This window comes from Promicromonospora sp. AC04, assembly GCF_003058225.1.
Lineage (GTDB): Bacteria > Actinomycetota > Actinomycetes > Actinomycetales > Cellulomonadaceae > Promicromonospora.
The window spans coordinates 113,440-170,118 of sequence record NZ_QBUG01000009.1; the positions used below are offsets into that span (position 1 = coordinate 113,440).

Sequence of the window (56,679 nt, forward strand, 5' to 3'; positions counted from 1 at the left end):
TGCGGCTCCGCGCCCGGCGCCGTCGTACAGCGGGGCGTGAGCTTTCGGGGAGGCCGGCCGAAGCACGCGGTACGACTGGCCGCCCAGCGTGACGGTGTTGACGAGGGTGCGCCATTTCTGTTCAGCGAGTTTCATGCCTCGCCCCGCAGCCCGGCTGCGAACGCGACGCGACTCGTGCGCCACGTCTCGGGCCACACCTGCGGGAGCAGGGTGATGAGCTGATCTCGCTGTAGCTCGGTGGGCTGAGCGAACTGCGGAAGTGTCATGTTGCGGCCGAGCGCGGCGAGAACGGGGTCGTGGTCGAGCAGGATCGCCAGGTCCGCGATCGTCTGGTCCCAACCGCTGCGGTTGCGCTTGAGCCACCATGCCCGACATCGAAGGTCCGGGTCCGGAGACGACGCCAGCGGGAGCAGGTCGGCGTCCGACCACGCGGCAGGTATTTCGAGGAGGACCTCGGACGCGAGCCGCGCGACACGGTTGGTGCCGGTCTGCAGCGTCTCGAACAACAGCGGGGTGTCGGCAGGGGCCACGCGGCCGGTGAGCAGGCGAAGGCCTGCCTTCTTCAGCGGCGGCTCGGTGCTGCGGACCAGGTCGAGCGCCACCTCGCGGTCCACGGCGCCGCCGGCCTCGACCAGACCACGGTAGGCCCGCGCACGCACAGCCGCGGACCCCGAACCACGTGCGGCATCTTGATACACCGAAAGCGCGTTGCGGCCCTGCTCCTCGCATCGCTGCCGTGCCCACAACCGGACCAGGACGCCAGGATCGACCAGCAGCCGCTCCACGTCTGCGGCATCGAGCAGGTCAGCAGTCAGCCGGACGAGGCCGAGCACACGACTCTCGGCCGACCTGTCGCTCAGGAGGGCTGAGGCCACGACGTCGGGGGCAGCCCGGTCGGCGATGGCATGCGCCAGCAGGCTCTGGACGATGCGGTCGTGCTCGCGCGGCAGCGCGGCGACGGCGTCGCTGACACTCAGCAGCTCATTGGTCAGGCTGTGCCGGAAGGCCATACGCCGGACCGCGGGTGTGGTCGAGCCGCGCAGGCGCGACCACAGTGCGGCTTCTCCGTGAACCCCAGCGAGTGCATGCAGGTACAGGGGCAGGACTTCGGCGCCTCGCGTGCGTCCTTCGATGAGGTACAGGACGGGCACGATCTGGTCCGCTCGGGTTAGTGATGTCCTGCGGAGCACAGCCCTGGTGGCTGCGTCTCGAACGGGCCAGACATGATCAGTGAGGCGGACGGCGAGCATGCGGTCGGCCAACGGGGCATCGGTCCGCGTGAGGATGCCGACGGCAGCTTCCCGGACTCGACCGTTGCCGTGCATGCTCGCGAGGGCAGCGCCAAGGTGGCCGGACGTGCAGAGTGTTCCGCCCTCCCAGAAGCTGGCCGTTCTGAGTGCGTCGCGGTGCCGCCAGAACCGTGCCGTTCGGTCGATCCGAAGCAGTTCACGCGCCGACGCGAGCAGCAGCCAGTCCTCGATCTCCGCAAGCGGGCCTGGGGCACGTGAGAGCACGGCAGCGGCGCCGTCTGAGAGACGGTCGGCGATCTCGGCGGTAGCTAGCACGCCGCACATGATGTCAACGACCAAGAGCGGCGGACGACCGAATAACCACCAGCGAACGTCGGCTGGGCAATCCCACAGCAAGGAGCCTTCGCGCATGTTGAGGAGGACGGCGGGGCAGTCTCCTCTCGAAGCGGTCGTGGGCCGTAGCCCGGCCGATTCCCTACAGTGAGCTCGATGAGTCGACGAGACGCACGCTTCACCGCTGGTCCGTACACGGGCAACTTCCTCGTTGTCGAAGCGAACGAGAGCGGCTCGATCACCGCGCTCGTTTGCGAAGGACAGCCTGGCTCCCTGACCACGATTGGTGACTGGTGGTTCGCTGACATGAGTGAGTGCGAGGTCGGCGTGACTGAGGATGGCTGGGACGTTGAATGGCTCCCTTCGGGGAGCCTCGGGACACTGCAGTGACACGGGCTGCCCTGCTGCCACGCCGGGCACGTTGAAGGGGACCATCCGGTGAAGCGCATCTACCGCCAGCCGACTCCTCTCGGTCGGCATGACCTTGAGCGGGCACGAGCGGAGCGTGACGTGCCAGTCATCTGCGAAGCGGCGATCGCACTCGCTCTGACCGAGCCGGACCGGCACTGGATGGAACGTCAACTCGTCGAGTTGATGCGGGATGCAGACGGCTCGGTCCGCTCGATTGCGGCTCTGGCCGTCGGACATCTTGCTCGCGTGCACGGGCAGATTGATCTTGAGCTGGTCATGCCTGTCTTGCAGGACCTTGTCGAAGACAGCGAGGCTTGCGGCAATGCCGCGAACGCTCTCGACGACATCAGCACGTTCGTTCACTACGGCAATGCGGACGATGGGATCATGCGTGTCGTGGATGCGACGGATGTGGGCGATGAGTACGCCGACCTGGGCTGAAGCACCTGGGCTTCGCGGCTCACTTCCGGGATGCCATCGGAGCGTCTGACGTGCGCCCGACCTTGATCCTGCTGTCGGGAAGGACGGGGACTGTTCACGCTTGCTGCTGGGCGCGAACGCCTTCACGGTCCGGGCCGGTCGCCAGGTTCGTCGACCGTGCGGTGGTGCGGGGCCAGGTCCAGGCGTACCGCAGGATGAGGGCGAGAACGATCAATTCCAGCACGACGCCAAGGCCGTAGAAGTACAGCCAGAACCCGCCCGCCACATTGAATACCGTGACGGGGACGTAGAGCGCGGCCACGACGAGGTTCGCGATGCGGGTCACGCGGGCGGGCAGCGTCATCGACAGCACGACCATGAAGATCGGGATGGCCATGAGGGTCAGCGCCGTGGTCGAAAAGGTCTGGGAGAGGTCGAACTCGAAGACCCGGCCGTCGAGGATGTCTTCGACGATGCCGGGCGTGAAGAAGCCGAGAATGTCCACGTAGGCGTACAGGAACATGAAGCTTGTCCACGCTGCGGCGAGCTTGGCTCTCACCGGGATCCGCTGGTCTTCCAGTGTGGTGGTGGGCTGACGTGCGCTCATCATGGGCTCCGGTGTTGTGGTGAGGACTGGTAGGTCCACGCTCGCTGAGCCCGGCGGCGGGCGCACCGGCCCGGAGGCCGGAGTTCACTTGGCCGATGGCACGGTCTCTCTCTCGTTCTTTCGGCCGGTACGCCGAGGCACGCCGATCCCTAGGCTGGAGCCGTGGTCACCTTCCGGCGCTCCATCTGGCATGAGCCGCGGCCTGCTGACGCCCCACCCATCGGTCGGCTCGACTGGCTGCTGGTGGGCGTGTTCGCGGCCGCCGCCCTGGTCGAGGGCATCGTTCGGCCGGGCTTGGCCTGGCGACCCCTTGTGACGGTGCTCGCCCTGGTGCTGGTGCCTGCCCTGCTCTGGCGGCGGGATCGCCCCCTCATGGCCGCCCTGGTCGGGTGGGGCGTCGCCGGGCTGCTCTCGGTCCTGCAGCTGACTGCGCACGCCGGGGACCTCGGCCTCTACTCCATGATTGCCGTCCTGATCCTGCTCTACTCCCTGGTGCGGTGGGGCTCGGGCCGGGAGATGGTCTTGGGGACGGCGTTCGTGACAGTCGTCGTCGCGCTGGGGATGTACGCCACCTCCGCGGGCTGGATCGACGTCTTCGGCGGGAGCGTCCTCTTGCTGCTCGTCGGCGCCCTCGCGGCGGTGTTCCGCTACCGCGCGGACCTCTGGCACCGCCAACAACGCGAGATCCGCAATCAGGAGCGAGTAGCGCTCGCGCGCGAGCTGCACGACACCGTGGCCCACCACGTATCGGCCATCGCGGTGCAGGCGCAGGCGGGTGGCGTGGTCGCCGGCATCCAGCCCGAAAAGGCTGCCGAGGTCCTGGCCGCGATCGAGTCTGAAGCGTCGCGAACCCTGGCGGAGATGAGATCCATGGTGCGGGTGCTGCGTGAGGTGGAAGCCGTCGCCTACTCACCGCAGCCGGGTGTCGCGGACCTGCCTGCTCTGGCGCGCGCCGACGCGACGCCCACCGTCGAGGTCTCGCTGAACGGTTCGCTAACCCGGCTGGCACGACCCGTGGACGCCGCGCTCTACCGGCTCGCGCAGGAGTCGCTGACCAACGCCGTACGGCACGCCCGGAGCGCGACCCGCGTCGGGATCGACGTACGCCGGGAGGGCGACGCCGTCAGGCTGCGCGTCAGCGACGATGGACGGACCGAGCCGGGGCCGGCCCCGGAACCTGGGTTCGGCCTGCTGGGCATGGCCGAACGCGCCCAGCTCCTCGGCGGATCGCTCTCCGCGGGGCCGGGGCCCGAGGGTGGCTGGGTGGTCGAGGCCGTGCTGCCGGTGGAGGCGCTGGCATGAGCATCCGTGTTGTCGTAGCCGACGACCAGGACTTGGTCCGGACCGGGCTGGTGATGATCCTCGGCGCGCAACCCGACCTCGAGGTCGTGGGGGAGGCAGCAGACGGGCTCGCAGCGCTCGACCTGGCGACCCGGCTGCGTCCCGATGTCCTCCTCGTCGACATCCGGATGCCCGGGCTCGACGGCGTCGAGGTGACGCGGCGCCTGGCCGGGCCAGACGTGACGGACCCGATGGCGGTCGTCGTGATCACCACCTTCGACCTCGATGAGTATGTCCTCGGCGCCCTACGGGCCGGCGCCCGCGGCTTCCTGCTCAAAGACGCCGGCCCGGAGCTCCTCGTGCAGGCCATCCACGCGGCGGCCAACGGGGACGCGCTGATCGCCCCCAACGTGACCCGCCGGCTGCTGGCGACCTTCGCCGACCAGGCACCGGCGGTACCGGTCCAGCCCATCGACCCGCTCACCCAGCGCGAGGAGGAGGTGCTCGCGCTGGTGGCACGGGGCCGGACCAACGCCGAGATCGCCACCGTGCTCTTCGTCGGCCTGAGCACGGTCAAGACCCACGTCGCATCGTTGATGACCAAGCTCGGCGCCCGCAACCGCGTCGAGATCGCGATGTGGGCATACGACACCAGACGCGTCAGAGCCGATTAGTGGTTACAGATCGCAGCGCAGGCCCGTGGGGTTCGGAAGCCCAGCGATGAGCGCGGCCGGTCGTGGTTGTACTCCTCCCGGATGCGGAGCCCGAACGTCGGCATAGGGGCGCTCAGAGCGGCCCTGACCGGCCCGGTCAAGAGGCGGCCCGAAGTGCGTCGTCACTGCCTGGCCTCAGCGTGGCCAGCCCGACGGGTGAGTTCCGCTGGGGTGGTGGCGACATTGCGTTCCCTACGGACATGTCACATCCTCTGGGGTGCCCGGATGCCGAGAAGGTCCAGGCCGGTGGCGAGGGTCTGGCCGGTGAGGTCGCACAGAGCGAGCCGGTTGGCGCGCACGGCGTCGTCGTCCGCCTTCATGACGGGGCACGCGTCGTAGAACCTGGTGAACGCGGTTGCCACGTCGTAGAGGTACCCACATAGCCGGTGCGGTTCGAGGGCTAGTGCGACGTCGCGCAGAGTGGCGTCGAAGGCGTCGAGGATGAGCGCTAGGGCCTTCTCGGTGGGGTGCGCCGGCAGCGTGATGTCCACCGGCATGACGTTGGCCGCGGCCGACCCGGCAGCCATCGGCTCAAGCTGTGCTGGTGCTGCGGCGGATGCCTTGCGGAGGATAGAGCGGACTCGGGCGTGCGCGTACTGCAGGTAGACGCCGGTGTTGCCGGTCGTGGCGACCATCTGGTCCACGTCAAACACGTAGTCCTTAGTGCGGGTGTTTGACAGGTCGGCGTACTTGATCGCGGCCATCCCGGCGGCGTGCACGACGGCGTCGAGCTCGGCGTCGGCGAAGTCGTGCTCCTTCGCCTCGAGGACGGCGCGGATGGCGGCCTCGGCGTCGTCGAGCAGGTCGGCCAGCCGCACCGTCTTACCGGAGCGGGTCTTGAACGGCCGCCCGTCGGTGCCGAGCACTGTGCCGAACGGGACGTGTTCTGCCTGGACGGTGTCGGGCAGCCAGCCTGCGCGGCGGGCGATGTCGAAGACCATGCGGAAGTGCAGTGCCTGCCAGACGTCGACGACGTAGAGGATGCGGTCGGCCTTGTAGTGGTCCACCCGCAACCGGAGCGTGGCCAGGTCGGTGGCCGCGTAGCCGAAGCCGCCGTCCTTCTTGCGCACGATCAACGGCACGGGGTCGCCATCGGGGCCGGTGACGCCGTCGGTGAAGGCGACCACGGCGCCGTCGGACTCGGTGGCGATTCCGGTGCGGAGCAGGTGGTCGACCACGTCGGACAGGGCGTCGTTGTAGCGGGACTCGCCGTCGAAGTCTCCGCCGTCCAGCAGGATCCCGAGCCGGTCGTAGATGACTTCGAATGCCTTCTCCGACTCGGCGACCAGGTCCCGCCACATGCTCAAGGTCGCGTCGTCACCGGACTGCAGGGCCACGACGCGGGCCCTGGAGCGGTCCGCGAACGCCGGATCGGCCTCGAACTCGGCCCGGGCAGTCTTGTACAGGCCGTCCAGAGCAGACATCGTCTCGGCGCCTCGGCCCTTCCAGGACACTTGCGGGTGCTCGTCGAGGTACTGGATGAGCATGCCGAACTGGGTGCCCCAGTCCCCGATGTGGTTCTGCCGGGTCACGTCCGCGCCCAGATGGCTCAGCACCCGCACGAGCGCGTCGCCGATCACGGACGAGCGCAGGTGACCGACGTGCATCTCCTTGGCCACGTTGGGCGCCGAGTAGTCGACCACTACCCGCTCACCCGAGCGGGGCGTAGTCAGGCCGAGCCGGTCATCGGCGAGCCGTGCCGAGACGGCCGACCACACCAGTTCGTCGGGGACGGTGATGTTCAGGAATCCCGGACCCGAGACCTCGGCGGTGAGTCCGGTCAGGCGTCCGGCGACGTCGGCCCCGATGTCACGCGGGGAGCGTGCGGCCTTCTTGGCGACGGCGAGCGTGCCGTTGGCCTGGAAGTCGGCGCGGTCGGATCGTCGGACCACCGGGTCGGTGCCGGCCAGCTCGGCCGGGAGCACCTGGGACAGGGCGGCCTGTACGGCTGCCTCCACCTGGTCCTTGATCGCCACGACGTCAGACACGCGTGAACCTTCCAATCGGGGTTGTGTGAGGCCCCGACCTGGAATGGGTGGGGCGACGGCAAGTCTAGGGAACATGTGCAGCTTCACCTGTTCACAGCGGCATGGCACGGGCACGCCAACGAGCTGAGACGGTCAGGATCACGCTGCGCCGTGCGCGGTCGTTCTGCCGCCAGAGTGTGCCGTTCGAGGGAGCAGCAACGCCGTCGGAGACGAGGTCGGGCAGTGCCATCGCGATGGTGCCGTACAGGTGCGGCGCGTCCGCGTTGACGTAGCCGAGCCAGTCCTCGCCGGTTGCTCCCGTTGCCGGGTCACGCACGAGGCGCTCGACGATGTCCGCCGCGGTGAACGCACCCAGGCCGTCGACGAGGTCGAGGCCGAGGAGACACAGGGCGCGGACAGCCTCGAATCGCCACCCCTCGTAGGCAACGGCGTCGCCGGTCAGGAACGTGTGGGGGCTGGTAAAGGCGTTCAGGATCAGGCGGGCCTTGAACACCGCGGAGTTGAGGTAGCCCGGGTCGGGTGTCACGGGCGTGACGGTGAGGGCGCCGTCCACGGTCGGAGCAAAGCCTCGTAGTCCGAAGGCGTCGGTGAGTTCGCCACTGGTGACGCAGAGCTTTGCCGGGTAGGCGACCTCGTGGTCGAGTTCGAGGCCGTGCGCCGTGTGGAGGCGCTCGACATCGGTGACGAGCCGGTCCACGATCCCCGGCGCCGGATCGGCCTGCCAGGCGAAGAGCAGATCGAGGTCCGACGAGGACCTCGCTCGTCCTCGGGCATGCGATCCATAGGCGATCGCGAACAGGCCGCCCCTGGTTTGTTGGATGTTTGCTGCCGCCGCCAGGGCCTGCACCGTGGTCACGACGTCGCCTTGCTGTCGGAGGGGAGGTGGCGGGTGCGTGGCCCGCGCCAGAAGTCGATGACGTGCACACCAGTGGGTAGGAGGACGCGCCCGGCGTCGGTGGTGTGCGTCTGTACGAAGTCCTCGATCTCAGCACGTACCTCCGGGTCGGCGACCAGGACCGGCATGGACTTCATGTGCACGACGGTGAACCAGTCGACCGCGGCGGCGGGGCTGTCGGCCAGTGAGATACCGCCGATGCGGCTGTGCGAGAGGCGACCGAGTCCGTCGTCCTCTGCCGCACGTAGCGCCGCGAGCAGCGTTTCGCGAGCAAAGCCGCGGCCTGTGCCGGGGAACGGCGCGATGCGCTCCCAGGCGCGCGTGACCAGTTGCTGCTCTGGCGCGTCACTGTCGAAGAACAGGGCCAGCAGATGCCCGCCATCCTCGACGAGGTCCACGATCTCGCGTACGAGCTGGTGTGCTTCCTCGACACCGGCGTCCAGGTCGGGGCGAATTCGGATGCCCTGAGAAGTGAGGGTCTCGAAGCAATCCCCGATGGGGTACGACAGCGACCAGAACGCGCCGACGAGGTCGTACTTCTCACCAGCAGTGTGCAGGGCATGGACAGCGGTGGTGATGTCGGTGTGGGTCGCGGTTGCCTGCGGGTACCGCGCCGTGAACTTGTTGATCATGGGCGCACCGGAGTCGATCCCGTGGAGTGCAGCGGCGTACGGGGCGATCGCTTCGGTGACACGGCCGGTACCGCAGCCGAGCTCAAGCATGCGCAGCGTGGCGGACTCCGGTACGGGTCCGTGCTGGTCACGCATGATCCGTCGGACGAGGTCGACGTCCTCGACACCGTCGAACCAGTGCGAGAGCAGGACTCGGTCATAGACGTCGGGGGCGTGGTAGACGGCACGGAACGGGAGTGTGGTTTCAGGCATGATCAGCGCTCCTTCGTGAAGTTGGGGTCGGCGACGACCTGACGGCCCAGGCTCTCGACGAAGTCCAGAACCCCAACGACGTGTCGACGTTCGATGCGCCGGTTGATGCTCATGAAGCGCAGCGGCCGAAGCAGCCGCCCGCGTTCGAACCGCCCGGGATCGGGGATGGTGAACTGGTGCAGGTGCCAGCTGCCGTCCGCCAGGAGGCGTTTGTGGATCTCCGTGTTGACCGCGTTGATCCGCTCGATGTCGGGCATGGTGTGGTCCTCATCCGGCGGTATCCACAGGAATGCCTGCGCGGTCAGGTCTGGGTCATGGAGCCGGACAAACGCGGGCCGGGCGTCCAGTTCCGCGACGAAGCCGCGCATGACCGCCATCCGTCGATCCATGATCGCTGCGAGCCCCGCGCGTCCATGGGCACGCATCATCATCCAGAGCTTGAGCGACGACCATGGCTTGGAGCCGACGAAGGGCGTGACCTGACCGAAGGCGAAGTCCTCCTGCATGATCAGGTCGGAGTGGCTGCTGATCGCCCGCAGCGCTCCGACCTCTCGGGTGAGGACTGCGCTGACCGCGTATGGAACGGCCATGACCTTGTGCGGGTCCACGGTGATGCTGTCGTACAGCTCGATGCCATCGACCAGATGCTTGGTCGCAGGGCTGAACGTCGCGGCGAATCCCCAGCAGGCGTCGGCATGCAGCCAGATTGACGGGTCGGCAGAGCGCACGGCGTCATGCACTGCGTGTAAGTCCTCGACCGTGTGAGCGCGGGAGTCGCCCGCGTAGGCGACTACCGCCATGATCCGTCCCTGGTGTGCTTCCAAGGCGCGGCGGAGCGCATCCAGGTCGTATCGAAAGCCGTCGGTGTCGACCTCGATCACGGCGCTGCCGCACCCGATCCAGGCAAGCGAGGATCGAACACTGTAGTGCCCGATCCCACGCGGCACGACGACGGCAAGTTTGGACGGGTCCGTGATCCCGGTCTGCATCGATCCCGGGATCTTGTTCTCCCGAGCAAGCATCATCGCGATCGTGTTGCTCATCGTCCCGCCCGTGGTCACGACGCCACCCGCCTGCCAGACCGACGTCACGTCCGAGACTGCCGGGTTTGCAAGACCCAGCAGATCGCGCGTCCAGCGCAGGACGGCGATCTCAGCGAACGTCGCGCTGGGCGAGTCGAAGCTCTGGTTGATCAAGTTCTGCTGCGTGAACATCGACAGCAGGCCGCCAGCCAACGAGGCAGGGTCATCGCCGGTGTCGCCGAAACCGAGGAACTGCGGGCTCGCCTCGTTCTTGCACAGCGGCAAGAGCTTGGCCTTGAACTCCTCGATCAGTTCTGGAAGGGCGGTGCCGGTCTCAGGAAACTCGTCGAGAACACGGTCACGGATCGCTTCGGGAGCCAAACGCTCACCGTAAATCTGCTCCCGTCCCTTGAACTCCATCCCGGTGTCGATGACGGATCGCAGAAGGCTTCGGACTTGGTCATCCCTGGTCACCGCGGGTGCCGGCTGATAGCTGCCTATCGGGTGGATCTCTTCACGTTCTGGAGCGAGCGTCATGGCTGGTTCCTCCGTCATCGGATCCGACGTTTCCGGTGGATTCGATTCAAGCCGCGCGTGCCTCGCGCTCCCACGGCGTACTTGTCGCAAAGATGTGGCATCTCCGTGGCGCCGTGCGCTCGGGACATGCATCACACTGATTTGCTGGCGCACCAGGGGGCTGTCCGTGACCGACCGTCGCAATGAGCTCGCTCGACGCCGGAAGGTCGCGGGCTACTCGCAGGAGCGCCTTGCGGAGGCGCTCGGAGTCGACCGAACTACGATCGCTCGTTGGGAGTCTGGCGCGTCGCAACCTCAACCAGTGCTGCGGTTGCAGCTCGCCTCTCGCCTTGAGATGACTCCCACGGAACTTGACCGCCTGCTCGACAGCGAGACTGTCCCGCTGGCCGAGGCGCCAGGGACAGGCCGGCCGAGTGCCGCGGAACGTCGCACGATGTCGCCCGGGATGCACGCTGCGCTCGGTTGGGTCGACGATGTCGCTGGTCTCGCTTCCGGCGAGGCAAGACGAAGAGTCGAGGCGCTGTCCCAAGGCAGCGACCGTCGGCCAAACGCCTTGCCGCAGGTCGTTCGGGCCGACGTTGGTCGAAGCGAGATCGTGGCTGCCCTGGGGAGTTACTACGACTTCCGCGATGGATGGCAGGCGTACTCGGCGCGGACGGAACTTGGCACGCTGACGACGAGCATCGTGACTCGACCGGACTGGCTTGACCTTGCCCTACCAATCGGGAAAGACCTGGATGGCCTTCGGCTCGACACCGCACCGGTTCCAAGGCCGACGCTCGGCGTCGCCGAACTAGACGCGGCGCTCCGGCGGGTAGCAGAGGTCGAGCGTTTCGGAACGACGCTGGTCAACCGTGACCTGTACCGCCTCGTCGAACTGAAGATCGGCCGCGGCGGAATGACCGGGCGCCTCGCACTGACGGACTTCGTTCACTACGCCCTCACACTGGACCTGCTCGAAAACGAACTGATCGACGCCGTCGCGAGGAAGCCTCGGCCCGTGCGCGGCGACCTACCGTTGCGTGACCGGTACCTCCCGGACCTGTCAGCGGTTCTGGATGTTGGCGCTCGGCTGTGTGCTGGTGGCGCGCTTGCGTTGACCGCGATCGCTCGCCCGCGAACATGGAGACACGAAGGTGACTACCTGCTGTTGATCCAGGCGCGGTCGAATCAGGTACTGAACGGCAGCAGACGACTCTCAGTGATACCCAAGGGTTTCCACGGCCCACTCGTCGACATCGCCGACGACGCGCCGATCGGAGCGACCCTCGCACGAGAGATGGAAGAGGAGCTGTTCGGCCGGACCGAGGTCGACTCCACGATCGGAGAGTCCAGGCAGGCAGATCCCATGCACCTCAGCCGGCTCTCAGAACCCATGGCGTGGCTGATGGAGCGGACCGACGAGCAGGTCTGGCGCATGGAGTGCACCGGATTCGGCTATAACCTCCTGACCGGAAACTACGAGTTCGCCAGCCTGGTCGTCATCGACGACGAGGAGTGGTGGACCCGTTTCGGCGGACAGATCGAGGCCAACTGGGAGTCCAACAACTTACGCCGCTACTCCAGTCGCGACCGCATCCTTCTGGATACACTCGCGCACGACCCTGCCTGGAGCACCGAAGGACTGTTTGCCCTGCTCCAAGGCTTCCGACGTCTCACTGAGATCGGAGAAGGGCGCGTCGATCTGCCCGCCGTCGAATGGGGAATCTGATGTCAACGTGGTACAGCGGCAACGCCACTGACGACGCGGATCAGCACCGTGGTTGGCTCCTGGGCAACTTCATCTCCCCGGAGACTCCCGGGGCAGCTGTCCGCAACTCTGACGCACTCGAGGTGAAGTGGGGCATCCATCCGGCCGGCCAGCAACGACCCGAGTGGACTGCTGACGATCAGCGCACCACGATGCTCCTGCTCGTCAACGGCCGGTTCCGCCTCGATCTGACCGTCAGCAGCACTGTCCTTGCGCGGCAGGGAGACTACGTTGTCTGGGGCCCCGGAATCGATCACTCCTGGCAGGCCGAGGCTGACTCCGTGGTCGTCACGATCCGGTGGCCATCCGTGAGGGAGCAGCAAGCGCCGCAAGGGCGGCCTGTGGTGAACGCATAGGGCCCAGCTCGCCGAACCTGACACTCGGTCACCGCCCGGACGGCGCCGGATTCACCCATACCCGCGTACCCTGATCCGGAGGTCTTTGTCCGGATCTGGAGGGGTGGATGGCAGCAGCGTCGGGGCAGGTCGCCGCCGGAACGCCGGTGGCTGGAGTCGGGGGCGGGCGGGTCCTGGTGGTCGCCTCCGACGAGGATGTGCTGGACCTTCTGCTCACCACCCTGGGTCTGGCCGGCTACGACGTCGAGCACGTGGGTAGCGCGCCGGCGGCCGTGACTCGGGCACGTACGGAGCCGTTCGATCTCCTGGTCGTGGACACGAGCCTGCCCGGTCTGCGGCACATTCCCCGGTGGGCGCCGCAGGACCGGGAGATGCCTGTCCTGTTCCTGGTGTCGGGCAGCGAGATCGACATGGTGACGACCGAGGTCGGTTTCAGCGGTGACGACTACCTGAGCAAGCCGCTGCGCGTGGGCGACCTGCTGGCTCGCGTCCGGCTGCTGCTGCGTGGCGGTTCCTCCACGGGGCAGCACAAGGTCCTCGTTCAGGGCGACCTCCGCCTGGACGAGGCGACCTGCCGGGCGTGGCGTGGGGAGCGCGACCTCGATCTGGGTCCGGCGGAGTACCGGCTGCTGCGCACCCTCTTGCTGCACGTCGGGACCGTCCTGTCGAAGGACCAGATCGCGCGCCGGGTGTGGGGCGAGGTCCGGGACGACAACGCGATCGAGCGGCTGGTCTCGCGCCTGCGCCGGAAGGTCGATCGCGAGCGGCCGGCGTTGATCCGCACCCAGCGCGGGTTTGGCTATTCCCTCGTCGTCGGGGACTGATCTCGAGCCCCCGGACGGGGAGACGCCCGGCGGGCGGGTGAGATGTGAGGGTTCGCGGGTCGTATCAGCCGTCAGGTTCGCGTCAGGTTCGCGTCCGGTCGTCGTCAGTCCTGCCTGGTGTGATCGGGACGACCCGATACCCCCAGGAGGCTGACCGTGACCGATACGACGCTCACCGACACAGGCCGGACGCCCGACGTCGTCGACTACCCGACCCCGCGTGATCCCCGCTGCCCGTTCGCCCAGCCCGCGAACGTCCTCGCGACCACCGAGGCCGACCAGATGGCGCGCGCCCGGATCTGGGACGGCTCCACACCGTGGCTGGTGACCAAGTACGCCGACCAGCACGCGCTGCTCACGGACCCGCGACTCAGCATCGACGAGCGACGCGAGGGCTACCCGCACATGACCCGCGGCCGCAGCGTGTCCGCGCAGCACACGCCGCGGCTGATCACCAACACGGACGCCCCGGAGCACACCCAGCTGCGCCGCGTGGTGAACCTGCCGTTCACGGTGAAGCGGGTCGAGGCGATGCGCCCCAGGCTCCAGGAGCTCGTGGACGGCCTGCTCGACGAGATGCTGGCCGGGCCCAGGCCCGTCGACCTGGTGCAGGCGTTCGCGCTGCCGGTGCCGACCATCGTGATCACCGAGATGCTCGGCATGGACTACGGCAACCGCGAGGACTTCCAGCACGCCAGCCACGTCCTGGTCAGCCACGACGCCACCCCCGAGGAGTCCGCGGCAGCGGGCGCCGTCCTGGGCGGCCATGTCGCCGCGGCGATGGAGGCCAAGATGGCCGAGCCCGCCGACGACGTCATGTCCGAGCTCGCCGCACGCGTCAAGGCGGGCGAGATGACGATGCGCGGGGCGCTGTCGATGTCCACCGCCATCCTGATCGCCGGGCACGAGACGTCGGCCAGCATGATCAGTCTCGGCACCCTCGCCCTGCTGCAGAACCCGGACCAGCTGGAGTACTTCCGGTCGATCGTCGACGACCCGAAGGCCGTGGCCGCCGCCGTCGAGGAGCTGCTGCGCTACCTCAGCATCGTGCACACCGGCGTGCGCCGGATCGCGAACGAGGACATCCAGGTGGGCGCCGACGTGATCCGCAAGGACGAGGGCCTGGTCCTCGACGTGGCCGCCGCGAACTGGGACCCCGCCCAGTTCCCCGAGCCCGATCGGCTGGACCTGACCCGCTCGGCCCGTTCGCACCACGCCTTCGGTTACGGCGCGCACCAGTGCCTGGGCCAGACCCTCGCGCGCGTCGAGCTGCAGGTGGCCTTCCGGGCGCTGGTGAGCCGCGTCCCGGACCTGAGGCTCGCGATCCCGGCCGAGGACGTGGACTTCGCCTACGAGGGCGTTGCCTACGGCCTGCACTCGCTGCCGGTGACCTGGTGACCCGCGGACCGGACCGGAGAGGAACGAACTGATGAGTGACGAGACAGTGACCGGGACCCACCGGATCGAGCTGGACGAGCCCAAGTGCGTGGCCGCGGGCCAGTGCGTGATGGTGGCACCTGAGGTCTTCGACCAGCGGGACGAGGACGGCGTCGCCGTCGTGCTGGACGAGACGCCCGCGGCCGAGCTGCTCGACGACGTGCGGGAAGCCGTCGCCGTCTGCCCGGCGGCCGCGCTGCGCCTGGTGGCGCTGTGAGTGACGCGGCACGCGACCCAGCGGTGCGCGACGTCGTGGTGGTCGGCGCCTCGGCGGGTGGCCTGGCCACCGCCGAAGGCCTGCGCCGGGGCGGGTTCACCGGGCGGATCACGCTGGTCGGCGCCGAGCCGCACCTGCCGTACGACCGGCCGCCCTTGTCCAAGCAGGTCCTGGCAGGGGAGTGGGAGCCTGACCGGCTCCCGCTCCGGCCCGACGCCGACATCGAGGCGCTGAACCTGGACCTGCGACTGGGCGTGACGGCAACGGGTGTGGATCCCCGGGCCCGCACGGTCGCCCTGGATACCGGGGAAGAGGTCGGCTACGACGCCCTGGTGGCGGCCACCGGGGTGAGCCCGCGCCGGTTGCCCGGTGGCGGGGGCCATGTGCTCCGCGACCTGGAGGATGCCCTCGCCCTGCGGGACCGGCTGCGGCCGGGCCGGCGCCTGGCGGTGGTGGGTGCCGGGTTTCTCGGTGCGGAGGCCGCGGCGGTGGCCCGTGGCCTGGGCTGCGAGGTCACGGTCGTGGAGCCGGCCCCGGTGCCCCTGGCGCACGCGGTGGGTGCGCAGGTCGGCCAGGTGCTGACCCAGGCGCATCGCGAGCGGGGCGTGGACCTGCGTACCGGAGTCGGCGTCACGCAGGTGTACGACGGCGGGCTGGAGCTGGCCGACGGCACGACCGTCGAGGCCGACGACGTGCTGGTCGCCGTCGGCTCGGTGCCGAACACGGGGTGGCTGGAGCTGGGCGGGCTGCCCGTCGCGGACGGCCTGGTCTGCGACGAGTACTGCGCCGCGGCGCCGGGCGTGTACGGGGTCGGCGACGTGGCCCGGTGGGACAACCCGCTGTTCGGGACGTCGATGCGGATCGAGCACCGCACGCACGCCGGCGAGCAGGGCCTTGCGGTGGCGCGCAACCTGCTGAACCCCGACGAGCCCCGGCCGTTCGCCCCGGTGCCGTACTTCTGGTCGGACCAGTACGACATGAAGATCCAGGCCTACGGGTACCTGCGCGGGCACGACGAGGTCCGGATCGTCGAGGGCGACCCGGCCGAGCGGCGCTTCCTGGCCGCGTACCGCACCGGCGACCGGCTCGTGGGCGTGCTCGCGATCGGTCTGCCGCCCCGGGCGCTACGCCCGTGGCGCCGGCACATCGCCGCGGGCGCCACCTGGTACGACGCCGTGGGCGACCCGCCCGCCGGCGAGACGACGGAGCCACGAGAGGTGGTCAGCGATGTCGCACCGGCCTGACATGCAGGAGGAGGTGGTGGTCGTCACCGGCGCCGGAGGCATGGGCGAGGCCATCGCCCGCAGGATCGGCACCGGCCGCCGCCTGCTGCTGGCGGACTACTCGGACCACGCGCTCCAGCGCGCGGTACAGGCACTGGACGAGTCCGGGTACGCCGTCACGGGCGTGGTCACCGACGTCTCCGACCGCGCCTCCGTGGACCGGCTGGCCAAGGCGGCTGCCGACGCCGGCCGGCTGGTCGCCGTCGTGCACACCGCCGGCGTCTCCGCCGCCACCGCCACGCTCGAGCAGGTGCTCGCCGTCGACCTCGTCGGCACCGCGCACGTGATCGACGCGTTCGAGGAGGTGGCCGCGCCAGGGCTCGTGCTCGTGTGCATCGCGAGCATGGCCGGGCACTACGCGCAGCTGACCGGGCAGCAGGAGCGGGAGCTCGCGACGACCCCGGCCGGCGAGCTCAGGGACCTGCCGGTCGTGCAGGCGCTCGCCGACCCCATGCAGGCCTACATCCTGGCCAAGCGCGCCAACCAGGTCCGCGTCCAGGCGGCAGCGCTCGCCTGGAACCTGCGTGGCGCCCGGGTGAACACCGTGAGCCCCGGGGTGATCTCCACGGCCATGGCCAAGGCCGAGGCCGCCTCGGCGTCGGGCAGCCACATGCTCGGGATGCTCGATGCCTGCGGCATCGGCCGCATGGGCAGCACGGGCGAGCTCGCCGAGGCCGTCGCGTTCCTGGTCGGGCCCGGTTCGCGGTACGTCACCGGGACGGACCTGCTGGTCGACGGCGGACAGGCCGCGTGGATCCGGCACCACATGCCCGTCCCATAGGACGAGCGTCATCCGACCAGCCCGGGCCGACGTCGGCCCGGGCTGGTCCGCTTCGAGCTGCTCGCGGTGTCACGGGCAGCGGGGCACCGGCCAGCTCCAGGTGGTGTTCGACCGGTTCGAGACGTAGTAGTCGCTGACCCAGCGATCGCCGAGCAGCTTGTTCCACACCGAGGTGGTGCCGACCGTGCTGCCACTCTTCTGGCACGTCACGTAGGCCAGAGCGCCGCGGCGCAGCGGGCTGCCGGTGGTCGGGTACGACGTTCCCGGTCCGGTGCGTGCGTTGAGTGAGTCCACGGCCACCTGACCCGGGTAGATGCACCGCGGCAGCTCCGCGGAGAACCCGGTGTTCGACGGGGTCGAGACGTAGTAGTCGCTCGCCCATGCTCCGTTGGTCAACCGATCCCACACCGCGGTCGTGCCGACCTTCTGCCCCGTGGTCTGGCACACCACGAACAGCGTGGCACCCGGCGCGTAGGTACGAACGGCGGGGTAGGAGGATGCCGGGCCGCTGCGGACGTTCAGCGACGTCGCGCTCGTCACCTGATAGGTGCGTGCGACCGTGGCGACGGGCGCCTTGACGGCGTCGGAGTCGATGTTGATCGTCACTCCGCCCCAGGTCTCGTTGTGGTCGCCCAGGTACTGCTTCGCGCGCTGGTAGTTGGACCAGTGCGTGTTCGGCGCCGTCGGCCAGTTGGTCAGCGAGCTGTTGCCGTCCCAGCGGGCCATCCATACGGCGTCCGGTCGGGCGTACGTCGTCCAGCTGTAGGAGTCGGAGAGGTCGCGCAGCCCCGAGTCCTGGTGTGCGTACACGCCTGCCAGGTACCCCGCCGCGTGCAGGGTCTTCGTCCACGCCGAGACGTACCTGCGCACCGCGACCCGGCAGTTCGGGTCGGTGCGGTCGTAGTGCTCCACGTCCGCGTAGAGGCCGCTCCCTGGCCGCACTCCCAGGGCCGTGGCCTGCGTGACCGCGTCTTCGGCGTCCGAGGTTCCCCGGGACGTGGCGTTGGTGGCGGTGTAGCGGTTCGGCTTGTTCCCGAACATGCAGTACGGCTGGTTGCCGAAGTACGTGGGCAGCAGCTTCCAACCGCCCACGACGGCGTCGCGTACCCACGTCCTGGTCAGGTTCGGCTGGGTGCAGCCGCGGTTGTTGCCGCCGAAGTAGATGTTCACGACCTTGTACGGCGACGTACCCTGCCAGGCCTGCAGTGCAGCGAGCGACGGTGCGGTACAGGCATCGAACCCGAGGCCGTTGGCCCGCGTCACCGTCGAGCCGGAGGTGTAGACCACCGGGGTCTCTGGCTCGGCAGCGGCAGGGAGGGCGAGACCGGCGAGCAGGACGGCCAGGCCGCTGCCGAATGCCGCCAGGCCCCTGAAGAACCCATGCGTGGCGGACATGGCGTACCTCCATGGACGGATCCAGTCGCCTACCTGGAAGTTTCCGTCTCTCGAAGTTGCTGCGTCAAGGGCCAAGGCGCTCGTGCGTTCGCGACGTCGCGGACGCGGGCACAGGATGGTGGCGAGGGACAGGTCCCGAACACGAGGGACTGGGTACCCGAGAACACTGGAGGCTGACGTGGGGTCCAGAAAGTCTGCGACGCACGACGACGGCACGGTCAAGCACCGCCGGGGTGGCCTGAGGAAGATCATCACGCTCGTGACGCTTGGTCTGGCGGTGGCGGCGGTCGTCAAGGAGCTGCGGACGCCGGAGGACGAGCGCGAGTGGAACGGCAAGGTGGCGTCGGTGGTCCCCTACGACTTCCGCTTCCCGACCCCGGCACGGTTCCGCGAGCGGATGTGGAACCCCGAGGCCGACCATGTGATCGGTCCGCGCGTGTTCGGGGTGGGCTGGACGGTCAACGTGGGCAAGGTCGTGGCGCTGCTGCGCGAGAAGCTTGCCGTCTGACCCGGGGCCCGAACCGGCACCGACATTTCGGGCATGGACCCCGACGACGGCGGTAGCCTGCCGCCATGATCGAGCACCCCATGGCCGGGCAGATCCCGGTCGAGCGCAAGCCGCTGTACCGCCGGGTGTGGTTCTGGATTGTGCTGGGCGTGCTGGTGCTGCCGGTGCTTGGGTTCGGCGCGATGGTCGTGTGGTTCCTGACGACCGGCGGCTGGAGCGCCCCAGAGCCCGAGTCCGTCGACTGCGCGGAAGCCATGCGCTCCGCCGGGTTCGAGACCTTGCCCGTGCCCACCGGAACCGGCACCGACGGCACCGGCTCAGGCGCAACCTGCGCAGGCGGCGGCTTCCAGGACCCGTTCGTGACCATCAACTTCGTCGCACCCCAGGACGACGTCGACGCGTGGCTGAGGGCCGAGCTCCCCGAGACCGAGCTGCAGGCGGAGCCCTGCGTCGACGTCGACGCGTGCCTGCAGGTCAGCTACGGCGAGCCGGACGCGCCGGAGAGCGGCTGGAACCTGGACGTCAGCACGACCGATCAGGGCGACGGGAAGGTCGCCGTCGCGATCATGGCCTTCTCGATGTAACGGTCTGGGCGGCCGTCGCGAGCAGTGTGTACCCGCGCTCGTGGGCGACGGCCCCCGCGCGCTCGGCGGCGAGCCGTGCCGCCTCGTCGTCCCCCGCCAGCCGGAGGGAGCGGGCCAGCCCGAGCTGCGCCCTGGCCTCGAGGTAGGTGTAGGAGTACTCCACGGCGATGTCGACGCTGGTTCGTAGGTGGTCGATCGACTGGGCGAGCTCACCGCAGTCCCTCAGCGCGTTCCCGAGCGTGCAGGCGGTCATGGCGCGGGCCCGGTTGTCGTTCACCCTGAGGGCGAGCTCGTGGGCCTGCCGGGCCAGGGTCAGCCCCAGGGCCAGGTCGTTGCGGTCGGTCGCCAGCCGGCCCATCTCGTCGAGCGTCGAGAGCTCGCCCCGCATGTCGCCGCGGCGGCGGTAGCCGTGCAGCGCGACGTCGAGGTGGCTGCTCGCCTGCTCCAGGTCACCGCTCCGCCGCAGGGCGCTCGCGAGGTTGCCCCGGTTGGCGAGGGCGGACGCCTCCCGGCCCGCGGCCTCGTTGATCGCCAGCGCCGCTCCGAGCTGCGTGGCGGCCTTGTCGAGGATCCCTCGGTCGAGCTGCACCATGCCCGAACCGTTGAGCGACGCCGCGCGCACGTGCCCGTTCGGGTCGTCGGCGGTGAGGTCGAAGGCCCGGCCGAACCACGTGTCGGCGTCCGCCAGCATGCCGAACTCGTAGTACTGCCAGCCCACGTTGTGGGAGAGATAGGCGGCCGCGGCCCTCCAGCCGCACTGCTCGGCCATCTCCTGCGCCTCGAGCATGGCGTCGAGCGCATCGGCGTCGCGTCCGGCCGCGCTGAGGGCCTGCCCCCGGCCCAGCAGGGCCGCGACGCGCACCCGTGGCTCGTCCGATCCGGCCGCGGCGTGCCACCCGGCGTCCGCCACCCGCTTCCAGCCGTCCACGTGGCGCCGGATCAGGAAGTAGCCGCGCAGCTGGTCGGCCACCGTCCAGGCGAAGGATGCATAGCGGTCGTCGGCGGCCGCCCGTTCGACGAGCCGGATCAGGGCGCCGGCCTCCGTGTCGAGCCAGTCGAGGGCCTGCGTCTCGTCGTCGAACCACCGCCCGCGGTCCGGATGGCTGCTGAGCCGGACGAGCTGGGGGTAGACCCATTCCATCGCGGCGGTCACCAGCTCGGAGTACCACTCCAGGAGGTGGTCCAGCGCGGCGTCCGCCTCGCTCCGCTCGGGTCCGGTGCCGGCCAGCCTGCGGGAGTACAGCCTGAGGAGGTCGTGGAACCGGAAGCGGTCTGGCGTGTACTGGAGGAGCATGTTCGCGTCCAGCAGCTCGTCCAGCAGGCGTTCCGCGGACGCCGGGTCGACGCCGAGCAGGACGGCGGTCGCCGGGACGCCGAAGTCCTCCCCGGGGTGTACCGAGCAGAGCCGGAACGCCCGTCGTGCCGAGTCGTCGAGCCGGTCGTAGCTGAGCTGGAAGCTCACGAGCACGCTCGACGCCCCGTCGTCGAGCTGGGCGAGCCGGCCGTTCTCGTCGCGCAGGCGGTGCGCGAGGTCGCTGACGGCCCACGACGGCCTGCTGGCGAGGCGCGCGGCGGCGATCCGCAGTGCGAGCGGGAGGTGCCCGCAGGCCGCGCCCAGCTCGCCGGCGGCAGCGCCGTCGACGCCGGTCCGGTCCCTGCCGGCGACGAACGCGATGAGGTCCACCGACTCCTCGGGAGACAGCGTGCCGAGCCCGATCACCGCCGCGGCGTCCAGGCCGCGGATCAGGTGGCGGCTGGTCACCAGGACGTCGCTCCGCCCGGTTCCGGGGAGCAGGTGGCGCACCTGGTCGGCGTCGCGCGCGTTGTCGAGCACCACCAGCATCTGGCGGTCGGCCAGCTCGCTGCGGAAGTGGGAGGCGGCCTCGCCGGGGTCCCGCCCGACCTGGTGCCCGGGGACGCCGAGCGTCCGGAGAAACCGGTCGAGGACGCTCATCGGCTCGATGGCGGTCCCTGACGCGCCGCCGAGGTCGGCATAGAGCTGACCGTCCGGGTACTGCGGCCGGAGCCGGGTCGACGCCGCGTGCGCGAACGCCGTCTTGCCGATGCCCGCCGGGCCGTGCACCAGGACGAGCCGGGACGACGCCTCGTGCGCCTCGGACGCCGGCCGGGCGAGGCTCGCGGCGACGCGGTCGAACTCGCCCTTCCGGCCGACGAACCCGGACGGCGCCGCCGGTACCTGCTGGATCACCGGACGGGGACTCGCCTCGGAGAGGTGCCAGCGTTGCCGGAGCACGCCGAGATGCGTCTCGCGCAGCTCCTGCCCGGGGTCGAGGCCGAGCTGGTCCGCGAGGCTGGACCGGATCCGTTCGTATGCCGCAAGCGCCTCGGCCTGCCGGCCGCCGGCGGCGAGCGTGATGATGAGCTCGGCGTGCACCGGCTCGTTGAGCTCGAGCTGCGACGCCAGCCGGCGCAACGGCCCCAGCGAGTACTCCGGCCGGCCGATGTCGCGGGCGATCGCGGCGAACTGGCGCAGCACCGCGACGTACTCGTCGGTCATCGCGGCCGCCAGCGGGGTCTCGCGCAGCTCGTCGAGATCCGGCTCGCCCCGCCAGAGGCCGACGGCCTCCAGGAGGAGGCCGAAGGCCGCCTCGGGCGCGACGGTCTCGGCCTGCCGGGCGAGCGCGCGGAACTGGAGGAGGTCGAGCATGTCGGGCGCCACCTCGAGCCGGTATCCGGTGCGCGACGCGACCAGCAGCCTCGCGCCGGACGGCCCCAGGAGGCGGCGAAGGCGGGCGACGTGCGTACGGAGCAGCTTCGTCGCCTCGTCCGGCGGCTCCTGGCCCCAGAGGAGGTCCACCAGCTCGTCCCGTCCGACGGGCTGGCCGACGCCGAGGGCCAGCCTGGCCAGCAGGAGATGCTGCATGGTGGAGCCGAGCGCCGTCCGGGAGTCGCCGTGCCACAGCTCGACGGGCCCGAGAACCTTGATGGAGACCGGTTCGGCGGAGTCCGGGTGCCGGTTCGGCCGCTGCTCCTGTGCGGTCTCCGTGATCGTCGTCCGGAGGGCCGCCAGCGCCGTGGCGTCGAGGTCGAGGGCCGTGGCCATCGCCTGGACGGAGCTCAGCCGAGGGTGGTTGCTCCTGCCCTGCTCGATGTCCCGCACCGCGCCCACGCTGAGCTCGGCGCGTTCGGCCAGGTCCCGTTGGGTCAGCCCGAGCCGGCGGCGGTGCGCGCGAAGCAGCTCACCGATCGTCGATGCAACGTCCTCGGTGCCGACAGCCGCATCCTGCTCATGATCGACGACCACACGGGCGATTGTATGGCAGGCGGCACTTTCGGAGGTCTGGCCTGCAGGTTCATCCACCCACCGGTCCGGGCTCCGGAGACGACGCCGGAGCGGGGGCCGCCGGTCAGCTCACGCCGATGACGCGGTAGACGGCGACGACCTCCGGGGAACCCAGCTGCCGCGCGTGGAGGCCTGCCGGGCTGCTCGGGCCCGGTGCGTCGTAGACGTAGCCCTCCGACCAGTAGAAGGCCACGTGGTCGACGACGGGATCCGCGTCGATGGTGGAGAAGATCAGGTCGCCCCGCTGGACGTCCGCGATGCTCACCCGGATCGCATCGACCTTCGTCCGCCTGCCGTCGTTCGCCAGACCGTCCAGCCAGGCCTGCTGTGATCGTGAGTCGCGCTCGAAGTGCCCGAACCCGGGGAGCTGGGTGAAGGACCACTGCACGAGGCATGAGCAGTCGATGCGCTCGCCGGGCTCGCACCCCAGCCCGTAGGGGGTGCCCTCCTGGAGCTGCGCCGACCGGAGCGCGTCCTTGCCCCAGTTCCAGACCCGCTTGCTGGTCGTGCACGTGGAGCGGGACCCGTCGTCGGCGTCGAGCGGCATGACCTTCCTGCCGCCGCCGCATCGCAGGAGCGCGCCGCGGATGCCCGGGTCGGCCGGGGACGCCTGCGCCCCGGCCTCTGCCTGCGCGGGCACCTCCGCCTGCGCGGGCACCTCCGCCTGCGCGGGCACCTCCGCCTGCGCGGGCACCTCCGCCTGCGCGGGCGCCTCCGCCCGTGCCGGCGGCGCGAGGGCGGGCTCGGTGCCGAGCGAGCCGGCAAGAGCCGCGGTGACCAGGGCGAAGGCTGCCGCCGTCCGGCCGAGCTTCTCGATGAGCATCACGTGGTCCTTCACTGTCGGTGCGCTCAACGTAGGAATCCGGCCGCTCGGGGAAGTTCCCGTACTCGGCCCGTACCTCGTCCGTATCTCCTCCGTACCGGACCGCACCGGTCGACGAGGTCACCGTTCGATCAAGCCGGGTCCTGTTTGTGGCGGGCGTCACATGCTCGGCGGTACTGTCACGGTCTCGACGCGATCAGCTCGCACGTCTGGTTCCACCTGGATCGCCCTGCCGGATCAACGATGATCGGAGACGGACATGACCCCCGCCGGACCTCGGAAGGTGGCCGCGTACCTCGCTGCGCTGGCCGGACTCAGCCTCACCCTGGCCGCCTGCTCCTCGGGCGGCGGTGGCGACCCCGCCGCCTACCCCGAGGACGACATCGAGGTGATCGTGCCGTTCTCCGCCGGCGGCCCCACCGACACCGTGACGCGCATGGTCGCCGAGCCCATGTCCGAGGAGCTGGGCGTGCAGCTGGTGGTGCAGAACGTCGACGGCGCCGGCGGCACCGTCGGGGCGGGCCAGGCCGCGGCGGCCGACCCCGACGGCTACACGGTGCTCATGCACCACATCGGCATGTCGACGGCCCCCGCGCTCTACGACGACCTCGCCTACGACCCGGTGACCGACTTCAAGCCGGTGGGCCTCGTCACCGAGGTGCCCATGACGATCATCGCGCGCTCCGACTTCGAGCCGGAGACGTTCGAGGACTTCGTGACCTACGTCCAGGAGAACGCCGACACGGTGACGATGGCGCACGCCGGCGACGGCTCCGCGTCCAACCTGTGCGGCCTGCTCCTGATGGACGCTCTCGGCGTCCAGGTGACGGCGGTGCCCTACGACGGCACGGGCCCCGCGATGACCGAGCTCGTCGGCGGCCAGGTCGACTTCATGTGCGACCAGACCACGAACACGACCGGCCAGATCACGGCGGGCGAGGTCAAGGCGTACGCGGTGACCACGCCGGAGCGCATCGAGGCCCTGCCCGACCTGCCCACCACGGCGGAGGGCGGCCAGCCCGACGTCGAGGTCAGCGTGTGGCACGGCCTGTACGTCCCGGCCGAGACGCCGGACGAGGTGGTCAGCACCCTCACCGACGCCCTCCAGGTAGCGCTGGCGGACCAGGCGGTGATCGACCAGATGGCCGACCTCGGCACGGCCCCCGTGAGCGAGGACCAGGCCACCCCGGAGGCGCACGCGGCGCTGCTCGAGGAGCAGATCGCGACCTGGGGCGAGATCATCGGCGCCGGACAGGGAGGCTGAGATCGGCGTGCTCCGGCCCCGCTCGACGGGCGACCTCGTCGCGGGCCTGATCTTCGTAGGGCTCGGCGCGGCCTTCGCCATCGGGGCGCTCGGGTACGACCTCGGCTCCCTCCTCGAGATGGGGCCGGGGTACGTGCCGCTCGTCCTCGGCCTGGTGCTCGCAGCGCTCGGCGTCGCCATCGTCGTGAAGGCGTACGTCGCCCCGGACCCGGCGCCGGGCGAGGTGTCCGACGCCGCAGGGTCCGGCCGCGCGGTGCCTGACGCCGAGGTGCCGGACGGCGGGGCGCCCGACACCGAGGTGCCGGACGCTGCGGCGTCCGACGGGGTGGCGTCCGACCGGGTACCGACCGACGCCGACGTCCCGGACCCCCGGCCGCTCGCCGGGATCCAGTGGCGTCCGACGGTAGCGATCTTCGCCGCCGTGGGGTTCTTCGCGCTCACCGTCGACGGTCTCGGGCTGCTGCCCGCGACCTTCGGCACCGGCCTGCTCGCGGCGATGGCGCGGCCCGGCACCAGAGTGCTGCGGGCGCTGCTCATCGCCGTCGGGCTGACGCTGACGAGCTGGATCATCTTCGCAGTCCTCCTGCAGCTGCGCCTTGCGCTGTTCGGCGACTGGCTCGGCGGGTAGGAGGCCCCGATGGACCTGCTGGACAACCTCGCGCTCGGGTTCTCCGAAGCGCTGCAGTGGCACAACGTCCTGTTCTGCCTGCTCGGCGTGGCGCTCGGCACCGCCGTCGGCGTGCTGCCCGGCATCGGGCCGACGGCGACCATCGCGCTGCTGCTCCCGATCACGTTCGGGTTCGACGACCCGACGTCGGCCCTCATCATGCTCGCGGGCATCTACTACGGCGCCCAGTACGGCGGGTCGACGACGGCGATCCTGCTCAACCTGCCAGGGGAGTCGTCGGCTGCCGTGACGGCGATCGACGGGCACGAGATGGCGCGCGCCGGGCGGGCCGGCGTCGCGCTCGCCGTAGCGGCGATCGGGTCGTTCGTGGCCGGGACCGTCGCGACGGTGGTGCTCGCCGTCGCCGCCCCCGTGCTGGCCCGCGCCGCGCTGTCGTTCGGCTCCGCCGAGTACTTCTCGCTGGTGGTGCTGGGCCTCATCGCGTCGATCGCGCTGGCGAGCGGGTCCATGCTCAAGGCGCTCGCGATGATCGTGCTCGGTATCCTGCTCGGCACGCTGGGACAGGACATGTACACCGGCACGCCGCGGTTCACGTTCGGCGTGCGCGAGCTGTACCAGGGCCTGAACTTCGTGGCGCTCGCCGTCGGCATGTTCGGCATCGCGGAGATCCTGCGCAACCTGCACGACCCGCGCACCAGGACCCGCTTGGTGAGCCGCGTGACGAACCTGTGGCCCAGCCGGACCGAGCTGCGGCAGATCGCCGGCCCGGTGCTCCGCGCGACCGGGCTCGGTTCGCTGCTCGGCGTGCTGCCGGGCGGCGGGCACGTCCTCGCCTCGTACGCCTCCTACGCGGTGGAGAAGCGGGTCTCACGGAACCCGAGCGAGTTCGGGCACGGCGCGATCGAGGGCGTGGCCGGGCCGGAGTCGGCGAACAACGCGGCGGCGCAGACGTCGTTCATCCCGCTGCTGACGCTCGGCCTGCCCGCCAACCCCGTGATGGCGCTCATGGCCGGGGCGTTCATCATCCAGGGCATCACGCCGGGGCCCGACGTGATGACCGAGCAGCCCGCCCTCGTCTGGGGCCTGATCGCGTCGATGTGGATCGGCAACGTGCTGCTGGTGCTGCTCAACCTGCCGCTCATCGGACTCTGGGTGCGCATGCTCTCGGTGCCGTACTCGGTGCTGTTCCCGGCCATCGTGGTGTTCGCCTGCATCGGGACCTACTCGCTGAGCCAGAACCCGTACGACGTGCTCGCGGTCGCCGTCTTCGGCGTGCTGGGCTTCGTGCTGATCCGGTCCGGGTGCGAGCCGGCGCCGCTGCTGCTCGGGTTCGTGCTCGGACCACTCCTGGAGGACAACCTGCGCCGGGCGCTGCTCCTCTCGCGCGGCGACCCCACGGTCTTCGTCACGCGACCCATCTCGGGGGTCCTGCTGGCGCTCGCGGCGGTCGCGCTGGTGGTCACGGTGCTGCCGATGATCCGGCGCAAGCGCGACGTGGTCTTCGCGGAAGACGACTGACCCCGCTTGTCGTGGGCGGGATCGCTGCGCCTGAAGCGGGCGTGGAGTCGCAACGATCGCGCCCACGACAAAGCGGTTAGACGGTGAGGAGGCCGCGCAGGAGGGCTGTGATCGCGCCCGCGACGGCTACCGTCAGGGCGATGGCCGACGCGACCCGGGTCGGGACACGGCGGGCCAGGACGGTGCCGAGCGCGACCCCGGCGAGCACGGCGACGAGCAGCACGGGCCAGACCCACCAGGCGGGTGCGGATCCGGCCGGGATCGCGCCGAGGGCCAGCTTGGTGACCACCGACATGGTGTTCATGACCACGAGCAGCGGCTGCATGGTCGCCGCGAACGACCGGTGGTCCCAGCGGGTGGCCAGCGCGTACGCGGTCCAGGCGGGCGCCGCGACACCGGAGGTGGTGTTCATGAAGCCCGCCGCCAGGCCGGTGGCGACCGCGACGGACCGGCCCTCGATCCGGACCCGCCGGCGCAGGAGCGCCGAGGCGGCCAGCGCGACCAGCACCGACCCGCCAACGATCACGTCGAGCCACGCGGCGTCGGCCTCGCGGACCGTCAGCGCACCGAGGATCGAGCCCACGAGCATGAGCGGCAGGATCGTGACGACCCGCCGCCAGTCCACCCGGTCCCGGAGCGCCCGCAGGATGAGCAGGGCCGTGACGATCGCCGCCACGTTGCTGACCAGCACGCCCACCGACGCGCCGAGGAACACCGTGAGCACCGGCGCGGCGACCAGGCCCAGGCCCATCCCGGCGACCCGCTGCAGGCCGGCCCCGAGGACGACGGCCACGCAGGCTGCGATCAGGGCCGTCGTCTCCACGCCGCCACGATATCCGGGCCGTCACGTATCCGGCGGGAACGGGCGGCGGGGACGGGTCAGGTCAGCTTCTTCTCCAGGCAGTCCGTGAAGCGGCCCAGCATCTTGTCGGAGACCTCCTGGACCAGGCCGCGGCCCATGCTCGCGACCTTGCCGCCGATCTGGAGGTCCGTCGTCACCTCGACGTCGGTCGTCGGGCCGTCCGCCGCGTCGCCCCCGGGTGCGAGCACGACGACGGCCTCCGCGCCGGCCGTGCCGTTGCCGCGCCTGTCCTTGCCCTTCGCGGACAGGACCATGCGCCCGGAGCTGCCGTCCGCGGCGAGCTCCTTCTCCGTGAACTCACCCTCGCCGTTGAACGTCAGCGCGATCGGGCCGAGCTTGATCTTCACCGACCCCGTGAACGCGTCGCCGTCCACCGACGTGACCTCCGCGCCGGGGAAGCACTCGGCCATCGACTCCACCCGCGAGAACGCCGCGAACGTGGTCGCGACGTCGGCCGGCACGGTGAACTCGTGGGTCAGCTCCACGCGAAGCCGTCCTTCCCGGTGCCCCGCGCCCTCACGCCGCCCCCGCCGCCGCGAGCACTGCCCGCCGGGCGAGCACGGTCGCGAGGTGCCGCCGGTAGTCGGCGTCCCCGTTGAGGTCCGACGGCGGGCTGGTGCCGTCGGCCACGGCGGCGCAGGCCGCGCCAACGGCCTCCGCCGTCGGCGTCATGCCCACGAGCGCCTCCTCCACCGCGCGCGCCCGCAGCGGCGTCGGCCCCATGTTGGTCAGGCCGATCCGCGCCTCGGAGATCGTCTTCCCGTCGGCCATGCGCACGCATGCGCCGACCGCGATGATGGGCCAGTCCTGAGCGGTGCGCACGAACTTCTCGTACCTGGAACCCCATCCGGGGTACCCGGGGAACCGGACCGCGACGAGCAGCTCGTCCTCCCCGACGGCGGTGGTGAACAGGTCCTGGAAGAACTCGTCGGCGGGAACCACCCGCTCGCCGCCGGGCCCGGCGATGACCATCTCGGCCCCGAGCGCGAGCGCCACCGCGCCGCAGTCCCCGGCGGGGTCGGCGTGGGCGAGCGATCCGCCAAGGGTGCCGCGGTGCCGGACCTGGGGGTCCCCCACCTCGGCGACGGCGTCGTGCAGGAGGCGGAGCCCGGTGCGGATCTCGTCGGAGGCGAGGATCTCGTGGTACGGCGTCATGGCGCCGATCTCGATGGCGCCGCCACCTCCGGCGACCTCGCGGATGCCGCGCAGCGCGTCGATGCGGCCGATGTCGACCACGAGCTCGGGCGCGTTGAGCCGCATGCGCAGCACGGACAGGAGGGACTGGCCGCCGGCGAGCACCTTGGCGTCGTCGGACCCGGCGAGCAGGCCGAGCGCCTCGTCGACGCTGGTGGGCCTGGCGTACTCGAACGGTGCGGGGATCATGAAGCGCTCCCATCCTGGATGGCGCGCCAGACGCGCGCTGGCGTGCAGGGCATCTCGACGTCGTGCACGCCGTAGGGCCGCAGCGCGTCGACGACGGCGTTCACCACTGCAGGCGTGGACGCGATGGTCCCGGCCTCGCCGACGCCCTTGGCGCCCAGCGAGTTCGAGGTGGCGGGGGTGCTGCGGATCGCGGTGTCGAAGCTGATGAGGTCGGCGGCGCTGGGCACGAGGTAGTCGGCGAGGGTGCCGGTGAGCAGGGTGCCCGCGTCGTCGTACACCGCCTCCTCCCACAGGGCCTGGGCGATGCCCTGCGCGAGCCCGCCGTGCACCTGCCCGGCGACGATGAGCGGGTTGATGACCGTGCCGACGTCGTCGACGCACACGTACTTGCGCAGGCGCACGGCGCCGGTCTCCGTGTCCACCTCGACGGCGCACAGGTGCGTGCCGTGCGGGAAGGAGAAGTTCACCGGGTCGAACGTGACCTCGGCGTCGATGCTGGGTTCGATGCCCTCGGGGTAGTCGTGCGCGGCGAAGGCGGCCAGGGCGATCTCCTGGATCGTCTTGGCCTCGCTCGTGCCCGCCACGGTGAACTTCCCGTGCGCGAACTCGACGTCGTCGGCGCTGGCCTCCAGCAGGTGGGCGGCCCACGGCTTGGCCTTGGCCACTACCTTGTCCGCCGCGAGTGCCAGCGCCTCGCCGCCGACGGTGAGGGACCGGGACCCGTAGGTGTCCAGGCCGCGCGGGGCGACCTGGGTGTCGCCGTGCAGGACCTCGACGTCCTCGAAGGGGACGCCGAGGCGGTCCGCGACGATCTGGCTGAACGCGGTCTCGTGCCCCTGGCCGTGGGCGCTGGAGCCGGTGACGACCTCGACCTTGCCCGTGGGGAGCATGCGGATCTCGGCGTGCTCCCAGCCTCCGGCGCCGTAGTCGAGGCTGCCGAGCACGCGGGAGGGCGCGAGACCGCACATCTCGGTGAACGTGGAGATGCCGATGCCGAGCTGGACGGGGTCGCCTTCCGTGCGCCGTCGCGCCTGCTCGGCGCGGAGGTCCTCGTAGCCGAAGGCATCCACGGCCTGGGCGGTCGCGGACTCGTAGTCGCCGGAGTCGTAGGTGAGCCCGGCGACGGTGGTGAACGGGAACTCGTCGTGCGTTATCCAGTTCTGGCGGCGGACCTCGAGCGGGTCGCGGCCGAGCTCGACGGCGAGCTCGTCCATGAGGCGTTCGATGGCGAACGTGGCCTCGGGGCGTCCGGCGCCGCGGTAGGCGTCGGTCCAGGTCTTGTTGGTCAGGACCGTGCGGCAGTCGAATCGGTAGGCGGGAAACTTGTAGATGGCGTTGTACATGAAGGCGCCGAGGACGGGCACGCCGCCGCCCACGAGGGCGACGTAGGCGCCGAGGTCGGCGAGCAGCTCCACCTTGAGGCCGGTGACGGTGCCGTCGGCACGGGCGGCGAGGGTGAGCTTCTGCCACTGGTCGCGGCCGTGGTGGGCGGCGAGCAGCGACTCGGAGCGGGTCTCGGTGTACTTGACTGGCTTGCCGAGGCGGCGCGCGACGGCGAACGCCGTCCACTCCTCGGGTGTGGTCTGCAGCTTGCCGCCGAATCCGCCGCCGACGTCGGGCGCGATGACCCGGATCTTCGACTCGGGCACGCCCGTTGTGGCGGCCAGGAGGAAGCGGGTGATGTGCGGGATCTGGGTGGCGGACCACATGGTGATCTGCTCGCCGGTGGGGTCGACGACGACGGAGCGGGGCTCCATGAAGGCCGGGATGAGCCGCTGCTGGCGGTACTCGCGCTCGATGACTATGCCGTCCGTGCGGGCGGCGGCGATGGCGTCCTCGACGTTGCCGCCGGTGCCGGCCTCGCCGGAGTCGAAGATCCACCGGGCGGAGTTGTTGGTGCCCAGGCCGGGGTGCGCGATGGCACCGCCGTTCTCGGGGGTCGCGTCGGCGGCGGCCCTGAGGTCGAGGGCGGCGGGCAGCGGGTCGTAGTCGACGTCGACTAGCTCGGCGGCGTCGGCGGCCGTGGCGGCACTGCGGGCGACGACGACGGCGACGATCTCTCCGGCGAACGCGACCCGGTCGACGGCGATCGGCTTGTGCTCGGGCGCGACCTGGTCGGGCGTGATGGGCCAGGCGTTGGCGAGGACGCCCTGCGTGTCGGCGAGGTCGGCGCCGGTCAGTACGGCGACGACGTTCGGGGACTGGGCCGCGGCCCGGGTGTCGATCCCCGAGATGTTCGCGTGCGCGTACGGGCTGCGCACCATGGCCAGGTGCAGGGTTCCGGGCGGCGCGATGTTGTCGGTCCAGCGGGTGCGTCCCGTGATGAGCCGCCGGTCCTCCTTGCGGCGCCGGTCGCGGCCGATCTCGCCGTCGTGGGCGGCCTCGGCGGTGGCGGGGGCTTCTTCCGTCGTGGTCATGCCGCACCTCCGTCGGTGGTGGCGGACGTCGCGTCAGCCGCGTACCGCACCGCGCGCACGATGTTCTGGTAGCCGGTGCACCGGCAGAGGTTGCCCTCGAGGCCCTCGCGGATCTGGGCCTCGGTCGGGTGGGGGTTCTCGGCGAGCAGGTCCGCAGACTGCATGATCATGCCGGGCGTGCAGAACCCGCACTGCAGTGCGTGGCACTCGCGGAACGCCTCCTGGAGGGGGTGCAGCTCGCCGTTGGTGGCGATTCCCTCGATGGTGGTGACCTCGGCGCCGTCGGCCTGTACGGCCAGGACGTTGCACGACTTCACGCTGTGGCCGTCGAGATGGACGGTGCAGGCGCCGCAGCTCGCGGTGTCGCAGCCGATCACGGTGCCGGTCTTGCCGAGCTGCTCGCGCAGGTACTGCACGAGCAGCAGGCGGGGTTCGACGTCGTCGACCACCTTCGCGCCGTCGACGGTGAGCTCGATCCTGGTCATGGACACTCCTCAGCCACTTCGTTGTGACGGTGTGACACGCATCACGGTACGCCGAGCCGTCCGGGCTCCGCCAGCGCTCACGTACTGCGTGGTGGGCGGTGGATCCTGCCGCCGGTCGTCGCGAGGGGCTCGCCCGAGCCGCCCCAGCGGGCCGCGACGATCTCCGCGGCGATGCTGACGGCGGTCTCCTCGGGCGTGCGCGAGCCCAGGTCGAGGCCGATCGGGCTGTGCAGGCGCGCCAGCCGCGCCTCGGGCACACCGGCATCGACGAGCCGGGCCAGGCGGTCGTCGTGCGTGCGGCGCGAGCCCATCGCGCCCACGTAGGCCAGGTCGAGGCGCAGCGCCAGCTCCAGTACGGGCACGTCGAACTTCGGGTCGTGGGTGAGCACGCAGACCACCGTCCGGCCGTCGATCCGGCCCGCGTCCGCTTCGGCCGCGAGGTATCGGTGGGGCCAGTCGGTCACCACCTCGTCCGCGTCCGGGAAGCGCGTAGCGGTCGCGAAGACCGGCCGGGCGTCGCACACCGTGACCCGGTAGCCGAGGAACGAGCCGACCCGCGCCGTCGCCGCCGCGAAGTCGATGGCGCCGAACACGAGCATCCGCGGGCGCGGCGCGTAGGAGGAGACGAACACGCGGCAGCCCTCGCCCCGCCGCTCGCCGTCGGGGCCGTAGGTGAGGGTCTCGCTGATCCCGCCGGTGAGCAGGCCGAGGGCGTCGTCGGTCACGGCGTCGGTCAGCCGCGCGGTGCCGAGGCTCCCGGACACGCGGGGGCTGTCGGGCAGGATGTTGTCGGGCCCCGTGCTGTCGGGCCGGATGACGAGGCGCCGGCCGAGAACCTGCTCGTCGGGGTGCTCCACAACCGTTGCGACGGCGACCGGACGGCCGGCGGCGATGTCCTCGGCGACCTCGCCGAGCTCGGGGAAGCTGACGCGGTCCACCCGTTCCACGAACACGTCCAGGATCCCGCCGCAGGTCAGGCCGACGGCGAACGCGTCGTCGTCGGAGATGCCGTACCGCTCCAGCACCGGCTTGCCGGTCGTGACCACCTCGCTCGCGAGGTCGTACACCGCGCCCTCCACGCAGCCGCCCGAGACCGAGCCCACCGCGACGGGCGGCGCGCCGTCGTCCCCCGGTCCGACCAGCATCGCCGCACCCGGCGGGCGCGGCGCCGACCGGAACGTGGCCACTACCGTGCCCATCCCGACCGCGTGGCCCGCCCGCCACCACGTCAGCAGCTCGTCCAGCACGTCACGCACGTGCCACCACCTCCAGTGCTTCTTCGAACGTACCCAGCGAATGTCCCGCGAGGAAGTGGTCCACGTGCGGCAGCACCGCCAAGATCCCCGACTGCACCGGCCGGTAGCCGTCCTTCCCGCGATGCGGGTTCACCCAGACCACGGTGTGGGCCAGGCGGTGCAGCCGGGCGGCGCGGTCGGCCAGGTCCGCGGGGTCGCCCCGCTCCCAGCCGTCGCTGCACACCACGACCACCGCCCCGCGCAGCCGCGCGCCGTGGCGGTCCATCAGCGTGGCGAGCGCCTCGGCGAGCCGCGTGCCGCCCGCCCAGTCCGGGACGAGCTCGCCGGCGCGAGCCAGCGCACGCTCCGGGTCGGCGGTGCGCAGGGCGTCGGTGACGCGGGTCAGGCGGGTGCCGAGGGTGAACGCCTCGGCGCGGAAGCGGGTCCCCACGCGGCGCGTCCCCGCGGTCGCCCCCGACCGCACGACGGCGTGCGCGAGCCGTAGCAGCGCCTCCGCGTACGGCCGCATGGAGCCCGACACGTCCACCAGCAGCACCACGCGGCGCGGCGTGCGGGTCCGGCGGCGACGCTCGACCTGGGCCGGCTCGCCGGCCCGGCGCAGCGACGCGCGCAGCGTGCGGTGCAGGTCCGGCCGCCCGCGCCGCCACGGCACGGCGCGGGCGGCGCGGCGCAGCGGCGGGCGCGGCCGGAGGGCGGCGATCTGCGCGGCGAGGACGCGGCGCTCCGCCTCGGTGAGGCCGGCGATGTCGCGGTGGCGGAGGGTCTCGCGGTCGTCGGCGAGCACGGGGACGACGTCGGGATGCCGTTCGTCCTGTCCGGGCTCGGCGCCGGGGGGCGTGGTGTCGCTGCCGGACGGGAGCACGGCGGCGGAGGGCTCGGCGTCGGCGCGGTCGGTGGTGCGCGTCGAGACCGCCGCGGCGCCGGCCGACGAGCCCGCCCTGGCCCGCGGCGCCGGCAGCCCGACGGTCGAGGCCTCGAACCACGCGGCGAACACCTGGTCGAAGCGCACCAGGTCGTCGGGCCCCGCGCACAGCGTCGCCCGGCCCGCGCGATAGGTGGCGACGGCGCTTCCCGCTCCGAGTACCGAGGTGGCCTGCAGGAACGCGGTGGCCCGGTCGTGTGTCACCGAGACCCCGGCCGCCCGCAGCGCCCGTGCGAACCCGAGCAGCACCCGCTCGCCGCCGTCGGACACCTCAGGTCCCAAGGATCCGGGTCAGCGCCTCGCGGGCGCGGATCGTGTCCTCGCGGTACTTGACCACGGCACCGAGCGTGCGGGACGCCGCGTCGAGGTCGAGCGACGTGGCGCCCAGGCGCTCCAGGGCGCGGGCCCAGTCGAGCGTCTCCGCGACGCCCGGCGGCTTGAGCAGCGGTTCTGCACGCAGGCGCTGCACGCAGCCGGCGACCTGGCGGGCGAGGGCCTCGGCGACCTCGGGCAGCCGGGCACGCACGATCGCGACCTCGCGCTCCAGGCCGGGGTGGTCGATCCAGTGGTAGAGGCAGCGGCGCTTGAGGGCGTCGTGCAGCTCGCGCGTGCGGTTCGACGTGAGGACGACGGTGGGCGGCGTCGCCGCGCGGATCGTGCCGAGCTCCGGGATCGTCACCGTCCAGCCGGACAGGACCTCCAGGAGGAACGCCTCGAACTCGTCGTCGGCGCGGTCGATCTCGTCCACGAGCAGCACGGACGGGGTGGTCCGCAGCGCCTGGAGGACGGGCCGGGCCAGGAGGAAGCGCTCGTCGAACAGGGAGCGCTCGGTGGCCTCGACCTCCAGGGCGTTCGTGTCCGACGACGCCGCTGCCGCCTCCAGCGTCCGCAGGTGCAGGATCTGCCGGCCGAAGTCCCAGTCGTACAGGGCCTGGGTCGCGTCGATGCCCTCGTAGCACTGCAGCCGGATCAAGGGCGCGTCGGTGACCTGGGCCAGCGCCTCGGCGAGCGCTGTCTTGCCGGTTCCCGGCTCCCCCTCCAGGAGCAGCGGACGCTCCATGGACCGGGCAAGGTACACGACGGTGGCGAGGTCCTCGTCAGCGAGGTAGCGCGCCTCCCCGAGCGCTGCCGCGAGGGCCTCGGGTGAGTTCATTCGTTCAGGTTACGGGGTGGCGGGCGCCTTACGAGCGGCGGGCCGTGTCAGCCCCGATGCTCGGCCGGTCCGGTACTCAGCCGGACCGGGGCCAGACGACGGTGAACCGGGCGCCGCCGTCGGGCGACTCGCCGACGGCGACCCGGCCGCCCCGCCGGCGGACGAGCTCGGCGACCAGTGCCAGGCCGAGGCCGGCGCCGCCGGAGGACCGCGCGCGGTCGTCCGAGGCTCGGTAGAAGCGGTCGAAGACCTGCGCGCGGTGCTCCGGCCGGACGCCCGGGCCGTCGTCGTCGACGAGCACGCGGACGGTGGACCGGCTCGCGAGGACCGACACCACCACCCGCGTGCGGGTGTACCGGCAGGCGTTGCGCAGCAGGTTGTCGAGGACGAGCTCGGTCTCGGTGTGCGCCGCGGCCGCCCAGGCCTGGCCGGTCATGGCGTTGACCGCTATCGGTACAGGCTGCTCCCCGGCGCGCGCCACCGCCGCACGTACCTCGCCGACCAGGTCGACGGAGTCGGCCGGCGGCAGCTCCCCGGCGTCCGACCGCGCCAGCGCCAGCAGCCCGTCGAGCAACGCCGACAACCGTTCGGCGTCGGCGAGGACGTCGGCGTGCACCTCCTGCGAGAGCTGGGGATCGGGGTTGGCCACCGCGACCTCCGACTGCAGGCGGATGGACGCCACGGGGGAGCGCAGCTCGTGCGCCGCGTCACCCGTGAACCGCCGCAGTCGTTCCATGGCGGCGTCCTGCCGGTCCAGCAGGACGTTGAAGTCGTCGGCCAGGGCGCGCAGCTCGCCTGCCGCGGCGTCGGGCACCTCCACCCGGGCGCCGGGTGCGAGACGGCGGACGGACCGGCGCATCCGGGCGACCGGGAGCAGCGCCGACCCGACGGCGAACCAGATCGCGACCCCGGCCACCACGGTCCCGACGAGCGCGGTGCCCAGCAGCCATCGGCTGCCCGACTCCTTGGCGGCTCGCTGCCCCACGAGACCCGTCCCGACGACCACGAGCCGTTGGCTCCCGTCGGGCGCGGTGACGACGGCGCCGTGCCAGCGGACCGGCTGCCGGTCGCCCGCGGTGACCGGGGTGCCGGCCTTCAGCGCGCGAACCTCGTCGCGTCGCAGGATCGGCGGCGCGCCGTCGTCGGCGGATCCGCCCGCGGTGTCGCCTGCTGTGTCGCCTGCGTTGTTGCCGACGGCGTCGCCTGCGGTGTCGAGCACCCGGACCTCCAGGCCGTCGGGCGAGTCGGGCGCCCGGCCGGCGACGACGTCGCGGGCGGCGCCGCTCAGCGCCGCCTGGAGCTCGTCGTCCACCGCGTCCGTCAGGAGCGGCCCGAGGCCCTGGCCGGCGACCATCGCCAGACCCAGCAGGCAGGCCAGCGTGACCGCCGTCGCGAGGGCGGTGATCCGCAGGCGCAGCGAGACGCCCGCCCAGCGCCCGCCCGACTGTCCGCCGGACCTTCCGCCCGACGACGTCGCCACTAGTCAGCGCCTCCGAGCTGGTACCCGTGTCCCCGGACGGTCCGCACCAGGCCCTCGGCACCGGCGGCGGACAGCTTGCGACGCAGGTAGCCGATGTACACCTCGACGACGTTCCGGGTCGCGGCGTGCTCGTCGCCCCAGACCTCGTCCAGCAGCTCCTGCTTGGTCCACACGGTCCCGGCCCGCGTGGCCAGCGCCGCCAGCAGCGTGTACTCGCGCGGGCTCAGGGGCACGTCGACGTCGTCGTACCGCACCGTGCGTGCCCCGCGGTCGATGGTCAGCGGTCCGAGCCGGATCCGGCCGCGCGCGGTTCCCGGCGCCGCGCGGCGCAGGAGGGCGCGCAGCTGGGCGAGCAGCACCACGAAGGAGAACGGCTTGACCAGGTAGCCGTCGGCGCCGAGGTCCAGCCCGTCGGCCTGGTCCACCTCGCCGTCCTTCGCCGACACGAGCAGCACCGGCGTCGCGACCCCGGCGGACCGCAGCTCCTGGAGCACGCGGTACCCGGACAGGCCGGGGATCATGATGTCCAGCAGGATCGCGTCGAACGATCCGGTGCGCGCCAGCCGGAGCGCCGTCGGCCCGTCCGCGGCGACCGCGACGTCCATCCCCTCGGCGCGCAGGCCGCGGTCCAGCGCCTTGCGCACGCCCGGCTCGTCGTCGACCACGAGTATCTGCGGTCTCATGCCTGCCAGCATGCCGCACGTGGCGGCGCTGCGGAGCATTTCCACAGGGAGGACTCCGACGGGGAGAGCACTTCGACCAGGGTGCGTTCCGGTCGCCCTCAGCATGATCTCAGCCGGCGCCGCCTTCTCAGGGGGATCTCAGCCGGCAGGGGGCATTGTCAGAGGTATCGAGCACACTGGTTTCACGAGCGAAGGAGCGGGACATGAGGCCGAGGACGAAGGCGCTGGTCGCTGCCGGGTCGGGCATCGCCGCCGGGCTCGCGGGTCTGGCGCTGACGGCGCTGCCGGCGGGGGCGGACGACGATCCGGTGCTGCCCGCGATCGGCGCGGAGGAACTGGTCACCTCGGCCCTGGCGGCCGAGCCGCCCGCGTTCGCGGGTGTGGCCGAGGTGCAGAACGAGCTCGGGCTGCCCGCGCTGCCCGCGACGACAGGCACGGAGTCCGCGGCGGAGCTGCTCGACTTCGACGAGGTGCGGGTCTTCCACGACAGCGAGGAGAACGCCAGGGTCCAGGTAGAACGGCGGACGTCCGAGCTGACGTTCGTGAAGAACGCGAACGAGGCCTGGGCCTACGACTCGAAGAAGAACGCGGCCAAGCACGTCACCTGGGACGACGCCGACGTCGCCGCCGCGCGGGAGCGCGCCGGGGCGTGGACGGCGGACGGGATGACTGACGGGATGGCCGACCCGTCGCAGGCGGCGGCCGAGATCATCGAGCGCCTTCGCCCGACCAGCGACATGGTCGTGGACGGCACGGCGCGCGTCGCGGACCGGGCGGCGTACGAGCTCGTGCTGACGCCGAAGCCGTCGGAGAAGACGCTGCTGCGGGAGATCACGGTGGCGATCGACGAGGAGACGCGCGTCCCGCTGCGGTTCGACGTGTACGCCAACGGCCGGTCCGAGCCCGTCCTTTCGCTCGGCTTCGTCGAGTTCGAGGTCGGCGCGCAGGACGCGGGCCTGTTCGAGTTCACGCCGCCGGAGGGTGCCGAGGTCGAGACCACCGACGCAGGCGATGCCGCGCGGGCGGCCGGCGAGCGTGCCGGCGCCGAGGACATCGAGCAGAGCACGACGACGGTCGGCGACGGCTGGGACGCGGTGGTGGTCGGCGAGGCCCCTGCTGAGGCGCCGTCCGAGGCTCCCGCCGAGTACGGGCAGGATCTCGACGGGTTGCTGGGCCAGTTCGGTGAGCCGGTGTCGGGCGAGTTCGGTTCCGGCACCCACGTCCAGATCACCGTCGGCGGCGTCATCCTGACCGACGACGGCCGGTTCGCGGCCGGCGCGGTGCCGCAGCAGGTGCTCGTCGACGCCCTGGACGGCCAGTGACCACAGCGCGCGCCGAAGTGGCGGTACCGGAGGCGGAGAATGCTTCCGGTACCGCCCTCGCGGCGCGCACCCGGGGGCTGCGCAAGGTCTATCGCGGCACGGTCGCCGTGGACGGCGTCGACCTGGAGGTCCCGGAGGGCGCCGTCGTCGGGATGCTGGGGCCGAACGGCTCCGGCAAGACGACGACCATTCGGATGCTGCTCGGGCTCGTGCAGCCGACCGAGGGCGAGATCGAGCTGCTGGGCGTGCCGGTGCCGGGGGCCGCCGACCGGGTGCTGCCGCACGTCGGGGCGCTGGTGGAGGGCCCGGGTTTCCACCCGTTCCTGTCCGGCAGGGAGAACCTGCTGCGGTTCGCCGCCGCCGAGCCGCTGCTGGCCCGCGGCGAGCTGGACGGCGCCGTGTCCACTGCGCTGGAGCGGGTAGGCCTCACGGCCGCGGCCAGGAGGAAGTACCGCGCGTACTCGCTCGGTATGAAGCAGCGACTGGGGCTCGCCTCGGCGCTGCTGGCGCCGCGCAGGCTCGTCGTGCTGGACGAGCCGACGAACGGCCTCGACCCGGCCGGTACGCAGGAGGTCCGCCGGATCATCGAGGAGCTGCACGCCAACGGCGTGACGGTGCTCGTCTCGTCGCACCTCCTGGCGGAGGTCGAGGCGACCTGTACCCACGTGGTCGTGCTGAACGAGGGCGTGGTCGTCGCGCAGGGTGCGCTGGACGACCTGCTGGAGTCCGGCAGCCCCACGCTGCTCGTGTCCACGCCCGACGGCGCGCGGGCGGTGGAGGTGCTGCGGGACCAGCGGATCCCCGCGCGGCTCGCGCCGGACGGCGTGCGGGTGGACGTCGCGACGACGCCGCCGGCGAGGGTGATCGAGACGCTGGTCCGGTCCGGCATCGGCGTGGACGAGGCCCGGCGGGAGCGGACCGGGCTGGAGGAGGCCTTCGCGCGGCTGACGCACGACGTCGGCGAGGTGGTTGGTGACGTGGCCGGCGAGCTGGATGCCGACGAGCCGGAGGTGGCGCGATGACTACCCTGCCGACGGCTGACACCGCCCTGTCGGGGACGCTGCCCGCCCGGCGCCGGGCCCCGATCGTCCGCCTGCTGCGGGCCGAGATCCGGTGGATCTTCCGGCGGCCGAGGACGCTGGTCGTGCTCGGCCTGCTTGCCGCGCTCCCGGTGATCACGGGCGTGGCCGTCAACCTCACTGTGGATCCGGGTGCGTCCGCTCCGCCCGGCCCCGGTCCGATCGGGCCGGGCGGGGAGGCGCCGATCTTCGTGACGATGGCCACCAGCGCTTTTGTGCTGCCGCTAGGTTCGCTGATGACGCTGCTGATACTCATGCTGCCGCTCACGGTGGCGATGGCGGGCGGTGACGCACTGGCCGGCGAGCAGTCCACCGGCGCGCTGCGCGGCTGGCTGCTCGCGCCCGTGGCCCGTGGCCGGCTGCTGGTGGTGAAGTCGGTGGGCGTGCTCGCCGTCGCCCTGGTCGCCTCCGCGCTGGTCGTCACGTCCGGCCTGGTGACGGGGCTCGTCCTCGCCGGTACCGACGGCCTGGTGTCGATGTCCGGGACGGAGCTGTCGGTCGGGGACGTGTTGTGGCGGCTCGCCTTCGCGATCGCTTGGTCGACGGTCTACCTGATGGGGGTCGGGGCCGTCGCGCTGGCCATCTCGGCGTCCACCGAGCACCCCATGCTGGTGGTGGTGAGCGTGCTCGGTGGACTGATCGTCTCCCAGGTGCTGCTGCAGTTCTCGGCGCTGGACTGGCTGCACCCGTATCTGCTGCCGACGTCGGTGAACAGCCTCGTCGACCTGATCCGGGACCCGGTGTCGTTCGACGGCCTGGCCGAGGGAGCGGTCCGGGCGCTGTGCTATCTCGTGATCGGCATGTCATTGGCCTATGCCCGGCTGACCACCAAGGACGGGTGAGCTAGCCCGCTCCAGCTACGGCACGAGCGATGTTGCCGATATCGGCAGGGCTCACTCGACAACATCCGCCCACTATTCGCGCGCCGTCGGCTACCCACTGCTGTGCCTGCACAGCGGAAAACCCCGACGACCCGATCCAGGTGCGTCGCTGGGCGTCCCAGCCCTCGCCGCTGTTCGGGTAGGCGATCACCGGCTTCCCGGTGACCTCGCCGGCGGTGGCGATCGCCGCCGACACATCGGACGGAGCACAGCAGTTGACGCCCACCGCCACGACCTCGGGTACGTCCCGTGCGAGCGCGAACGCCTCGGCCAGCGGTTGCCCGGCGCGTGTGCGGTCCCCGTCGATGCTGTACGTCAGCCACACCGGAAGGCCGATCCCGGAAACCACGGTCATCAGCGCTTCCGCCTCGTCCATGTCCGGGATGGTCTCCAGCGCCAGCACGTCCGGCCTCGCGCCGGCCAGCACCTCCAGGCGGGGGCGGTGCCACGCCGCCAGCTCGGCCACGCTCAACCCGTATCGGCCCCGGTACTCCGATCCGTCGGCCAGCGCCGCACCGTAGGGGCCGACCGAGGCCGCCACCCAGCGCTCCCGCCCGTCCTCGGCCATCTCGTCGCGGGCCGCCTGGGCCAGCTCGACGCTGCGCCGCAGCAGCCGCACGGCGTCGTCCCGACCGATACCGTGCGCCGCGAACCCGTCGAACGACGCCTGGTAGCTCGCCGTCGTCGCGATCACCGCTCCGGCCCGGAAGAACGCCAGGTGCGCGGCCATGATCTCCTCGGGGGCGTCGGCCAGCAAGCGTGCCGACCACAGCTGGTCCGAGAGATCATGGCCGCGCGCCTCGAGCTCCGTGGCCAGGCCGCCGTCCGTGACCAGGACGGCGCCGTTCGGATCGAGGAAGCCCACGTGGTGACTCTAGGCCGCTACGTTGTCGTCGTACTCGACGTCGCGCGTCTCGCGGGTCAGAAGCAGCGCGACGAGCGTGATCACCGCCATCGCGGAGAGGTAGACGCCCACGAGGACCGGCGAGCCGTCGGCCTGGGCCCAGAGCCACACCGCGATGAACGGCGCGACGGCGGCGCCGAGCACCGACGACAGGTTGTACGAGATCCCGGAGCCCGTGTACCGGACGTTGGCCGGGAACAGCTCCGGCAGGACGGCGGCCATCGGGCCGAACGTGAGGCCCATGAGCGTGAAGCCGACGATCAGCAGGGTCTGCACGCCGATCTGGCCCGCGGCGAACAGCGGCACGAACAGCCCGCCGAACACGACGATCGCCACCGTGACCCAGATGAGGTGCTTGCGACGGCCGAACCTCTCCGCCATCGGCCCGGACACCAGGGTGAAGATGCCGAAGAACACGACGCCCACGATCAGCATCCAGAGGAAGTCGATCTTCTCGTAGCCGAGGCCGGCGGGGGAGCCGTCGGTGGGCTCGGTCAGCGCGACGCCGTAGTTCAGGGTGAACGTCGTCATCAGGTAGAACAGCGCGTACGTGGCCAGCATGATGAACGTGCCGGAGACGATCTGCCGCCACGACGTCCGGAACACGCGGGCCACCGGCACCCTGGTGACGGCCTCGGCCTCGATCACCTTGCGGAAGGCGGGCGTCTCGAGCAGCGAGAGCCGCACCCACAGGCCGACGATCACGAGGATCGCGGACGCGAGGAACGGGATGCGCCAGCCCCAGTCGGCGAACTGCTCGGGCGTCAGAGAGGTCGACAGGGCGATGAACACCGTGTTGGCGAGTATGAAACCGATGGGTGCGCCGAGCTGCGGGAACGTTCCGTAGATGGCGCGCTTGCCCTGCGGCGCGTTCTCCGTGGCGAGCAGCGCTGCGCCGCTCCACTCGCCGCCGAGGCCCAGGCCCTGGCAGAAGCGCGCCAGCACGAGCACGGCAGGGGCGGCCACTGCCCAGCCGGGCGTGGCCGCCGCGGGGATGAGGCCGATCAGGATCGTCGCGATACCCATCGTGAGCAGCGAGGCGACGAGGGTCGCCTTGCGGCCGACGCGGTCGCCGAAGTGCCCGAACAGCACCGAGCCGACGGGCCGCGCCACGAAGGCGACGCCGAACACGGCGAACGACGACAGGAGCTGCGTGGTCGGGTCCTCGGCGTTCGGGAAGAACAGCGCGGGGAAGACCAGCGAGGCGGCGGTCGCGTAGATGTAGAAGTCGTAGAACTCGATGGACGTACCGATGAGGGAGGCGACGACGACGCGGCCGCGGGGGTTCCCGGCCGGCGCGTCGCTCTGCCCGCCGTCGGCGGTGCCGACGGTCGGCGTTGCGGAGGTGCTCATGCGGGTGAGATTAGGCAATCTGTCCGCGATCCGGGAGGCGCGTCTCAGAGTCTGGGAGGGGGCTTGACGTAGGCTGCCGACGTCGAGATGGCGTGGGTACGGCCCTCGCGCCGCGCGGGCAGGTGCAGGCCCTGTGCGGGAGCGGCGTGTCGAACTGCGGCAGGGTGCGTCGCGAGTGAAGGTGTAGTGAACGGTGAATACTCCCGCCGCTCCACGTGTTGGCACGACCGGCGGTGGGGGGCAGGATCGACCGGGCGCCCAGAGCCGCCAACGCAAGCTCCGCTATCGGAAATCCATCATCGGAACGAACGAGACGACGACGAGGATATGAACGATCTGCTGTATGTGAACGGCGGCAACCCGTTGAACGGGACCATCACCGTTCGAGGCGCAAAGAACTTCGTGTCGAAGTCCATGGTGGCTTCCTTGCTGGGGGAGACCCCGAGCGTGCTGCGGAACGTCCCGCAGATCCGTGACGTCAAGGTCGTCTCGGGGCTCCTGGACCTGCACGGCGTGAACGTCAAGTACGACACCGACGCCGGCATCCTGGACCTCGACCCGTCCAACGTCGAGTCCGCCCACGTGGCAGACATCGACGCCCACGCCGGCTCCAGCCGCATCCCGATCCTGTTCTGCGGGCCGCTGCTGCACCGCCTCGGCGAGGCGTTCATCCCGGACCTGGGCGGCTGCCGCATCGGCGACCGCCCGATCAACTACCACCTCGACATCCTGCGCCAGTTCGGCGCCGTCGTGGACAAGCGGCCCAACGGCATCCACCTGCGGGCGCCGCGCCGCCTGCAGGGCACCAAGATCTCGCTGCCCTACCCGTCGGTGGGCGCCACGGAGCAGACGCTCCTGACGGCGGTCCGCGCCGACGGCATCACCGAGCTCTCGGGCGCGGCGATCGAGCCCGAGATCATGGACCTCATCGCGGTGCTGCAGAAGATGGGCGCCATCATCTCGGTCGACACCGACCGCGTGATCCGCATCGAGGGCGTCGACCGCCTCGAGGGGTACAGCCACACCGCCCTGAACGACCGGATCGAGACCGCGTCCTGGGCCTCGGCGGCCCTGGCCACGGGCGGCGACATCACCGTCAAGGGCGCCACGCAGCCCGAGATGATGACGTTCCTCAACACCTTCCGGAAGGTCGGCGGCCGGTTCGAGGTGCAGGACGACGGCATCCGCTTCTGGCACGCCGGCGGCGACCTCAAGTCCATCGTGCTGGAGACCGACGTCCACCCGGGCTTCATGACCGACTGGCAGCAGCCGCTCGTCGTCGCGCTCACGCAGGCCACCGGCCTGTCCATCGTGCACGAGACCGTGTACGAGAACCGCTTCGGCTTCACCGACGCGCTGCGCAAGATGGGCGCCACGATCCAGGTCTACAAGGAGTGCCTGGGCGGTCGCGACTGCCGGTTCGGCCAGCGCAACTTCCACCACTCCGCCGTCGTCTCCGGCCCGACGCCGCTCTCCGCGGCGGACATCGAGGTCCCGGACCTGCGCGGCGGGTTCAGCCACCTCATCGCGGCGCTGGCCGCCAAGGGCCAGTCGACGGTGCGCGGCATCGGCCTGATCGACCGCGGCTACGAGAACTTCCAGGACAAGCTGGAGGCGCTGGGCGCCGAGGTCGTCCGCGGCTGAGGTTTCTTCCCTCGTGCGTGTCAGACGCTCAGGTCACTCCCCCCGTGACCTGAGCGTCTGACACGTCAGGCGGGGGCAGGGGTTCGCGGTTCGGCCGAGTATTCTTTCGGCCGTGTCCATCCCACGCCCTGAGTCACGCATGTATCGCTTCGTCGCGTTCATCGTGCGGAACCTCATGTTCGCGCTGTGCAAGTACGAGTGGAAGGGCGGCGAGAACTTCCCGGCCAAGGGCGGGTTCATTGCCGCGGCCAACCACGTCACGGAGCTCGACGCGCTGACGCTGGCGCACTACCTCTTCGACATGGGCCGTGAGCCCCGCATCCTGGCCAAGCGCGGCCTGTTCGACTCGCCGCTGACGGGGTGGGCGCTGCGGGGCACCAAGATGATCCCGGTGGACCGCGACTCCACGAAGTCCGCCGAGTCGCTGAAGGACGCCGCGAGCCAGCTCGGCGACGGCGCCTGCGTGGCGATCCTGCCGGAGGGAACGCTGACACGGGACCCCGACTACTGGCCGATGGAGGGCAAGACGGGCGTGGCCCGCATCGCGCTGACGACGCGCCTGCCGGTGCTGCCGGTCGCGCAGTGGGGCGTCACGGAGATCCTCGGCCGGTACAGCCGCGTGCTCAAGCCGTTCCCGCGCAAGAAGGTGACCATCCAGACCGGCCCGCCCGTGGACCTGAGCGACCTCTACGACCGGCCGCAGGACACCGCCACGCTCCGCGAGGCCACGAGCCGCATCATGGACGCCATCACCGCCGAGCTGGAGCAGATCCGCGGGGAGGTCGCGCCCAAGCCGCGCTTCGACCTGCGCAAGCACCCCGAGTACGAGGCCAAGATGACGAACTACCCGCCGGTGGAGCGCCCGTGAGCGCCCCGGCAGAGCAGACGCAGCCGGAGCAAGCACAGCCGGAGCAGACCCCCGCAGCGCAGCCCAAGGTCGCAGTGCTCGGTGCAGGCTCGATGGGCACCACGTTCGCGATGGTCCTGGCCGACGCCGGGTGCGACGTCACCCTGTGGGGCCGCGACGCCGACGTGCTCGACGCCGTCGACCGGAAGCACCGCAACGAGAAGTACCTGCCGGGCGTGCAGCTGCCCGCGATGCACGGCACCATCGACCCGGCCGTCGCCCTGCGGGGCGCGTCGATAGTGGTCGTGTCGGTGCCGTCCCAGGTGGCGCGCGCGACCCTGGAGTCGATGAAGGACCTGGTGCGCGAGCTGGCGACGCCGGACGCGGTCTTCGTCTCCCTGATGAAGGGCGTGGAGCTCGGCACGGACAAGCGCATGAGCCAGGTCATGGCCGAGGTGCTGGACCTGCCCGACGAGCGCGTCGCCATCGTCTCGGGCCCCAACCTGGCTCCGGAGATCGCGCAGCGGCAGCCGACGGCGACCGTCGTCGCCTCGCGCAGCGAGGCCACGGCCCAGCTCGTCGCGTCCGCGTGCGTGACCAGCTACTTCCGCCCCTACACGAACACCGACGTCGTGGGCGTCGAGCTGTGCGGCGCGGTGAAGAACATCATCGCGCTAGCTGCGGGCATGGCGCAGGGCCGCGGGTTCGGCTGGAACACGATCGCGACGCTCATCACCCGCGGCCTCGTGGAGATCACGCGCCTCGGCCTCGCGCTGGGGGCCGACGCCGCCACGTTCTCCGGGCTGGCCGGAATGGGCGACCTGATCGCGACGTGCGCGTCGCCGCTGTCGCGCAACCACCGGCTCGGCAAGCACTTCGGTGAGGGACTCACCGTCGCAGAGGCCATCAAGGCGACCGGCGGCACGGCCGAGGGCGTCAAGTCGTCGGAGTCGGTGCTCGAGCTGGCGCGGGCGCACGGAGTCGAGATGCCGATCACGGAGGGCGTGGTCGAGGTGCTGGCGGGCAGGCTTCCCCTGTCCGACCTCGCGGCCACGCTGTTCTCGCGGCCCCAGAAGTCGGAGGTCGCCGGCTGAGCGGCTGCCCTGGTGACCGGTCGAGCTGACCGGTCATCCGGCACGCTGCGCCCGCCGCAGGCGTGGCCGGTCAGTGCTGGATGTCGACCACGACGCGCGTCGGGTTCTCCAGGAGGAACACGCGGAACGGGTGCTCGGTCTCGTCCACCCCGATGAACGCCGTCGTGTACCCCTCGAACCAGTAGCGGTACACGATCTCGTCGATCGTCTCCGTGTCGGCGGGCTCGATGCGGTCGCCCGCGAACTCCTCGACGCCGCTGTCCGTCGGGGCCGCCGTGCCCGACAGCGACACGCGCAGGATCGCGTCGCCGTCGACCGCGACGGCGTGCCCGGAGCCGTCGTCGGTCGCCTTGTCCACGTACTCGACGCGCCAGCCCGGCTTGCCGCTGCCCTTGCCGTCGAGGTCGAACACGACGCGGTCGTAGCCGTCGTGCCTGGCGGCGCGCACGTCCGTGACGGAGAGGAAGGTCTCGCCCGCGCCCGTGGGCTCGGCCGTGTCGGGCTCCGTGTTCGCCGCGAAGGGCGGGCCCGGGGCGGCCTCGGTCGCCGTGGCGGCCGGCTCGGGTGTGTCGTCGCCCGTCTCCGGATCCTCGGTGGCTTTCGTGTCCGACGGCGTCGGCTCGGCAGGCTCCGAGACGATCGGCGCGGGGCTCGACTCGCCGGGCAATCCGTCGTTGGCGTGCTCGTCGCCACCCAAGGTGCACCCGGCCAGGAGCAGTGCGGCGAGCAGTACCCCGGCCTGCATGAACGTGGTCGTTCTCCGTTGCGTCCGCATGGTTCGAGATTAGTCCGATCAAGGGCTACGCGGACACGAAAGGCCACGGGCGGCGCCGACCCGCAACTTAGCCGTTCGCCTTGTCTGGTCCCCTTGGCGAACGGCACCGGATACGTGATCCGGGTCGCCGTGTCGGCGTTCAGGCCGCGGCGCGGAACGTCCTGCGGTAGGCCGACGGCGTCACGCCGAGGGTCGCCTGGACGTGCGCGCGCAGCGACTGCGCCGTCCCGAAACCGCACCGTTGCGCCACCTGCTCCACCGAGAGGTCGGAGGACTCCAGCAGGGTCCGCGCATGCTCGACCCGCTGCCTCAGGAGCCACTGGCCGGGGCTCTCGCCGGTCTCGTCGCGGAACCGGCGGGTGAACGTCCGCACCGACATCGCGGCGTGCCGGGCCATTGCGGCCAGCGTGACGGGCTCGGCCAGCCGTTCCGCGGCCCAGGCGCGAGTCGCGGCGGTACCGGGCCCGTCGGCGTCGGGCAGGGGGCGCGCGATGTACTGCGCCTGGCCGCCGTCCCGGTGCGGGGGCACCACTGTGCGGCGGGCGACGTCGAGCGCGATCGCGGCGCCGTGATCACGCCGCACCACGTGCAGGCACAGGTCGATCCCGGAGGCGACGCCCGCCGCGGTGAGCACGTCGCCGTCGTCCGTGTACAGCACACCTGAGTCCAGCTTGACCTGGGGAAAGAGGCTATGGAAGTGCTCGGCAGAGCTCCAGTGCGTGGTGGCCGGGCGGCCGTCGAGGATCCCGGCGGCGGCGAGCGCGAAGGCGCCGATGCAGATCGACATGAGCCGCGTGCCCGGCCGGATGCGCCGGAAGGCGTCCTCGAGCTCCGGGGTGAGGCGGCCCTCGTCGTACACCGGCCCGAACTCGTGCGACGCGGGGACGACCACCGTGTCCGCCGTCTCCAGGGCCTCGGGGCCGTTAGCCACCTGGACCACCACGTCCGAGTCGGACTGCACGGCGCCGGGTTTGCCGGCCGTGCAGGTCACTACCTCGTAGAGGGGCCGGCGCTCGGCGTCGCGCGCCGTGCCGAAGATGCGGTGCGCGATCCCGAGCTCGAACGGGATGAACCCGTCGACGATCAGCACGACGACACGGTGCGGGACGGGTGCCGGTGGAGCTGTGAGTGATCGGGCCATGGCCCGATCCTATTGCACCGTGACCTTCCGGTCACTGTCCCCGATCGCGCCGCTCCAGCAGGCTGAGCCCATGACGCAGCTCAGCACCCCAGTGCCCGACGCCGAGGGCACGTCGGCCCCGCCGTCGGACCCCCGCCGCCCCACCCCGCGCATCCACCCCGCCTGGTGGGTGGCCCTGGTCAGCTTCGTGACCGTCATGTGCGCCGCCGCGTTCACCGCGGCTCCAGGCCTGTTCGTGGACCCGCTGAACGCGGAGCTCGGCTGGTCGCGCGCGACCATCGGCTTCGGCATCGGCCTGCAGGTAGTCCTGTACGGGCTGACGGCGCCGTTCGCCGCCGCGCTCATGGACCGGTTCGGCATGCGGCCCGTCGTCACCGCTGCGCTGGTCGTCATCACCGGCGGGGCACTGTCGACGGTGTGGATGTCGGAGCCGTGGCAGTTCGTGCTCGGCTGGGGGGTCCTGGTCGGGGTGGGGAGCGGCAGCATGGCGCTCGCCTTCACCGCGACGGTGACCGGGCGCTGGTTCGTGGCCCGGCGCGGCCTGGTCAGCGGCGTGCTGACGGCGGCGACGGCGTCGGGCCAGCTCGTTTTCCTGCCGCTGCTCGCGTGGATCGTCGAGAACCAGGGCTGGCGGCCGGCGTCGGTCACGGTTGCCATCGCCGCGCTCGTGGCGATCCCGCTCGTGCTCTTCCTGCTGCGCGACCACCCTGCGGACATGGGGCTCGCGCCCTACGGCGGCGAGTACGCCCCCAAGCCCGCGCCGGCCCGCGGTGCGGCCCGGCGCGCGGTCACCGCCCTGTTCGACGCCGCCCGCACCGGCCCGTTCTGGCTCCTGGCGGGCGCGTTCGCCATCTGCGGCGCGACGACGAACGGGCTGGTCCGCACCCACTTCGTGCCCGGCGCGCACGACCACGGCATGCCGATGACCGTGGCCGCGAGCCTGCTCGCCGTGATCGGGGTCGTGGACGTGATCGGCACCATCGGGTCGGGCTTTCTGACCGACCGCTACTCGCCCCGCGTCCTGCTGGGCGTCTACTACACGCTGCGCGGCGTCTCGCTGCTGTTCCTGCCGTCGCTCATGGCTCCGTTCGTCGAGATGCCGATGATCTTCTTCATCGTGTTCTACGGGCTGGACTGGGTGGCGACCGTGCCGCCCACGCTCGCCCTGTGTCGCGAGTTCTACGGCGAGGACGCGCCGATCGTGTTCGGCTGGGTGCTCGCCGCGCACCAGGTCGGGGCGGGGATCGTGGCGTTCGCGGGCGGCCTGGTCCGGGACATGACCGGCTCGTACGACGCCGTCTGGTACGGCGCGGGCGCCCTGTGCGCGGGGGCCGCGCTCATGTCGCTGGTGATCCGGCGGGTCAAGCAGGGGAGCGAGGTCGCGGCCTGAGGTCCCCGGCGGTGGGCGGGGTGCCTGGCGCGCGGGCGAGGCCCGGCTCGGCCCGGCCGCGTCGGCTCCGGAGGCCAGGAGGTCCAGGCCACGCTCCGGGACGGCTGCGGCCCGGGCGCTCGCGCGGACGTATTCTCGCGCCCATGAGCACCACCCCTGAGCACCGTGCGCCGTCCGCGCTTTCGCCCGCCACCGTCGTCGTCACTGCCGGACGCCCCGACCGTGAGCAGGGCGGGCACGTGAACCCGTCCGTCCCAATGAACTCGACGTACGTCTCGCGCGGCGTGATCACGCCCGGCGAGCTGTCGTACGCGCGCGGCGACAACGACGCGTGGCACCCGTTCGAGGCGGCGCTCGTCGCGCTGGAGTGCGGCGACGGCGGGGCTGCCGGCGGCGATGGCGGGACCGCCGACGGCGATGGCGGGGCCGCCGGCAGCGACGGTGGGGCCGACGGCGGAACGGCCCGCGGCGAAGGGATCGTCTTCGGCTCGGGCATGGCGGCGATCGCCGCCGTCTTCTCCCTGGTGCCCGACGGCGGCACGATCGTGCTGCCGCGGCACGCCTACCAGGCGGGCATGGTGCTCGCCGACCAGATCAGGGACCGGCACGGGGTGACCCTGCGGCACGTCGACATCGCGGACACCGACGCCGTGGTCGCGGCCCTGGACGGCGCCGACCTGCTGCTCGCCGAGTCGCCCACCAACCCCATGCTGGAGGTCGCGGACCTGCCGGCGGTGCTGGCCGCGGCGCGGGAGCGCGGGGTGCGCTCGGTGGTGGACAACACGTTCGCGACGCCGCTGGGTCAGCGGCCGCTGGAGCACGGCGCCGACATCGTGCTCCACTCCGTCACGAAGTACCTGGCCGGCCACTCCGACGTCGTCCTGGGTGCGCTCGTGACGCGCGACGCCGCCCTGGCCGCCACCCTGCGCGAGCACCGCACGCTGCACGGCGCGATCGCCGGACCGTTCGAGGTGTGGCTCGCCCTGCGCGGCCTGCGCACCCTGGCCCTGCGCTTCGAGCGCGCCCAGGCGAACGCGGCCGAGCTCGCCCGGCGTCTCGCGGAGCATCCCGAGGTCGCCGAGGTGCGGCACCCCTCCCTGCCCGGCGATCCCGGCCATGAGCGCGCCAAGGCCCAGATGAACGGTTTCGGCGCGATCCTCGGCGTCCGGCCGGCGCCGCGTCCCGGGGTCGCGGGGTCAGCCGGGGTCGCGGGGTCTGCCGGATCCGCAGGTTCTGCTGGGTCCGCGGGTTCTGCCGGTTCTGCCGAGTCGGCGGGTTCTGCCGGTTCTGCCGGGTCCGCAGGTTCTGTCGGGGCTGCCGGGTCCGCGGGTTCTGCCGGTTCTGCCGAGGCTGCCGATTCTGCCGGGACGGGGGCGGACGCCGTCGAGCGCGCCGACGCCGTCGTCGACGCCGTGCGCCTGTGGCTTCCCGCCACGTCGCTCGGCGGGGTGGAGTCCATGCTGGAGCGCCGCCGCCGCTGGGGTACCGAGGCGGCGACGGTACCCGAGGACCTGCTGCGCCTGTCGGTCGGCATCGAGGACGTCGAGGACCTCTGGGCGGACCTGGACCAGGCCCTCCGCTCCTGAACCCGACCGCGCTGCCCGACCCGCAAGCTGCCGGTGACCGAGTCCGTCGAACCGAACAGCAAGTTGCCGGTCGATCCGTCGACGCCGAACCGCAAGTTGCCGGTGAGCGGGGGGCGCCGAACCGCAAGACACGCCGATGTCGCTGAGCGGATTCGGCGTGTCGTTTCGGTTCGGCGGACGGGGCTACCGTCAACCTGCGGTTCGGCGCAACCGGTCACCAGTGACTTGCGGTTCGGCGGGCTCGGTCACCAGTGACTTGCGGTTCGGCGCCAGGCTTCGGCGGGGTGGGGTCCGGCGAGGGCTGCTATTCCAACGGGCCCAGGAGGGACTGGGCTACCGTTGCGTGGGCCGCGTCGTCGCTGGACGGGTGGAAGATTCCCGCGAGCACGTCCCGGTAGAGGCGGCCGAGCTCGGACCGGTTGAAGTAGGTAGAGCCGCCCGCCACCCGGATCGCCTGGTCCACGACCTCCCGCGCGGCCTCGGTGACGCGCACCTTCAGCCCGGCGGTCGCCCGGAACCAGCCCGCGCCACGGTCCAGCGTGGGGTCCGACGCCGACGCGTCGAGGTCCCGGGTGATCCCGTCGAGCTGGAGCCAGACGCTGTCCTGCGCCAGCGCCATGTCGGCGATGCGGCGCCGGACGTCGGGGTCCTGCGAGTACGCCTTGCCGGTCTTCATCGACGTGCGCTTCCCGGCGGCCTCGACGGCGAGCTCCAGCGCCCGGTCCGCGATTCCCGCGTACACCGAGGCGAGCAGCACCTCGAACGACGTGAAGATGCCCAGGACGTACGGGTCCAGCGACGGCCCGGGCGGCAGCAGGCGCAGCACCCGGTCGGCGGGCGCATGGGCGCCGTCGAGCACCGTGGACCGCGACTGGGAGGCGCGCATGCCGATCGTGTCCCAGTCGTCGAGGATCTCGAACCCGCCGCCGTCGCGCGTGACGAACGCGTGCACGAGCCGCGGCTCGCGGCCCCTTCCGGGGTGGCCGCCGCCCGACGAGTCGAGCCCCAGCACGCCAAGGCGCGTCCAGGCGGGGGAGTTGGACGTGAAGATCTTGGTGCCGTGGAACGAGTACCCGCCGGCGCCGTCGGGCCGTGCCTCCGTGCGCGAGCCGAGCAGCACCAGGTCGTTGCCCGGCTCCGAGTAGCCGAAGCCGAACACCTCGCCCGACGCCGCCTCCTCCAGCAGCCAGTCCAGCGAGGAGTCACCGCGTTCGTGCAGGTAGCGGCCGACGCCGACCCACACGTGGTGCATGTTCACGGCCAGCGCCGTGGCGGGCGCGTGCGCGGCCATCCGGGCCTGTTCGTGGGCGGTCTCGCGCAGGGTGAGCCCCGCGCCGCCGAAGGCCGCTGGCACCATCGCGGCGAGGTAGCCGACGGCCTGGAGGTCGGCGAGGTCCTCGACGAAGAAGGCGTTGTCGCGGTCGTTGTCGGCGGCACGCTCGCGCAGGCCGGCCAGCAGCTCGTCGGACAGGAGGTGAGTCACGCCACGAGGTTAACCCGGGGAAGGATCCCGATGGGTCTGGTTTGTGGTGGGATGTGCGGCGGGAAGTGCGGTAGGGCGAACCGCGCCGACGGGGGCCGGCCGGAGGCGGCGGGCGCGCACCGCCGCGTACAGCTCGGCGGCGGCGCGCGGGTCGGTGATGTCGCGGCCGGTCAGGTCGGCGACGCGCGCCAGCCGGTTCAGCACGGTGTTCCGGTGGCAGTGCAGCGCCGCGGCGGCCCTGGTGCCGGACCCGCCGTGCTCGAACCACGCCTCGAGGGTGCCGAGCAGCAGCTCCTCGTCCCGGGGGTCGCGGTCCTTGAGCCCGCTGAGGACGGCGGTGGCGAGCTCGGCGGCGCGTTCGTCGTCGGCCGCCAGCAGGGCGTCCAGCGGGTGGTCCCCGTAGCGGGAGAGCCCGACCCGCCCCAGGGGCAGGGACCGCACCGCGGTGCGCGCCTGGGCCAGGGCGGCGGGTGCGTCGGCGAGGTTCGTGAACGGGCGGCTGGCGCCGGTCCGGGCGTGCGTGGCGAGATCGGCCAGCGCGTCGTGGGCGTCCTCCGAGGTGGGCGCGGTCACCAGCGTCAGCCGGTCGCCGTTGTGGGTCAGCCAGCGCGTGGTCACCTGCACGGGACCGGGGGCGGCGTCGGCGTCGGGCGGCCCGACGCCGGCCCCGCCGTCGCGCCGGACGGGCGCCGTGCCCTGGGTCGGGGCAGGCCGCGGGATCGCCGTCAGGATCGGCGACGGGATCAGCGGTGTGCCGGGGACCGTGATCGCGACCACCAGCATCACGTCGGCGGGCAGGCCGAGCGCGCGCCGCGCGGTCTCGAGGTCGTGCACGGCCCCGGTGAGGACCCCGCGCAGGAGCTCGGTGCGGGCCATGTTCTCGCCGAGGCCGGCGGCGGCCTCCAGGTGGGTCCGCACCGCGACGTTCGACGAACGGTCGATCGCGGACCAGACCCGCGAAGAGGCGCGCAGCAGGGCGGTGGTGTCGGTCTGGTTGCGCAGCCGCCGGGCGAGCTCCTCCCAGATGCGCAGGCCGGCCAGCCGGTAGGCGTGCTGCAGCAGGTCCAGCGGCAGGCCCTCGGCAGCCGTGACCCGGCCGGTCTCCCGAGCCGGTGCGAGCGACGACGTCTCACCGGCGAGGGCGGCGAGAATCTCCGCCACGTTGGCCCGGACCAGGGGCTGGACGACGGCGGCCGGGAGCCGCGTCTCGCGGTAGACCGGCTCGGCGTGCAGGATGCCGTCGGCGATCTGCTCGCTCAACAAGTCGAGCGCATCGCGGAGGTCATGACGTCCAGTCGCGACGATGTCCGACATACCAGGCAGCGTAACGGCGGCAGGCCCGTTGTGCACTGAAGGTCGAGATGTCAAGTTGCATTGGGACTGGGACCGGGTCTCGCCCCGGACCGCCGCCGACCCATAGGCTGGGCCCGAGGTTATTGCAGTGCCGGTCAGTGAGGCCTGGCAGTCGGACGTAGTGCGGTCGAAGGAGACAGCTGATGAGCGTGACGGACACGCAGGCCACCACGGAGCGCGAGCTCGACCGGGCGGTCGAGGAGCTCAAGGTCGGCGCGGAGCGGTGGGCGCAGCTGCCCGTCGCGGACAGGGGAGCGCTGTTCCGCAAGGTCCACGCGTCGATCGCCGGGGTCGCCGAGGAGTGGGCGACGGCGGCCGCCGAGGCCAAGCAAGTCGCACCGTCCGCCCCGTACGCGGGCGAGGAGTGGATGACCGGGCCGTACGGCGCGCTGGAGAGCGCGGCCACCTACGCGCGGTCCTACGAGGCGCTCGCGGCAGGCAGGTCACCGGTCGACGGGCTCGGCTTCGGCGCTGCCCCTGGCAACCGCGTGGCGGTGCGGGTGCTGCCGCGCACCGCCAAGGAGTGGGTGCTGTTCAACGGCTTCAAGGCCGAGGTCTGGATGCCGCCGGGCGTGACCGAGCAGCGAGTGCGCAGCGAGGCGGGCCTGGGTGCGGCCAAGGTGGGCGAGCACGGCGGTGTCGGGCTGGTGCTGGGCGCGGGCAACATCTCGTCTATCGCGCCGCTGGACGCGTTCTACGAGCTCGTCGCGCACAACCGCGCGTCCCTCGTGAAGCTCAACCCCACGTTCGGCGCGCTGCTCGGGGTGTACCGCAGGGCGCTCGCGCCCCTGATCGAGGCCGGCGTGGTCCGGATCGTCAACGGCGACGGCGCCGTCGGGGCCTACCTCACGCAGCACAGCGGTATCGACAAGGTGCACATCACCGGCTCCGCGGTCACGCACGACGCCATCGTGTGGGGCACGGGAGAGGAGGCCGAGCGGCGTCGGGCGGCGAACGAGCCCAGGCTGCGGGTGCCGATCACGAGCGAGCTGGGCGGCGTCGCGCCGATGATCGTGGTGCCCGGCCGGTGGAGCGCCGCCGACCTGCGGTTCCAGGCCGAGCACCTGGTCTCCATGCGCCTGCACAACGCGGGCCACAACTGCATAGCGGGCCAGCTGGTCGTGCTGTCGGCGGACTGGGCGCAGAAGGACGCGTTCCTCGCCGAGCTGCGCCGCGCGCTGGCGAGGATGCCGGCCCGCGACCCGTGGTACCCGGGCACCGACGCGAAGGTCGCTCGGGCGAACGACGCCCACCCGGGCGCCGAGCACCTGGCCGGCCGGATTCTGATGGAGGTCGCCCCGGACGACCCGGCCTGCACCGACGAGTACTTCGCGCCCGTGCTGGCGTGGACGCAGCTGCCCGGCGAGGGTGCCCAGTTCCTGCGCGCCGCCGTCGGCTTCGCCAACGACTCCCTGTACGGGACGCTGGGTGCCAACGTCGTGGTGCGGCCGAGGGACCGCAGGGCGATGGGTGCCGCGTTCGACGGCGCGATCGCCGACCTGCGGTACGGCAACATCGCGATCAACGCGTGGACGGGCGTCGGCTTCCTCCTGTCGGGCGCCACGTGGGGCGCGTTCCCGGGGCACACGGTGGCCGACGTCGGCTCCGGCATCGACGTCGTGCACAACGGGCACCTGCTGTCCGAGCCCGAGCGCAGCGTCCTGACCGGGCCGTTCCGCGCGTTCCCGCGCAGCGTGCTGCACGGCGAGCTCTCGCTCTTCCCGAAGCCGCCGTGGTTCAGCGGCTCGCGGAGCGCGACGGACACGGGCCGGCAGCTGACCCGCTTCGCGGCGGCGCCGTCGTGGGGCAGGCTGGTGCCGGTCCTGCTCGCGGCCTTCCGTGCCTGACCCGAGGGTGACCCGTGCGTTTCGGAGCACTGTGACGCCACAATGCTCTTGCGCCGGACCAATGGGGGTTCGGCGACCGAACGAATGCGACCGAACGAAGGAGACCAACGATGGTTGTCCGGAGCCCGCTGCCCGACGTGGAGATCCCGTCCGTCAGCGTTCACGAGTACCTGTTCGGCGGCATCACCGACGACGAGCTGGACCGCGTGGTGGTGGTCGACGGCGTCAGCGGGGCGGAGACGACGTTCCGCTCCCTGCTCGCGCAGATCGACGCCGTGGCGGGCGCCGTCGCGGCGCGGGGTCTCGGGGTGGGCGACGTCGTCGCC

At 71.6% G+C, this 56,679-nt stretch carries 52 protein-coding genes (2 of these 52 cut by a window edge); 26 read left to right on the forward strand and 26 right to left on the reverse strand.

From position 1 onward, the window contains the following. On the reverse strand, positions 1-135 hold the 5' portion of the coding sequence (locus C8K30_RS22070) for a hypothetical protein (protein ID WP_108495234.1). Its footprint begins 540 nt before the window's first position; 135 of the gene's 675 nt are visible here — the first part of the coding sequence; its start codon is at positions 133-135; its stop codon lies beyond the left edge, outside the window. Beyond that, positions 132-1,661: a hypothetical protein gene (locus C8K30_RS22075; protein WP_146197560.1), complete on the reverse strand. Its 1,530-nt coding sequence runs from the start codon at positions 1,659-1,661 to the stop codon at positions 132-134. The genes C8K30_RS22070 and C8K30_RS22075 overlap by 4 nt, the downstream gene beginning before the upstream one ends. 78 nt (positions 1,662-1,739) lie before the next feature. Here C8K30_RS22075 and C8K30_RS30460 point away from each other — a divergent pair, with 78 nt between their 5' ends. Next, positions 1,740-1,973 carry a hypothetical protein gene (locus C8K30_RS30460; protein WP_146197561.1) on the forward strand — a complete coding sequence of 78 codons (234 nt, stop codon included), beginning with the start codon at positions 1,740-1,742 and terminating at the stop codon, positions 1,971-1,973. A gap of 48 nt (positions 1,974-2,021) precedes the next feature. After that, positions 2,022-2,435 carry a hypothetical protein gene (locus C8K30_RS22080; protein WP_146197562.1) on the forward strand — a complete coding sequence of 138 codons (414 nt, stop codon included), beginning with the start codon at positions 2,022-2,024 and terminating at the stop codon, positions 2,433-2,435. A gap of 94 nt (positions 2,436-2,529) precedes the next feature. On the opposite strand, the gene C8K30_RS22085 is transcribed toward C8K30_RS22080, so the two are convergent. Then, a complete protein-coding gene (locus C8K30_RS22085) occupies positions 2,530-3,021 on the reverse strand; it encodes a DUF6326 family protein (protein WP_108495235.1) in 492 nt (163 codons plus the stop codon). A gap of 162 nt (positions 3,022-3,183) precedes the next feature. Here C8K30_RS22085 and C8K30_RS22090 point away from each other — a divergent pair, with 162 nt between their 5' ends. Both C8K30_RS22090 and C8K30_RS22095 read left to right on the forward strand, forming a co-directional pair. Beyond that, positions 3,184-4,323, forward strand: a complete 1,140-nt coding sequence (locus tag C8K30_RS22090) for a sensor histidine kinase (RefSeq protein WP_108495056.1) — start codon at positions 3,184-3,186, stop codon at positions 4,321-4,323. After that, positions 4,320-4,976 (forward strand): response regulator transcription factor, encoded by a 657-nt coding sequence (locus tag C8K30_RS22095; RefSeq protein WP_108495057.1) that lies wholly within the window; start codon positions 4,320-4,322, stop codon positions 4,974-4,976. Before C8K30_RS22090 ends, C8K30_RS22095 begins: the two co-directional genes overlap by 4 nt. Positions 4,977-5,218: 242 nt before the next feature. On the opposite strand, the gene argS is transcribed toward C8K30_RS22095, so the two are convergent. The 4 genes from argS to C8K30_RS22115 all read right to left on the reverse strand — a co-directional run bounded on the left by argS (position 5,219) and on the right by C8K30_RS22115 (position 10,341). Then, entirely contained in the window at positions 5,219-7,003 is a 1,785-nt protein-coding gene (argS, locus tag C8K30_RS22100) for an arginine--tRNA ligase (RefSeq protein ID WP_108495058.1), read from the reverse strand. Positions 7,004-7,094: 91 nt separating this feature from the next. Beyond that, a complete protein-coding gene (locus C8K30_RS22105) occupies positions 7,095-7,859 on the reverse strand; it encodes a nucleotidyltransferase domain-containing protein (protein WP_108495059.1) in 765 nt (254 codons plus the stop codon). Further along, complete coding sequence (locus C8K30_RS22110; protein WP_108495060.1) at positions 7,856-8,782, reverse strand: class I SAM-dependent methyltransferase; 927 nt, start codon at positions 8,780-8,782, stop codon at positions 7,856-7,858. The genes C8K30_RS22105 and C8K30_RS22110 overlap by 4 nt, the downstream gene beginning before the upstream one ends. 2 nt (positions 8,783-8,784) lie before the next feature. Then, positions 8,785-10,341, reverse strand: coding sequence for a pyridoxal-dependent decarboxylase (locus C8K30_RS22115; protein ID WP_199230632.1), 1,557 nt, complete (start codon positions 10,339-10,341; stop codon positions 8,785-8,787). A 166-nt stretch (positions 10,342-10,507) separates the two neighbouring features. Between C8K30_RS22115 and C8K30_RS22120 the strand changes: the two genes are divergently transcribed. The 7 genes from C8K30_RS22120 (at position 10,508) to C8K30_RS22150 (ending at position 16,989) form a co-directional block, all read left to right on the forward strand. Further along, entirely contained in the window at positions 10,508-12,052 is a 1,545-nt protein-coding gene (locus C8K30_RS22120; protein ID WP_199230633.1) for a helix-turn-helix transcriptional regulator, read from the forward strand. After that, positions 12,052-12,447 carry a signal peptidase I gene (locus C8K30_RS22125; protein ID WP_199230634.1) on the forward strand — a complete coding sequence of 132 codons (396 nt, stop codon included), beginning with the start codon at positions 12,052-12,054 and terminating at the stop codon, positions 12,445-12,447. Before C8K30_RS22120 ends, C8K30_RS22125 begins: the two co-directional genes overlap by 1 nt. 107 nt (positions 12,448-12,554) lie before the next feature. Next, positions 12,555-13,271: a response regulator transcription factor gene (locus C8K30_RS22130; RefSeq protein WP_108495063.1), complete on the forward strand. Its 717-nt coding sequence runs from the start codon at positions 12,555-12,557 to the stop codon at positions 13,269-13,271. 156 nt (positions 13,272-13,427) lie between these two features. Continuing rightward, a complete protein-coding gene (locus C8K30_RS22135) occupies positions 13,428-14,669 on the forward strand; it encodes a cytochrome P450 (protein ID WP_199230635.1) in 1,242 nt (413 codons plus the stop codon). Between the two features lie 31 nt (positions 14,670-14,700). Continuing rightward, complete coding sequence (locus tag C8K30_RS22140; protein WP_108495064.1) at positions 14,701-14,925, forward strand: ferredoxin; 225 nt, start codon at positions 14,701-14,703, stop codon at positions 14,923-14,925. Beyond that, positions 14,922-16,169 carry an NAD(P)/FAD-dependent oxidoreductase gene (locus tag C8K30_RS22145; protein ID WP_199230636.1) on the forward strand — a complete coding sequence of 416 codons (1,248 nt, stop codon included), beginning with the start codon at positions 14,922-14,924 and terminating at the stop codon, positions 16,167-16,169. The genes C8K30_RS22140 and C8K30_RS22145 overlap by 4 nt, the downstream gene beginning before the upstream one ends. Beyond that, complete coding sequence (locus C8K30_RS22150) at positions 16,153-16,989, forward strand: SDR family oxidoreductase (protein WP_233257366.1); 837 nt, start codon at positions 16,153-16,155, stop codon at positions 16,987-16,989. The genes C8K30_RS22145 and C8K30_RS22150 overlap by 17 nt, the downstream gene beginning before the upstream one ends. Before the next feature lie 69 nt (positions 16,990-17,058). On the opposite strand, the gene C8K30_RS22155 is transcribed toward C8K30_RS22150, so the two are convergent. After that, positions 17,059-18,384 carry a glycoside hydrolase domain-containing protein gene (locus C8K30_RS22155; protein WP_108495066.1) on the reverse strand — a complete coding sequence of 442 codons (1,326 nt, stop codon included), beginning with the start codon at positions 18,382-18,384 and terminating at the stop codon, positions 17,059-17,061. A 178-nt stretch (positions 18,385-18,562) separates the two neighbouring features. Between C8K30_RS22155 and C8K30_RS22160 the strand changes: the two genes are divergently transcribed. Together C8K30_RS22160 and C8K30_RS22165 are read left to right on the forward strand one after the other, a co-directional pair. After that, entirely contained in the window at positions 18,563-18,892 is a 330-nt protein-coding gene (locus C8K30_RS22160; protein ID WP_108495067.1) for a DUF5808 domain-containing protein, read from the forward strand. Between the two features lie 65 nt (positions 18,893-18,957). Next, the gene (locus tag C8K30_RS22165) at positions 18,958-19,476 is read left to right on the forward strand and encodes a hypothetical protein (RefSeq protein ID WP_108495068.1); all 519 of its coding nucleotides are present in this window, start codon (positions 18,958-18,960) and stop codon (positions 19,474-19,476) included. On the opposite strand, the gene C8K30_RS22170 is transcribed toward C8K30_RS22165, so the two are convergent. Then, positions 19,457-22,741, reverse strand: coding sequence for a BTAD domain-containing putative transcriptional regulator (locus C8K30_RS22170; protein ID WP_158281097.1), 3,285 nt, complete (start codon positions 22,739-22,741; stop codon positions 19,457-19,459). The genes C8K30_RS22165 and C8K30_RS22170 overlap by 20 nt on opposite strands. A 103-nt stretch (positions 22,742-22,844) precedes the next feature. Further along, complete coding sequence (locus C8K30_RS22175) at positions 22,845-23,633, reverse strand: NlpC/P60 family protein (protein WP_146197563.1); 789 nt, start codon at positions 23,631-23,633, stop codon at positions 22,845-22,847. 229 nt (positions 23,634-23,862) lie between these two features. Between C8K30_RS22175 and C8K30_RS22180 the strand changes: the two genes are divergently transcribed. The 3 genes from C8K30_RS22180 to C8K30_RS22190 are packed head-to-tail and all read left to right on the forward strand — an operon-like array spanning position 23,863 to position 27,013. Beyond that, positions 23,863-24,867: a tripartite tricarboxylate transporter substrate-binding protein gene (locus C8K30_RS22180; RefSeq protein ID WP_108495071.1), complete on the forward strand. Its 1,005-nt coding sequence runs from the start codon at positions 23,863-23,865 to the stop codon at positions 24,865-24,867. Between the two features lie 7 nt (positions 24,868-24,874). Then, complete coding sequence (locus C8K30_RS22185; protein WP_108495072.1) at positions 24,875-25,495, forward strand: tripartite tricarboxylate transporter TctB family protein; 621 nt, start codon at positions 24,875-24,877, stop codon at positions 25,493-25,495. A 9-nt stretch (positions 25,496-25,504) separates the two neighbouring features. Next, positions 25,505-27,013 (forward strand): tripartite tricarboxylate transporter permease, encoded by a 1,509-nt coding sequence (locus tag C8K30_RS22190; RefSeq protein WP_108495073.1) that lies wholly within the window; start codon positions 25,505-25,507, stop codon positions 27,011-27,013. 76 nt (positions 27,014-27,089) lie between these two features. Here C8K30_RS22190 and C8K30_RS22195 read toward each other — a convergent pair whose 3' ends face one another. The 10 genes from C8K30_RS22195 to C8K30_RS22240 all read right to left on the reverse strand — a co-directional run bounded on the left by C8K30_RS22195 (position 27,090) and on the right by C8K30_RS22240 (position 37,654). Beyond that, complete coding sequence (locus tag C8K30_RS22195; RefSeq protein WP_108495074.1) at positions 27,090-27,836, reverse strand: sulfite exporter TauE/SafE family protein; 747 nt, start codon at positions 27,834-27,836, stop codon at positions 27,090-27,092. Between the two features lie 56 nt (positions 27,837-27,892). After that, positions 27,893-28,360, reverse strand: coding sequence for an SRPBCC family protein (locus C8K30_RS22200; RefSeq protein ID WP_108495075.1), 468 nt, complete (start codon positions 28,358-28,360; stop codon positions 27,893-27,895). 31 nt (positions 28,361-28,391) lie between these two features. Continuing rightward, complete coding sequence (locus tag C8K30_RS22205) at positions 28,392-29,258, reverse strand: xanthine dehydrogenase family protein subunit M (protein ID WP_108495076.1); 867 nt, start codon at positions 29,256-29,258, stop codon at positions 28,392-28,394. Then, the gene (locus C8K30_RS22210) at positions 29,255-31,675 is read right to left on the reverse strand and encodes a xanthine dehydrogenase family protein molybdopterin-binding subunit (protein ID WP_108495077.1); all 2,421 of its coding nucleotides are present in this window, start codon (positions 31,673-31,675) and stop codon (positions 29,255-29,257) included. Before C8K30_RS22210 ends, C8K30_RS22205 begins: the two co-directional genes overlap by 4 nt. Next, positions 31,672-32,160 (reverse strand): (2Fe-2S)-binding protein, encoded by a 489-nt coding sequence (locus C8K30_RS22215; protein ID WP_108495078.1) that lies wholly within the window; start codon positions 32,158-32,160, stop codon positions 31,672-31,674. Before C8K30_RS22215 ends, C8K30_RS22210 begins: the two co-directional genes overlap by 4 nt. Positions 32,161-32,237: 77 nt before the next feature. Next, the gene (locus C8K30_RS22220) at positions 32,238-33,416 is read right to left on the reverse strand and encodes an XdhC/CoxI family protein (RefSeq protein ID WP_108495079.1); all 1,179 of its coding nucleotides are present in this window, start codon (positions 33,414-33,416) and stop codon (positions 32,238-32,240) included. After that, the gene (locus C8K30_RS22225; RefSeq protein WP_108495080.1) at positions 33,409-34,608 is read right to left on the reverse strand and encodes a VWA domain-containing protein; all 1,200 of its coding nucleotides are present in this window, start codon (positions 34,606-34,608) and stop codon (positions 33,409-33,411) included. Before C8K30_RS22225 ends, C8K30_RS22220 begins: the two co-directional genes overlap by 8 nt. 1 nt (position 34,609) lies before the next feature. Continuing rightward, entirely contained in the window at positions 34,610-35,491 is an 882-nt protein-coding gene (locus C8K30_RS22230; protein WP_108495081.1) for a MoxR family ATPase, read from the reverse strand. Between the two features lie 76 nt (positions 35,492-35,567). After that, complete coding sequence (locus C8K30_RS22235; RefSeq protein ID WP_108495082.1) at positions 35,568-36,971, reverse strand: HAMP domain-containing sensor histidine kinase; 1,404 nt, start codon at positions 36,969-36,971, stop codon at positions 35,568-35,570. Next, a complete protein-coding gene (locus C8K30_RS22240) occupies positions 36,971-37,654 on the reverse strand; it encodes a response regulator transcription factor (protein ID WP_233257367.1) in 684 nt (227 codons plus the stop codon). The genes C8K30_RS22235 and C8K30_RS22240 overlap by 1 nt, the downstream gene beginning before the upstream one ends. Before the next feature lie 203 nt (positions 37,655-37,857). Between C8K30_RS22240 and C8K30_RS22245 the strand changes: the two genes are divergently transcribed. The 3 genes from C8K30_RS22245 to C8K30_RS22255 are packed head-to-tail and all read left to right on the forward strand — an operon-like array spanning position 37,858 to position 40,897. Then, complete coding sequence (locus C8K30_RS22245) at positions 37,858-38,976, forward strand: hypothetical protein (protein ID WP_108495083.1); 1,119 nt, start codon at positions 37,858-37,860, stop codon at positions 38,974-38,976. Further along, positions 38,973-39,998 (forward strand): ABC transporter ATP-binding protein, encoded by a 1,026-nt coding sequence (locus tag C8K30_RS22250; RefSeq protein ID WP_233257368.1) that lies wholly within the window; start codon positions 38,973-38,975, stop codon positions 39,996-39,998. The genes C8K30_RS22245 and C8K30_RS22250 overlap by 4 nt, the downstream gene beginning before the upstream one ends. Next, the gene (locus C8K30_RS22255; protein WP_108495084.1) at positions 39,995-40,897 is read left to right on the forward strand and encodes an ABC transporter permease; all 903 of its coding nucleotides are present in this window, start codon (positions 39,995-39,997) and stop codon (positions 40,895-40,897) included. Before C8K30_RS22250 ends, C8K30_RS22255 begins: the two co-directional genes overlap by 4 nt. Before the next feature lies 1 nt (position 40,898). Here the strand turns inward: C8K30_RS22255 and mmuM are convergent, their stop codons facing one another. Both mmuM and C8K30_RS22265 read right to left on the reverse strand, forming a co-directional pair. Beyond that, positions 40,899-41,801 (reverse strand): homocysteine S-methyltransferase, encoded by a 903-nt coding sequence (gene mmuM / locus C8K30_RS22260; protein WP_108495085.1) that lies wholly within the window; start codon positions 41,799-41,801, stop codon positions 40,899-40,901. A gap of 9 nt (positions 41,802-41,810) precedes the next feature. After that, positions 41,811-43,193 carry an MFS transporter gene (locus C8K30_RS22265; RefSeq protein WP_108495086.1) on the reverse strand — a complete coding sequence of 461 codons (1,383 nt, stop codon included), beginning with the start codon at positions 43,191-43,193 and terminating at the stop codon, positions 41,811-41,813. A gap of 327 nt (positions 43,194-43,520) precedes the next feature. Between C8K30_RS22265 and murA the strand changes: the two genes are divergently transcribed. The 3 genes from murA (at position 43,521) to C8K30_RS22280 (ending at position 46,778) form a co-directional block, all read left to right on the forward strand. Then, positions 43,521-44,837, forward strand: coding sequence for a UDP-N-acetylglucosamine 1-carboxyvinyltransferase (murA, locus tag C8K30_RS22270; protein WP_108495087.1), 1,317 nt, complete (start codon positions 43,521-43,523; stop codon positions 44,835-44,837). Between the two features lie 112 nt (positions 44,838-44,949). Then, positions 44,950-45,705 carry a lysophospholipid acyltransferase family protein gene (locus C8K30_RS22275; protein ID WP_369940843.1) on the forward strand — a complete coding sequence of 252 codons (756 nt, stop codon included), beginning with the start codon at positions 44,950-44,952 and terminating at the stop codon, positions 45,703-45,705. Beyond that, positions 45,702-46,778, forward strand: a complete 1,077-nt coding sequence (locus C8K30_RS22280) for an NAD(P)H-dependent glycerol-3-phosphate dehydrogenase (RefSeq protein ID WP_369940845.1) — start codon at positions 45,702-45,704, stop codon at positions 46,776-46,778. The genes C8K30_RS22275 and C8K30_RS22280 overlap by 4 nt, the downstream gene beginning before the upstream one ends. A 70-nt stretch (positions 46,779-46,848) precedes the next feature. Here C8K30_RS22280 and C8K30_RS22285 read toward each other — a convergent pair whose 3' ends face one another. Together C8K30_RS22285 and C8K30_RS22290 are read right to left on the reverse strand one after the other, a co-directional pair. Beyond that, a complete protein-coding gene (locus tag C8K30_RS22285) occupies positions 46,849-47,553 on the reverse strand; it encodes a hypothetical protein (protein WP_199230638.1) in 705 nt (234 codons plus the stop codon). 139 nt (positions 47,554-47,692) lie between these two features. Beyond that, positions 47,693-48,694, reverse strand: a complete 1,002-nt coding sequence (locus C8K30_RS22290) for a GlxA family transcriptional regulator (protein WP_108495089.1) — start codon at positions 48,692-48,694, stop codon at positions 47,693-47,695. Positions 48,695-48,764: 70 nt separating this feature from the next. Here C8K30_RS22290 and C8K30_RS22295 point away from each other — a divergent pair, with 70 nt between their 5' ends. Both C8K30_RS22295 and C8K30_RS22300 read left to right on the forward strand, forming a co-directional pair. Continuing rightward, a complete protein-coding gene (locus C8K30_RS22295; protein WP_108495242.1) occupies positions 48,765-50,084 on the forward strand; it encodes an MFS transporter in 1,320 nt (439 codons plus the stop codon). Between the two features lie 143 nt (positions 50,085-50,227). After that, positions 50,228-51,670: a PLP-dependent aspartate aminotransferase family protein gene (locus tag C8K30_RS22300; RefSeq protein WP_158281098.1), complete on the forward strand. Its 1,443-nt coding sequence runs from the start codon at positions 50,228-50,230 to the stop codon at positions 51,668-51,670. A gap of 304 nt (positions 51,671-51,974) precedes the next feature. Here C8K30_RS22300 and C8K30_RS22310 read toward each other — a convergent pair whose 3' ends face one another. Next, positions 51,975-53,153, reverse strand: a complete 1,179-nt coding sequence (locus tag C8K30_RS22310) for an acyl-CoA dehydrogenase family protein (protein WP_108495090.1) — start codon at positions 53,151-53,153, stop codon at positions 51,975-51,977. 9 nt (positions 53,154-53,162) lie between these two features. Beyond that, positions 53,163-54,467 (reverse strand): CdaR family transcriptional regulator, encoded by a 1,305-nt coding sequence (locus C8K30_RS22315; RefSeq protein WP_108495091.1) that lies wholly within the window; start codon positions 54,465-54,467, stop codon positions 53,163-53,165. 182 nt (positions 54,468-54,649) lie between these two features. Here C8K30_RS22315 and C8K30_RS22320 point away from each other — a divergent pair, with 182 nt between their 5' ends. After that, entirely contained in the window at positions 54,650-56,353 is a 1,704-nt protein-coding gene (locus C8K30_RS22320; protein ID WP_108495092.1) for an aldehyde dehydrogenase family protein, read from the forward strand. Positions 56,354-56,463: 110 nt separating this feature from the next. Further along, positions 56,464-56,679 carry the start of an AMP-binding protein gene (locus tag C8K30_RS22325; RefSeq protein WP_108495093.1) on the forward strand. The gene runs 1,380 nt beyond the window's last position, so 216 of the gene's 1,596 nt are visible here — the first part of the coding sequence; its start codon is at positions 56,464-56,466; its stop codon lies beyond the right edge, outside the window.

Excerpts from the sequence above, each read along its gene's own strand:
- C8K30_RS22075 (WP_146197560.1), bottom strand. The coding sequence starts at position 1,661 with ATGCGCGAAGGCTCCTTGCTGTGGGATTGCCCAGCCGACGTTCGCTGG.
- C8K30_RS30460 (WP_146197561.1), top strand. The coding sequence starts at position 1,740 with ATGAGTCGACGAGACGCACGCTTCACCGCTGGTCCGTACACGGGCAAC.
- C8K30_RS22085 (WP_108495235.1), bottom strand. The coding sequence starts at position 3,021 with ATGAGCGCACGTCAGCCCACCACCACACTGGAAGACCAGCGGATCCCG.
- C8K30_RS22095 (WP_108495057.1), top strand. The coding sequence starts at position 4,320 with ATGAGCATCCGTGTTGTCGTAGCCGACGACCAGGACTTGGTCCGGACC.
- C8K30_RS22110 (WP_108495060.1), bottom strand. The coding sequence starts at position 8,782 with ATGCCTGAAACCACACTCCCGTTCCGTGCCGTCTACCACGCCCCCGAC.
- C8K30_RS22115 (WP_199230632.1), bottom strand. The coding sequence starts at position 10,341 with ATGACGCTCGCTCCAGAACGTGAAGAGATCCACCCGATAGGCAGCTAT.
- C8K30_RS22125 (WP_199230634.1), top strand. The coding sequence starts at position 12,052 with ATGTCAACGTGGTACAGCGGCAACGCCACTGACGACGCGGATCAGCAC.
- C8K30_RS22130 (WP_108495063.1), top strand. The coding sequence starts at position 12,555 with ATGGCAGCAGCGTCGGGGCAGGTCGCCGCCGGAACGCCGGTGGCTGGA.
- C8K30_RS22140 (WP_108495064.1), top strand. The coding sequence starts at position 14,701 with ATGAGTGACGAGACAGTGACCGGGACCCACCGGATCGAGCTGGACGAG.
- C8K30_RS22150 (WP_233257366.1), top strand. The coding sequence starts at position 16,153 with ATGTCGCACCGGCCTGACATGCAGGAGGAGGTGGTGGTCGTCACCGGC.
- C8K30_RS22155 (WP_108495066.1), bottom strand. The coding sequence starts at position 18,384 with ATGTCCGCCACGCATGGGTTCTTCAGGGGCCTGGCGGCATTCGGCAGC.
- C8K30_RS22165 (WP_108495068.1), top strand. The coding sequence starts at position 18,958 with ATGATCGAGCACCCCATGGCCGGGCAGATCCCGGTCGAGCGCAAGCCG.
- C8K30_RS22180 (WP_108495071.1), top strand. The coding sequence starts at position 23,863 with ATGACCCCCGCCGGACCTCGGAAGGTGGCCGCGTACCTCGCTGCGCTG.
- C8K30_RS22190 (WP_108495073.1), top strand. The coding sequence starts at position 25,505 with ATGGACCTGCTGGACAACCTCGCGCTCGGGTTCTCCGAAGCGCTGCAG.
- C8K30_RS22205 (WP_108495076.1), bottom strand. The coding sequence starts at position 29,258 with ATGATCCCCGCACCGTTCGAGTACGCCAGGCCCACCAGCGTCGACGAG.
- C8K30_RS22210 (WP_108495077.1), bottom strand. The coding sequence starts at position 31,675 with ATGACCACGACGGAAGAAGCCCCCGCCACCGCCGAGGCCGCCCACGAC.
- C8K30_RS22215 (WP_108495078.1), bottom strand. The coding sequence starts at position 32,160 with ATGACCAGGATCGAGCTCACCGTCGACGGCGCGAAGGTGGTCGACGAC.
- C8K30_RS22230 (WP_108495081.1), bottom strand. The coding sequence starts at position 35,491 with ATGAACTCACCCGAGGCCCTCGCGGCAGCGCTCGGGGAGGCGCGCTAC.
- C8K30_RS22240 (WP_233257367.1), bottom strand. The coding sequence starts at position 37,654 with ATGAGACCGCAGATACTCGTGGTCGACGACGAGCCGGGCGTGCGCAAG.
- C8K30_RS22245 (WP_108495083.1), top strand. The coding sequence starts at position 37,858 with ATGAGGCCGAGGACGAAGGCGCTGGTCGCTGCCGGGTCGGGCATCGCC.
- C8K30_RS22255 (WP_108495084.1), top strand. The coding sequence starts at position 39,995 with ATGACTACCCTGCCGACGGCTGACACCGCCCTGTCGGGGACGCTGCCC.
- C8K30_RS22265 (WP_108495086.1), bottom strand. The coding sequence starts at position 43,193 with ATGAGCACCTCCGCAACGCCGACCGTCGGCACCGCCGACGGCGGGCAG.
- murA (WP_108495087.1), top strand. The coding sequence starts at position 43,521 with ATGAACGATCTGCTGTATGTGAACGGCGGCAACCCGTTGAACGGGACC.
- C8K30_RS22285 (WP_199230638.1), bottom strand. The coding sequence starts at position 47,553 with ATGCGGACGCAACGGAGAACGACCACGTTCATGCAGGCCGGGGTACTG.
- C8K30_RS22290 (WP_108495089.1), bottom strand. The coding sequence starts at position 48,694 with ATGGCCCGATCACTCACAGCTCCACCGGCACCCGTCCCGCACCGTGTC.
- C8K30_RS22295 (WP_108495242.1), top strand. The coding sequence starts at position 48,765 with ATGACGCAGCTCAGCACCCCAGTGCCCGACGCCGAGGGCACGTCGGCC.
- C8K30_RS22300 (WP_158281098.1), top strand. The coding sequence starts at position 50,228 with ATGAGCACCACCCCTGAGCACCGTGCGCCGTCCGCGCTTTCGCCCGCC.
- C8K30_RS22315 (WP_108495091.1), bottom strand. The coding sequence starts at position 54,467 with ATGTCGGACATCGTCGCGACTGGACGTCATGACCTCCGCGATGCGCTC.
- C8K30_RS22320 (WP_108495092.1), top strand. The coding sequence starts at position 54,650 with ATGAGCGTGACGGACACGCAGGCCACCACGGAGCGCGAGCTCGACCGG.